Genomic DNA, 57,671 nt, shown 5'->3' on the forward strand with positions numbered 1-57,671 from the left:
TGCTGTCCTGTGGGGGCCCCTCCCGGGGCTCCTCCCCGGCCGGGGCCGGGGTCCCCGCACCGGCGGGCGCCGGGGGGGGGGCGGGGGGGGGGGGGGGGCCCTCGCCGCGCCGCGCCCCCCGGGTCTCTACTGCCAGAGGGCGGCGATGCCGCCCAGGGAGTTGACGGCCATGTACACGGTGAGCAGCCAGGCGACCGCGCCGATCGCGATCAGCCAGCGCGGGTAGCGGTAACCGCCCAGGAGGTCGTGGGAGCGGCGGGCCGCGACCCACAGCATGATGCCGAGGCCGACCGGGAGGATGACGCCGTTGAGCGCGCCGGCGAGGATCAGCAGCGTGTTCGGGGCCTGGCCCGACAGCAGGAAGATCGCCAGCGAGATGCCGATGAACACCGTGACCAGGACACCGCGGCGCTTCTCCAGCCAGGGGTGGAAGGTCGTCACGAAGGAGATCGAGGTGTAGGAGGCGCCGATGACGGAGCTGACCGCGGCGGCCCACATGATCATGCCGAACAGGCGCATGCCGACCTCGCCCGCGGCCTGGTAGAAGGCCTCGGCCGAGGGGTTGGGGGCGTCCATGATGGCGGCGCCGCCGCTGACGACGCCGAGGATGGCGAGGAAGAGCAGGACCCGCATGACGCCGGTGACGATGATGCCGGTGACGGAGGTCTTGGTGATGGCGCCGGCGTTCTCCTGGCCGCCCTGGCCCGCCTCGACGAGGCGGTGGACGCCCGCGTAGGTGATGTAGCCGCCGACGGTGCCGCCGATGATGGTGACGGCGGCGAGGAAGACGTCCGTGCCGAGCTGGTCCGGCATGACGGACTGGCGCAGGGCCTCGCCGACCGGGGGCCGGGAGACGATCGCGACGTACAGGGTCAGGGCGATCATCCCGACGCCGAGGACGATCAGGATGCGGTCGAGGGCGACGCCCAGCTTCTTCACGCCGAGGATGACGACGGCCAGGAGCGCGGAGAGGACGGCGCCGATCCTCGGGTCGAACCCGAGCATGGCGTCCAGGCCGAGGCCCGTGCCCGCGAGGTTGCCGACGTTGAAGATCAGGCCGCCGAAGACGATCAGGGCGGCCAGGAGGTAGCCGGCGCCGGGCAGCACCTTGTTGGCCAGGTCCTGGGCGCGCATGTCGGCGACGCCGATGACCCTCCAGATGTTCAGCTGGACGGCGATGTCGACGAGGATCGACAGGAGGATCGCGAACGCGAAGGTCGCGCCGAGCTGCGCGGTGAAGGTCGTGGTCTGGGTGATGAAGCCGGGGCCGATGGCGCTGGTGGCCATGAGGAACATCGCGCCGAGCAGGGTGCTGCTCACCGTGATCCGCCCGAGCCGGGGGCGCACCTTGGGGGGCGCGGGGGGCGTGTCGCCCATGGGACTCTCCAGGGAGTGCGAGAAGCGTGCCGTGGCGCGATGATCGACCACGCCGTCGTTGGATTGTTGAACAATACTTCAATCCTACGAGACGAGTAAAGGTGGCGTAAGCAAAAATCCCAGGTCACTGCTGTTACAGGGGACCACACTCAGCCCTCTGCGCCCCAGGGGTGTTCCACAAGCCCGCCAGTAATAGGCCCATTCATCCGACGAACGGATGCCTTGGAAGACCCGCCTCCCCAGAGGACCGGCGGGTCGGTCACAATGGAGTAACCGAACGCACCCCGAGGAGCACATGTGACGGCCACGGACGCCCACACCGACCGGACCCCCGGCCGCAGGCGCCCCCTGCCACCGCTGCCCACCCAGGCCGAGCGTGTCGCCGAACTGCTCCGCGAGTCCCTCATCGACGGCGCCTACCCCCCGCGGCAGCGCCTCTCCGAGGAGAGGCTGTGCGAGGAGCTGGGCGTCTCCCGCAACACCCTCCGCGAGGCCTTCCGGCTGCTGGTCCGCGAGCGCCTGCTCGTGCACCAGATGCACCGGGGAGTGTTCGTCGCCCACCCCACCAGCGAAGACGTCCGCGACCTGTTCAGGACGCGCCGCGTCCTCGAACTCCCCGCGCTACGGGGCGCGGTACGCCCCGGGGAGGAGGCCGTGCGCGCGGTCGGCTCCGCCGTGGACGAGGGCGAGGCCGCCCGCGACCGGGAGCGGTGGAAGGAGATGGGCACCGCCAACATGCGCTTCCACCAGGCCCTGGCCGGGCTCGCCGGGAGCGCCCGGGTCAACGAGTTCATGAGCCAGGTGCTCGCCGAGACCCGCCTCGTCTTCCACGTCATGGACGCCCCCCGCGAGTTCCACGCCCCCTACCTGGACTGGAACCGGCGCATCCACACCCTGCTGGCCGCGGGGGACGTGACGGGGGCCGCCGACGAGCTGGCCGCCTACCTCGACACCTCCGAGCACCAGCTCGTCACGGCCTTCACCGCCCGGGAGCGGGACGCCTGAACCACGCCCCGGCACCGCCCGCCCCCGGCACCTCCGGGGGCGGGGGATCCGGGTCCCCCCGGACAGCCTCGGACCGCCGCCGAATTGGGATGAATTGTCCACAGGTCTCGGGAAAACCGCGTGACGGAGGTCCCGAAGTGCCAGAATGAGGACCCGATGGAACTGAACGGACGCCCCGTCGGCACCGGGGAAATCGCGGGCCTCGCCCTGTACGGGTACGGCCACTTCACGACCATGCTCGTCACCGACCTGCGGGTGCGCGGCCTCGACCTGCACATGGAGCGGCTGGCCCGGGACTGCCGGACCCTGTTCGGCACCGAGCTGGACGTCCTCCGGGTCCGCGAACTGGCCCGGAGGTCGGCACGCGCGCACCCGTCGCCCTCCGTGGTACGGGTGACGGTGTTCGACCCCGGCATGGACCTCGCCCGCCCGGCCTCGCGGCGGCCTCCGCAGATCCTGGTCACCACCCGGCCGGCCCCGGCCCCGGACGGGCCCCCGGCGCCGCTCCGCCTGGGCACCCGGCTGTTCGCCCGGGACACCCCCCGGGTCAAGGGCACCGGGATGTTCGGGGCGATCCGCCAGCGGCGCTCGGCCCAGCTGGACGGGTTCGACGACGCCCTCTTCACCGGGGTCGACGGGCGCGTGTCGGAGGGCCCCACCTGGAACATCGCGTTCCTGGACGGCGGCGGCGTGGTGTGGCCCCAGGCCCCCTGCCTGCCCGGGGTGACGGCCCGCCTGGTGGACCGCGCCGCCGACTCCCTGCGGATCCCCGTGTCCACCCGGCCCGTCGCCGGGGCCGCGAGCACCCGCGTGTCGGGGGCCTTCGTCACCAACGCCGCCACGGGCGTGCGGCCGGTCACCTCCATCGACGGGGTCCACCTGCCGCAGTCGGCCCTGATCCGCAGACTGGCCGACGCCTACCGCGCCATCCCCGGCGACGCCCTCTAGCCGTCGGGGACCGAGGGGCGCGCGGCCCCTCCCCCGCGGTCCTGCGCCGCAGGCGAGGCCGGGCTCCGACACCGGCCAGGGGTACAGGACCGTCCGGGCCGGGGTCCCCCACGCCCGGCCGGCACCGGTCCCGGCCGGCCACGAGCCGGTGGGGACCTCCGGCGGCCGACCGCCCCCACCGGGCCCCGGGGCCCGGGGAGCACCGGGGCCCGGGGACCCTATCCCCGCCGGTCCGCCGGGGCGGTCCCGGCGGCCACGGCCGGCCTGCCGGCCCGCCCCGGCCACCACACACGCGGTCCCACGTCCAGGGACAGCGCGGGCACCAGCAGGGTGCGGACGATCAGGGCGTCCACGAGCACGCCGAACGCCACCAGGAACGCGAGCTGGAGCAGGAACAGCAGCGGGATCACCGCCAGCGCCGCGAAGGTCACGGCCAGGACCACCCCGGCCGACGTGATCACGCCCCCCGTGACGGTGAGCGCCCTCAGCACGCCCTCCCGGTGCCCGTGGACCAGGGTCTCCTCCCTGGCCCGGGACATCAGGAAGATGCTGTAGTCGATGCCCAGCGCGACGAGGAACACGAACGCGAACAGCGGGACCACCGGGTCCGCTCCGGGCAGGCCGAGCAGGTGTTCGAAGACCAGCGTGCCCACGCCGAGCGCGGCGGCGAAGGACAGCACGTTGGCCGCCATCAGCAGCAGCGGAGCCACCAGGGAGCGCAGCAGCGGGATCAGGACGAGGAAGACCACGACCAGGACGAGGGGGACGACCACGGAGAAGTCGCGCTGGGCGGTCTCCAGGGTGTCCAGGTCGGTGGCGGTCACACCGCCGACCAGGGTGTCGGCGCCCTCGACCCCCCGCAGGGCGTCACGGAGGCCGCCGACGGCGGAGACCGCCTCGGACGACTCCGGGGGAACGGAGAGGGTCACCTCGACCAGGACGCGCCCGTCCTCCACCAGCGGCGGGGCGTCGGCCCCGGGCGGTCCGGGCTCGGTCACCGCGACCGCCTCCTCCACCTCGGGGAGGTCCTCCGCGGCGGCGACGACCTCGTCGAGCCGGTCGGCGTCGGCGACCACGAGGGCGGGGGCCGCCCCACTGGTGGGACCGAAGCCCCGGGTGAGCTCCTCCTGGGCCTCGACCGCCTCGACCTGCGTGCGGAACACCTCGGACTGGCCGGTCCCCCCGGCGTCGAACTGGGGGGCGAACACGGCCGCCGCCGCCAGCAGGACGGTGGTGCCGATCCAGTAGGCGCGGGGACGGCGCGAGACCGTTCCGGCGATCCGGCCCCAGAAGCGGTGCCTCGCGATGACCGCGTCGAGGCCCTCCTCCCCCGGCCCGTCCCCGGCCGCCGCGCCGTCACCGGGCCGGCGCGGGGCGGACGGCCAGAAGACCGCCCTTCCGCAGAGGGCGAGCACGGCGGGCAGGAAGGTCATGGCGGAGAACAGGGCCGCGGCGACGCCGATGGCCACGACCGGGCCCAGGCTGCGGGTGGACGCCAGGTCGGCCGCGAGCAGGCAGAGCAGGCCGAGGATGACGGTCCCCCCGGAGGCCAGGACCGGCCCGGTCACTCCGCGCACCGCGGCCAGGACGGCCTCGGGGACGCGTTCGCGCGTGGTGAGCTCCTCCCGGTAGCGGGCCACGAGGAGGAGCGCGTAGTCGGTGCACGCACCGACGACCAGGATGAACAGGATGCCCTGGCTCTGCCCGTTGAGGCTGACCAGCCCGGTGTCCGCGGCCAGGTAGACGAGCGCCCCGGACAGGCCGAGGGCCAGCAGGGAGGCGAGGACGACCAGGACCGGCAGCAGGGGCGACCGGTAGACGGCCACGAGGATGACCAGGACGGCGGAGACCGCCACGACGAGCAGGGTCGAGTCGATGCCGCCGAAGGCCGCGGTGAGGTCGGCCGCGTACCCGGCCGGGCCGGTGACCTGTGCCTGGAGCCCGGGGACCGGGTCGTCGGCGAGGAGCGCGCGGAGCTCGGCGACGGCGTCGCCGGTGTCGTGCCCCGGGTCGATCGCCACGGTGAACTGGGCGACGGAGGGGTCCTCCGTTCCGGGGAAGGGTCCGATCACCGGGCCGGCGGCCCAGGGTTCGCCGGCCACCCGCTCACCGACCCCGGCGACGGCGGCCAGGTCGTCCTCGGCGATGTCACCGCCCCCCGAGTAGACGACCACCGCCGGGACGGCCTCCTCGCGGTCGAACCCCTCGGCGATCTCGGAGACCTCGGTGGACTCGGCGCCCACCGGCAGGAACGCCCCGGGGTCGTTGGTCTGCACCTCGCCGAGCCTGCCCAGGAACATGCCGAGGGGGCCTGCGCCGAACAGCCACACGAGGGTGATCAGCAGCGCCGCCCCCGCCCACCAGCGGGGGCGGCGGCGTGGCCGGCCTTTGTCCTTGCGCACGGGACGGGTCCTTCCGTTGCTCCGATGTTCGACTCGAAATTAGAGTATCTTGGTTTTCGAGTCAATTTTGCGCACAAGAGACACGGCACCCGCCGCGAGGCGCCTCCCGCCCAGCACCGCCGGACCGGCCGACCGAGCAGCGGGTCAGCCGGTCCCGGCCTTCTCCGTCCGGGCCACCGCCTCCGCACGGGCGGCGATGTTGGCGGCCATCGACCCGAACACGATCCCGTGGAACGGTGTCACGGCCTTCCAGTACAGGTGGCCGAGGAGTCCCCGGGGGTGGAAGAGCGCCCTCTGGTGGTAGACCGTGCGCCCCTCCACCCGCCCGACCCCCATCTCCAGCCAGGCGGGGCCGGGGAGCCGCATCTCCGCCCTCAGGCGCAGCAGGGACCCCGGCACGACCTCCTCGACCCTCCAGAAGTCCAGCGGGTCGCCCACCCGCAGCCGGGAGGGGTCGCGCCTCCCCCGCCGGGGGCCCACCCCGCCCACGGCCAGGTCGATCCACCCCCGCGCCGCCCAGGCCAGGGGCCACGAGTACCAGCCGTTCTCGCCGCCGATCCCCTCGATCACCCGCCACACGTCCCCGGTCCCGGCGTCGACGTACCGTGCCCGGACGTCGGTGTAGAGGCTGCCCCCGGCCCAGTCCGGGTCCGTCGGCAGCGGGTCGGACGGGGCGCTCGGCCAGGCCGCCGACGACCACCGCGTGTCCACCCGGGACTCGTCCACCCTCCTCAGCGCGAGCCGCACGGCCTCGTCGAAGCCGATCCGGCGGTGGTCGTCCAGGTACTCCGACAGGTCGTCCTCCCCCGCGACGGCGTCGTGGCGCAGGGAGTCCACCAGCGGACGGGCGATCACGGGCGGCACGGGCGTGATCAGGCCGACCCACAGGCTGGACAGGCCCGGGGAGAGCACGGGCACGGGGATGATCACCCGTGCGGCGATGCCGGCGACCCCCGCGAAGCGCTGGATCATCCCCGCGTAGGTCAGGACCTCCGGGCCCCCGATGTCGAAGGTGCGGTCGACGCCCTCCGGCAGCTCCGCCGACTCCACGAGCAGCCTCAGCACGTCCCTCACGGCGATCGGCTGCACCCGGCTGCGCACCCACCGGGGCGTCGTCATGACCGGAAGGCGCTCGGTGAGGTGGCGCAGCATCTCGAAGGAGGCCGAACCCGAGCCGATGATCACCGCCGCGCGGAGCACCGCGGCGGGCACCGGCGACTCCAGGAAGACGTCGCCCACCTCCGTGCGCGAGGCCATGTGCGCGGACAGGTCCCCCTCCTCGGGAACGAGCCCGCCCAGGTAGACCAGCCGCCGCACGCCGGCCCGCTCGGCCGCCCGGGCGAAGTTGCGGGCGCCCTCCGCGTCGGCGCTCCCGAAGTCGCGCCCTCCCCCCATCGAGTGGACCAGGTAGTAGGCCGTGTCGATGCCCTCCAGCGCCCCCTCCAGGCCGTCGCCGGAGACGACGTCCCCCCGCAGGACCTCGACCCCGCTCCGCCAGTCGACGTCGCGGAGCTTGCCCGGGGTGCGCACGAGGCAGCGGACGGCGTGCCCCGCCTCGAGCAGTTCGGGCACGAGCCGCCCGCCGATGTACCCGGTCGCGCCCGTGACCAGGGTCCGGTGGGAGGGCGTCATCCGGTCGCCCCGAGCGTCCCGCGGTCGCGGCGGCGGCGCTCGCGCCGTTCCTCGCGGAGCCTGCGGTACGGGTTGTCGCCGGGCAGGTGGCCGCCGACGCGGCCGTACATGCCGAAGGTCATCACCATGAGGCCGACCACGAGGCTGAAGATGACGTTGGGCATCGAGAACGCCAGGATGTTGGGCCCCGCGCTCATGAGGTACAGGTTGACCAGTCCGCTGGCCACGAACCCGACCCCCACCACCGTGCAGACGGTCGAGGCGAAGGAGCCGCCCAGGACGGCGGCGCCCAGCAGCAGAGAGCCGATCGCGATCGAGAGGAAGCTGAGCGCGCCGTTGGTCGACAGGCCCGCGATCACCTCGCCCCGGGTGTCGAACAGCGGGAGCCTGACCATCAGGCCCGCGATCCCGAAGCCGACGAGCACGAGGCCCGTGAGCCCGGCCCCGACCCTGTAGACCGCGCTGAGACGGCGGTCCGCGGGACGTGTCGTGTCCAGATCCATGGTGCTGCCCCTTTCGGTGTCCTCCCAGCTAGAGTCATGTGTGAGTGGCGCACACCACAAGTCGCGTCGCTTTCGCAACGCTTGGGGCGCCATGTCCGACGCACTCACTCCCGGGGCGACCGCCCGCCTTCTCGGGGTCGCCCCCTCCACCCTGCGCAGCTGGGACCGCAGGTACGGGATCGGCCCCCGTGAGCGCAGTCCGGGCGGCCACCGGCGCTACGCCCCCGCCGACGTCGCCCGGCTCCGGGAGCTGTGCCGCCTGGTCGGCGAGGGACTCCCCCCGGCCTCGGCCGCACGCCTGGCGCTCGCCCCGGCCCCTCCCGTGCCCGCACCGCGGAGCGCCGCGCACCCGCGCGCCGGCCGGGAGGGGGACGCAGGAGCGGGATCCGCCGGCCCGGGGGACCGCCCGGCCTGGCGCCCGGGAGGGGACACCCTTCCGCTCGGCCGCGCCGGTCCCACCCTCCAGGGGATCGCCCGCGCCGCGATGCGTCTCGACGCCGACCTGGTCGAGGCCCTCCTGGAGGAGGCACTGGAGCGGCACGGCGTGGTGGCGGTCTGGGAGGAGCTCGCCATGCCCCTGCTGTACGGGATGGGCCGCAAGTGGGAGGACACCCTCCGCTACGTGGAGGTCGAGCACCTGCTCTCGTGGTGCGTGTCCTCCGCCCTGCGCCGCGTCCCGCCTCCCCGGGGGCGGGACCGCGGGGACGGGGAGGCGGGGGCCGCGGCGCGCGTCCGGCCGACCGTGCTCGCCTGCGGGCCGCACGAGATGCACTGCCTCCCGGTGGAGGCGCTGGCCGCCGCGCTCCGGGAGCGGGGCACGCCCCACCGGATGCTCGGCCCGTGCACCCCGGTGGAGGCGACCGTGCGGGCGGTGTGCCGCACCGGGCCCCGGGCCGTCGTGCTGTGGTGCCGCGGGGGCGGGACGGCCGACGCCGTCGCGCTCCGGAGCACGCTGCGGGCGGCGTCGGCGACCACGCAGTCCACGGCCGTGTACACGGCGGGGCCGGGGTGGCGCTCCGTGGACGCGGGCCCGGCGCCGGCCGACGGCCACCTCGACTCCCTGGCCGACGCCGTGCGGGTGCTCGCCCCGGGCGGGCCCCCGCCCGCGCCCGGCCCGCGGGGACCGTGACGCCGCCGGGTCAGGGGCGGCGGGCCGGACCCGCGCGCAGGGAGTGCCAGACGTGTTCGGCCGTCGTCAGGGACATCGCCGCGACGGGCGTGCTCAGGCCCATGGCCAGCTCCCGGTGCAGGCGCGAGCCGCCGTCGAGGAAGGCCAGCACGTCCCCGAGGCGGTTGGCCGCGAACAGCCCGGAGAAGAACTCCGCGCCCCGGACCCGGCCGGTGTCCAGGGCCCTCAGCATGACCGCGTCCATCACCAGGTGGCGGCGCCGGTGCGGCACCGGCGGCACGGGCACCCGCCCCTCCGCGAGCGCGCGGGCCACCGCCTCCGCCTGCCGCCGCACCCCGCTGAACGTGTAGCCGGTCGACGGCCGGGTGGCGCCCCCGGCCGTGCCCACCCGGAACACGCGGTTCCCGGCCCGGGTCCGGACCGGCGCGTCGGTCATCGGGATGACCCCCTGCTCCGCCGCCGTCACCTCCAGGCCGGACAGCCCGAGCAGGTCGCAGTACCGGCCGAGCGCGCGCTCGTACTCCTCGGTCGTGAGCGCCTCCCGGCCGAACTCCGTGTACTCCACCAGGGCCTCGCGCGAGGACAGGGGCAGCACGTAGCCGAAGGCGACCCCGTTCGCCGGCTGGGCCGGGCGCAGGTCCATCAGCACGGCCGCCCCGGGGTCGAAGGCGTCCCCGGGGGCGCGCACGAACCAGCCCCGGAAGTGCTGGAGCAGGTGGGTGCGCCCGCGCGGGGCGTCCCGGGGCGGCCGGGAGTCGAACACCCACTCCGCCGTGAGGGCCGCCGCCCCGCCGTCCGGCCGGTCCCCCTCGACCACGGCCTCCCCCCTCCCGTCCCGGACACCGGTCACCAGGAGCGGGAGCTGGTCCACGTGCTCGCCGGCCGTGGCGCGCACGTGCGCGTCCACGTCGGCCGACCGGAGCATCTTGTAGACGTAGGGCGCGGCCGGGGAGGAGTGGACCTCCCCGTCCGCCCCGACCACGGACAACCGGTCCCAGCGGGCGGCCAGCAGGCCGTCCCACGGCCCCCCGTCCGGTTCCCAGAAGCACCAGGTGCGCGGCGGCGGGGTGCGCGGCCCCGGCGGCGGCTCCACGAGCGCGACACGCAGCGGACGGCCGCGCCGGTCGTTGATACCGCGGAGCCGGTGGGTCAGGGTGAGCCCAGCGGCTCCCCCGCCGATGATCGCCACGTCGTAGTCGGCCATGCCCCCAGCATGCCCCTCGGGGCCGCCGCGATCACGCGGACACCCAGCCACTCCGGGAGGGACCCTCTGGACACCACCACGCGGGCGATGAAGGACGGCCCGGTCACCGACGAGTTCGACCACGCCGCCGGGGCCTACGACCGGCTGGTCGCCGCCAACCCCGGCTACCACGCCCACCTGCGCGTCTCGGCGCGGAGGCTGGGGCTGCCCGACCGGGGGCACGGGCTGCGCCTCCTCGACCTGGGGTGCGGCACCGGGGCGTCGACCGCGGCCCTGCTGCGCGAGGCCCCGTCGGCCCGGATCGCGGGCGTGGACGCCTCCCGGGGGATGCTGGACGCCGCCCGGGGCAAGCCCTGGCCGGACTCGGTGTCCTTCCACCGGGGGCGGGCCGAGGAGCTGACGCCCGCGTGGGCCGAGGAGCACCTGGGCGGCCCCGCCGACGCGGTCTTCGGCGCGTACCTGGTCCGCAACTGCCCCGACCCCGACGCCCTGCTGGCCACGGCGCGCTCCCTGCTGAGGCCGGGCGGCAGGCTCGTCCTGCACGAGTACTCCGTGGCCGACTCGGCGTCCGCGCGGGCCGTGTGGACCGCGGTGTGCTGGGGGGCCGTCATCCCGGCGGGGCGGGTCCTGACCGGCCGCGCCGACCTGTTCCGCTACCTGTGGCGGAGCGTGCTGGAGTTCGACGGCCGCGGCGCCCTCCTGGAGCGCATGCGCCGCGCGGGCCTGGAGTCGGTGGCCAGCGCGCCGCTGCCGGGGTGGCAGTACGGGATCACGCACACGTTCGCGGGCAGGCGCCCCCTCGGGGAGGGGGCCGCCGATGGGCGCTGACCGCCCCGCGGACGTCCGGGACCCGCGGGCCGAGTCCGTGGCCCCCGCCCCGCCGTCCGGCCCCCGGCCGGAAGCCGCGCCCGCCGTTGCGGTGGTCGGGGGCGGCATCGCCGGGCTGGCCGCGGCGTGCGCCCTGGCCGAGCGCGACACGGACGTGGTGGTGTACGAGCGGGAGGACTCCCTGGGCGGGCGGCTGAGGGGGTGGGGGACCACGCTCGGCGACGGGACCCCCGCCACCATGACCCGGGGCTTCCACGCGTTCTTCCGCCAGTACTACAACCTGCGCGGCCTGCTGCGGCGCGCAGACCCGGGCCTGGACGGGCTGGTCCCGCTCGCCGACTACCCGCTGGTGCACCGGGACGGGCCGCGCGACCGCTTCTCGGGCCTGCCGTCCTCCCCTCCGTGGAACGCCGCGGTCCTCGCCGCGACCAGCCCGAGCTTTCCGCCGCGCGACCTGGCCCGGGTCAACGTGCCCGCCGCCCTGCAGCTGCTGGACGTGGACGTGCCGGGCGTGTACGAGCGCCTCGACCACCTGAGCGCACGGGACCTGCTGACGGCGGTCCGCTTCCCGCCGAGGGCGCGGCACCTGGCGTTCGAGGTGTTCACCCGGAGCTTCTTCGCCGACCCGGGCCGGTTGTCGGCCGCCGAGCTGGCGGTGATGTTCCACCTGTACTTCCTCGGCTCGTCCGAGGGCCTGGTGTTCGACGTGCCGGCGTCGCCGTTCCCGCAGGCCCTGTGGGATCCGCTGGAGCACCGCCTGGCGGAGCTGGGCGTGCGCTTCCGGACCGGCGCCCCCGTCGAGGGGGTGCGGCCCGGCCGGGGGCGCAGGTTCGCGGTGCGGTGCGGGCCGGACGGCGGTCCGGACGCGGAGTTCGACGGGGTGGTTCTGGCGGCCGACCCTCCCGGGGTCCGCCGCCTGGTCGCGGGGTCCCCGGACCTGGGGGACGCGGGGTGGCGGGACCGGCTGGCACGCCTGGAGTCCGCTCCCCCGTTCCTGGTGTCGCGCTACTGGCTCGACCGCCCCGTGCGACCGCACCGGCCCGCGTTCCTGGGGACCGCGGGGTACTCCGCGCTGGACAACGTGAGCGTGCTCGACCGGTACGAGGACGAGGCGCGCGGGTGGGCGCGGCGCACCGGCGGCTCCGTGGTGGAGCTGCACGCCTACGCCCTGCCCGAAAACGCCGACCCGGAGCGCGAGCGGGCGCGGCTGTGGGAGCAGGCGACAACCGTCTACCCGGAGCTGGGGGCCGCCGGGGTCGTGGACTCGCGGCACGAACTGCGCGCGGACTGCCCGCTGTTCGCCCCGGGGAGCCACCGCGACCGCTGCGGTGTGGCCACCCCCGATCCGTTCCTGGTCCTGGCGGGGGACCACGTGCGCACGGACCTGCCCGTGGCCCTGATGGAGCGCGCGGCGACCAGCGGCATGCTGGCGGCCAACGCCCTGCTGGCCCGCTGGGGGCGGGAGGGGCACACCGTGTGGACGGTGCCCCGGCGGGGCCGTTCGGCTCCGCTGCGCTCGCTCGCGCGGTGGGCCCGGCACGCCCCGCGCTGACCCGGGCCGACCGGGGCTCCGGGGCCGGGAACCGCAGGTCGGGGGCGGACGCCCGGGCGGGGGCCTCGCCGCCTCCGGGCCCGGAGGCGGCGCCCGCACGCCGGACACCCCGCCTCTCGGGGGACCGGACGGCCTCGGCACCGGTCGGCCCGCAGCGGTCCGGACGCCCCGCCGCGCGGGGGAGCGGGGCCGGGGGGTTCAGCCGGGCCAGCGGCCGGAGGAGCGCAGGAGGTACCGGCGCTCCGCGTAGGCGAGGTCGTCGCGCCACAGGCGGCGCGCGGCCATGCGCATGGCGGGGCGCACGACCGCCCCCGCCACCCTGCGGGCCAGCGCGAACCCCACCCGGTCGGACGTTGCCACGGTGGCCTCGACGACCGCCGTGCGCGGCACGCCGCGGTCGTCGACGCCGAGCGGGGTGGCGTGGGTCTCCACCACGCTCCCCAGCCCCTCCCCCTCGATGACGCGCATGACCACGGTGCGCGGCTCGGGGCACGTGAACTCGGCGCGCACCGGCACCCCGAGGCGGCCCGCCACGCGGAACCCCACGTCGACCACCATGCGGTCCGGATCCGGGTCGGGTCCCTCCGGCACCTCGGTCACCGTCAGTCCCACGAACGAGTACGGGTGGAACCACGAGCCGTGCCAGGGGTCCAGCCGGTTGGCCACCACGTCCTCCGGCTCGCACCGCCCCGCCAGGCTCTCCACCGCCGCGATCGAGGCGGCCGCCGCCGGGCGCTCGGGGACGACCGGCGCGTCGAGGGGCTCCTCCCCGCCCTCCCGGTCCAGGCGCACCCACACGAGGACCCCGTCGTCGTGCACCGGGTAGGGGCTCCACCCCGGAAAGCCCTCGGCCCCCAGGGAGAGACCGTGCCAGCGGCACACCAGGCTCCCCCCGGTCACGGCGCCCCGGCAGAGCGGGGCCCCCAGGTGCGGGCACGCCCCCGGCCCGGCGTGGGCGGCGCCGTCCGGGGTGCGCCAGGCCACGAGTTCGGCGCCGGCGACGACGCGGCCGAAGGGCCGGTCGGCCCGCACCTCGCTGCTGGCGGCCAGCACGAACCAGTTGCCGGACGGCCTGGCCAGGGCACGCTTGAGAGCCGCCCCGATGACGGCGGGCGACCCCTCCCGCCAGGTGGGCCTCTGCCCGCTCCAGGCGACGGCGGGCATCCGGCGCAGCGGGATGCGCCGCGGTTCGGGGTCGGGAAGCGTCACGGGGTCCTCCTCCTGGTGGTGTCCGCCGCGCTCAGCCGGACCGGGGGCGCGGCACGGAGCGGGCGAGCAGGGAGCGTGCGAGGGCGGGTACGGCCGCGGCGACCTTGCGGGCGTCGGAGACCCGGTGGCGGGTGCTCCACACGTCGAAGTCGGCCGCGCTGATCTCGTCCAGGATCGCCCGGTAGAGCCGGAAGGCGGTGGCGACACACGGGCGGGACACCGGTGAGAGCATCGCGATGCCGGGTTCGGCCTCCCGGTAGACCCCCCGGTTGACCTCGACGAGGTCGGCCACGGCGGCACGGGCGCGCCGGTCGGGCGCCCGTACCCGCGCGCAGTGCTCCAGGAGTTCCCGGTCCACGCCGTGCGCCCCCAGGACGTCCGCGGGCAGGTAGACCCTGCCCCGCCCCAGGTCGTCCGCCACGTCGCGGAGGAAGTTGGTGAGCTGGAAGGCCTCGCCCAGCGCCGCCGCGTGCGGGGCGGCCTCCGCCCGGGGCGCCACCGTCCCCAGGACCGGCAGGACCTGGAGCCCGATGACCGCGGCCGAGCCGTACATGTACTCGCGCAGGTGCTCCAGGTCGCGGTAGCCGGTGACGTCCAGGTCCATGCGCATGGAGTCCATGAACGCGGTGAAGTAGCCGGCGGGCAGTCCGTAGCCCTCGACGGTGTGCGCCAGGGCGCGCAGCACGGGCTCCCGGGGCTCCCGGCCCGACAGCGCGCGCCCCAGGTCCGCGCCGACGGCGTCGAGCCGGCCCCGCAGGTCCGCGGCGGTGGCGCCCGGGGGCGGTTCGTCCACGATGTCGTCCACCCAGCGCGCGAACCCGTACAGCGCGTGCACCGCGGGCCGGCGCTCCGGCGGCAGGACCCTCGTCGCCGTGAAATAGGTGCGCCCGTGGCGCGCGTGCAGGTCGCGGCAGAGCAGGTAGTCCCCGCGCAGCCGGTCCGGGCCGATGCCGGCGGCGTCGAGTTCGGCGGTCGCGGCCCCCCTCATCGCCGCCCTCCCCCCGCCAGCACCCGCGCGGCGGCGAGCTTCCCGGAGATCAGCACGGTCGGCAGGCCCACGCCCGGTCTGGTCCCGCAGCCCGCCAGCACCGCGTTGGAGGTGCCGGGGACGGTGTTGCCCGGGCGGAAGGGCCCCGTCTGCGCGAAGGTGTGCGAGAGGGAGAACGGGGTGCCGTGGGCCAGCCCCTGGCGCGCCCAGTCCGCCGGGGTGACGAGGTGCTCGGTCCGGACCGAGGCGTCCAGGCCGTCGAGGCCCCGCTCCTCCAGCGTCCGCACCAGGCTGTCCCGGTAGCGCGGCCCCTCCCGGTCCCAGTCGACGTCCCCCGCGGCGAGGTTCGGGGCCGGGGCGAGCACGTAGAGCAGGTGCCGCCCCTCCGGCGCCAGCGCGGGGTCGGTGCGGGTGGGCTGGGTGACGAGCAGGGAGGGGTCGCTCATGGTGCGCCCCTCCCGGATGATCTCCGAGAAGGTGCTCTCCCAGGCCGCGCCGAAGGAGATGGTGTGGTGCCCCAGGGCGTCCCAGGTGCGGTCGGTGCCCAGGTGGAGCACGACGGCGGAGGGCGAGTGGCGGATCCGGACCGGGCGGCGGGGCTCGTGGCCGAGAAGGCGGTGGGCGGCCGGCAGGTCGGCGGTGAGCACGACGTGGTCGCAGGCCAGGCGATCGCCCCCCTCGGTGACCACGGCGGTGACACGGTCGCCGCTCCGCTCCAGCCGGGTGACGGCCTCCCCGTAGCGGACGGCGCCCCCGGCCTTCGTGAACGCCCCGGCCAGGGCGTCCCCGAGCGCGCGCATCCCTCCCCGGGGGAAGTACACCCCGGCGACGGTGTCCATGTAGGCGATGACGGCGTAGGCCGCCAGGGCGCGCTCCGGCGCCACCCCCGCGTACAGGGACTGGAAGGAGAAGATCCGCCGCAGGCGCTCGTCCCGGACGCGGCGCCCGACCGCCGGGGCCAGCCGGCCGAAGCCGCCCAGCGCCGCGAGCCGGACCAGGTCGGGCCGGACCAGGTCGAGCGGCGAGTCGCACCGCGCGTCGATGAACGAGCGCATCTCCACCCGGTACAGCCTCGTGAGCCAGTCCCGCAGCCGGAGGTAGCCCTCGGCCTCGCGCTCCCCGGCCACGCGCGCCACCTCGGCGGCCATGGCCTCGCGGTCGGTGTGCACGTCGATCACGGAGCCGTCGGCGAAGGCCGCCCGGTAGGCGGGGCTGAGCGGCACGAGGTCGAGCCTGTCCGCGGTGCTCTCGCCGACGGCGGCGAGCGCCTCGTCGAGGAGTTCGGGCATGGTGAGCACGGTGGGGCCGGTGTCGAGGCGGAAGCCGTCCAGGTCGAGCCGTCCGGCGCGCCCGCCCGGGTGCGGTTCGCGCTCCACGACGACGACCTCGCGCCCCGCCCCCCGCAGGTGCAGGGCGCAGGCCAGGCCGGAGAGCCCCGCGCCGACGACGACCACGCGTCCGGTCCCCGGGGCCGGTCCGCGTCCCGCCGCCCGGGTACGGCCGCTCATACCGGGTCCGTCCCGGTCCGGGCGGCGAGTCCGCGCAGGCCCTCCAGGACGGCGGGGTCCAGGTCGAGCCCGTCCAGCCTGCCGGCCCCCCGTGCCGCCAGCTCCCGGCACCGGCCCCGCACCAGGTCGCGGGCGCCGAGCCGCTCCAGGGCGTCGGCGACCTCGGCGGGGTCGGCGCCGGCTCCGACACGGGAGAGCAGGTCGCTCGCGGCTGCGTCCCCCCGCTCCCCGGCCAGCCGCACGCCGGCCGCGAGGAGGAGCGTGCACTTGCCCTCGCTGATGTCCTCGCCCACGGGTTTGCCCGTCCGGGCGGTGTCGCCGTAGACGCCCAGGAGGTCGTCCCTGAGCTGGAAGGCGGTTCCGACGTCCCGTCCGTAGCCGCGCAGGGCGTCCACCGTGGCCCCGTCCGCCCCGGCCATGGCCGCGCCGAGGTGGAGGGGGCGCTCGACGCTGTAGGACGCCGTCTTGAGCAGGTTCATGCGCAGCGCGGTCCCCTCGGAGCGGTCGCGTCCGGCCTGGGCGCGGACGTCGAGGAACTGGCCCGCCATGATCTCGGTGCGCAGGCCCCGCCAGACCGCCCGCGCCCCGCGCGGCCGGGACAGGCCGTCCAGCGCCTCCTCGAACATGTCGTCGGCCCAGACCAGCGCCAGGTCCCCCACCAGGACGGCGAGCGCCTCGCCGTACCGCCGGGGCTCTCCGCCGTACCCGTTCTCCTCGTGCTCCGCCATGTGGCGGGCGTGGACCGAGGGCCGGCCCCGGCGGGTCGGCGACCCGTCCATCACGTCGTCGTGGACGAGGGCGCAGGTCTGGATGAGCTCCAGGGCCCCGCAGGCCTGGAGGGCGGAGCGGGCCCGCTCCCCGCCGGGGTCCCCGCCGCCGGCCGTCCACCCCCACCAGGCCAGCAGGGACCGCATCCGCTTGCCCCCTGCGAGGGTGAAGCGGACGGTCTCGCCCGCCAGGTCGCGGCCGAACGCCGCGTCGATGCCCTCCGACTCGCGGAGCCGCCGGTGGAGGTAGCGGCGCAGGGCGTCCTCCAGCGCCGCGCGGTGTCCCCCGACCGCGGCGTCGTGGCCTTCTCTGTGGGTGTTCAGGAGCGGATTGACGGCTTCCTCCCGGGGTCGTGCCTCCGGACTTCCCGAAATGACTCGTATTCTGTGAATCTTGTTAAACGAAACACTTCCCGGGATGCGGCGTCCCAACCATGTCCGCCCCCGGGAACACGGCCGCCGACCGGGAGGGCCCCGGCACCGCGCCCCGTAGACTCACAGGGGAGATCGGACGAACCGATCACGCCAGCGCGAGAGAGAGACCATGGACGCCGTTCCGGCCGCACACTCCGACGGGCTCCTGGACGCCCGCGACGGGGATGCCGAGAGCCGGTCGCGAGGTGAACTCTACGAGTCCCTCCAGAGCGACGGGCAGCGACTCGCCGTGCGGCTGATCCGCCTGCTGCACCGCATGGCGGACAGCTCGGGCATGAACCCCACGGACTTCCAGTGCTACACGCTGCTGCGGGTCAGCGGTTCCATGACCCCCGGCGAGATCGCCGAGAGCCTCTGCCTGTCCACCGGCTCGGTGACCGGGGTCGTCGACCGGCTGGAGGCGCACGGGCTCGTGGAGCGCACCCGCCATCCGCGGGACCGGCGCAAGGTCGCCGTCCGGCTGACCGCGGGAGCCGAGCGCCTGGCCGCCTCCACCGCCCCCGGCATGCGCGCCGCGATGACCGCCCTGCACGCCGACTACACGCTGGAGGAGCTGACCGTGATCACGGACTGGCTGGACCGCGTGGGCACCACCCTGGACGGCCTCACCGAGAGCCGCGGGTAGCCGCCTCCCCCGGGCACCGCACACGACATGCCGGGGATGTCGTGGACCCCGGCGCCCCGGAAGCCTCCCCGAGCACCGCAGGATGACATGGGGTGACATATCACCTCACCATGCGCGATGACGCTCAAAACACCAACACTCCGCGATCACACGGTTCCTTTGCGCCGGTGCGCTCCGCCCCTACCATCCCACGGAAACACGTCCGTGGCCGGAGGAGCTGCAGAGACCGGCCAGTCAACGGCGCACCCGTCCCACCGGGGCCGGGAAGGAGCCACCCATCTCATCCCTACGCCAGTACATCCGACAACACACCAACCCCGCCGTCTTCGGTGTGTCCGGCCTCGTCATCATCGCCTTCGTCGTCGCGGGCATCGTGGCCACCGACCCCCTCCTGTCAGCGGCGACGGCCACGCGCGACTGGATCGGCGAGAAGCTCGGCTGGGTCTACGTCCTCGCGACGTCGCTCTTCCTCGGCATCGCGATCGTCCTCATGCTGAGCCGGTTCGGCTCCGTCCGGCTCGGCCCCGACGACTCCCGGCCCGAGTTCAACACCCTGGCGTGGTTCGCCATGCTCTTCACCACCGGCATGGGCATCGGCCTGGTGTTCTGGGGGGTCTCCGAGCCCATCCACCACCTGCACTCGCCCCGTGACGCGGAGTTCGTCACCCCGGAGGGGAGCCCCCCGCCCCCGGAGGCCGCGGGCGAGGCACTCGCCCTCAGCTACTTCCACTGGAGCTTCCACCCGTGGGCGATCTACATCGCCCTCGGCCTCTCCCTCGGCTACTTCGCCTTCCGCAAGGGCCTGCCGCTGCGCCCCGCGTCCGCCCTGTACCCCCTCCTGGGGGACAGGGCCTTCGGCTGGCCCGGCAACCTCGTGGACATCCTGGCCGTGTTCGGCACGATCTTCGGGCTGGCCACCTCCCTGGGCCTGGGCACCCTCCAGATCAACGGCGGCCTCAACCACGTCTTCGGCATCCCCTCGAACTCCCTGGTCCAGTCGGTGATCATCGTCGTGATCACGGCGATCGCCCTGCTGAGCGTGCTCTCCGGCATCGACAAGGGCATCCGCAGGCTCTCCGTCATCAACCTGTGGCTCGCGTTCGCGCTGCTGGTGATCGTCTTCCTGTTCGGGCCGAAGCTGTGGATCATCAGCATCACGACCACCGGGGCCGGGGAGTACCTCGGCAACCTCGTCCCCTGGAGCCTGTCCTTCCCCAGCCCCCTCGTGGACGAGCAGGCGGCGTCCTGGACGACGACCTGGCCCATCTTCTACTGGGGGTGGTGGATCTCCTGGGCCCCCTTCGTCGGCATCTTCCTCGCGCGCATCTCCTACGGGCGCACCATCCGCGAGTTCGTCCTGGGCGCGCTGTTCGCCCCCGTCCTCGTGTCCATCCTGTGGTTCGGCGTGTTCGGCGGGTCCGGGCTCTACTACGAGCTGTTCGGCGACGGCGGGCTCAACGAACTCGCGGAGGAGGACCGGGCCTTCCGCCTGATGGACCTGCTGCCCATGGGTGAGATCGTCGGGCTGGTCGTCTCCGTCCTCCTGATCCTCGTGGTGGCGGTCTTCTTCATCACCTCGTCCGACTCGGGATCGCTGGTCGTGGACACCCTCACCAGCGGCGGCGACCTGCACCCGGTCAAGGCTCAGCGCGCCTTCTGGGCCATCAGCGAGGGCGCGGTCACGCTGATCCTGCTGGTCCTGGGCGGCACCAACGCCCTGTCCGCCCTCCAGGCGGCCTCGGTCGTGACGGGGCTGCCCTTCGCGGTCATCCTGCTGTTCATGGTCTGGGGCCTGGTCAAGGGGCTGGCCTCCGAACCGAAACCGGGGGCGCCGAAACGGTCCCGGGCGGAGGACCGGGGCTCCCAGAGCCCCTCCCGCCCCGACTGACCCCCTCACCGCAAGCGAAGAGAGGAGGCCCCTGTGGCTCCCCGAAAGTTCAACAACCCGTTCCACGGCGTGGTGGACATGATCAGTGAGATGAACCGGATCTCCGACAGCATGTCCTCGCTGGAGAGCGGGCAGGCGGGCGACAAGGAGCGCGGCTACTCGGACGCGTGGAGTCCCCCGACCGACATCCTGGCCCGGGGGAACGACCTCGTGCTCCGGTGCGAGATCGCCGGGGTGCACGAGGAGGGCGTGTCGGTGAGCTTCAACGACGGCATCCTCAGCATCAGCGGAGAGCGCCACCGCGACGAGGACGACGTCGTCTACTACACGTCCGAGCGCTTCATGGGCACGTTCCGCCGGAGGGTCAGCCTGCCGGAGGGCGTCAAGGAGGAGGACATCGAGGCCTCCTACGCCGAGGGCCTGCTGGAGATCACGGTGCGCGGCGGGGCCAACGCCCGGGGCCCCAAGCGCATCACGGTGCGCAAGAGGGCGCCGAAGCGGCCCTGAGGCGGTGTCCGCGGCTCGTTCCGGGTTCGCGCCCGGCGGGCTCCCGCGGCTCCGCCCGCCGGTCCCGCCCCGCCGTGGCGGGGCGGGACCGCCCCGGCCCCCCTACGGGAGGCGGCACGGCGGGGAACCAGCGGCGGCGCACGCGGCCGGCCGCCCTTCCCTGCGGTCCCGGGCGCCGTACGGGCGGCGGGGAACGCGCAGACTCCGGGAACCGAACGGCCCGCGGATCCGACACCAGGGGTGGACGGCCGCGGGAGCGCGGCCCGGAACCTGGAGCGAACACCCGTGAACCCGACCCGTACGTGGGCCGCCACCGCCCTCCTCGCCCTCTCCCTGACCGCCTGCGGAGGTCCCGCGGCCTCTCCCGACGCCACCGGCGCCGCCGACGAGGACGCCCCCTCCACGGCCGCCGCCACCGCCGCCGACTCCTTCGGGGTCACCGACCCCTGGGTCAAGGCCGCCACCGCCGACGACGGCATGACCGCCGTCTTCGGTGAGATCACCAACGGCTCGGACGCGGAGGTCACCATCGTCTCCGCCTCCCACGACGCCGCCGACACCGTCGAACTGCACGAGGTCGTCACCGAGGGCGCGGACTCCACCATGCGCGAGAAGGACGGCGGGTTCGTCGTCCCCGCCGGGGGCGGTCTCCCCCTGGAGCCCGGCGCCGACCACATCATGCTCATGGACCTCACCCGTGACCTGGAGCCGGGTGACGAGACCACCGTGACCGTGGAGTTCTCCGACGGCTCCACCGCCGAGTTCACCGCGCCCGTGAAGGAGTACGCCGGGGCGAACGAGGAGTACGAGGGCGGCGGTCACGGGGACGGGGGCCACTGATGCCGGAACGCGGTGCGGGCGCGGGGCCGCTGAGCCGCCGCCGCCTGATCCTGGGCGGGGCGGCGGGCCTCGGCGCGGCGGGGATCGCCGGAGCCGCGGCCGCCACGTGGGCCGGCCGGTCGGAGGGCGGCCCCGACCCGGCCGCGGCCCCCCCGCTCCACGGCTCCAGGACCGTGCCCTTCCACGGCCCCCACCAGGCGGGGGTGGAGACCCCGCCCCAGGCGCACGGCACGTTCGTGGCGCTGGACCTGGGTCCGGAGGTCGACGCGGAGGGGGTCCGGCGGCTCATGCGGCTGCTCAGCGACGACGCCGCCCGCCTGGCCCGGGGCGAGCCCGCCCTGGCCGACACCGAGCCCGAGCTGGCGGAGGTCCCGGCCCGGCTCACCACCACGTTCGGGTTCGGACGGGGCCTGGTCGAACGCGTGGACCCCGGCGCCGTGCCGGACTGGCTGGAACCGCTGCCGGAGTTCGGCCACGACCGGCTCGACGCGGCGTGGGGCGAGGCGGACCTGCTGGTACAGGTGTGCGCGGACGATCCCCTCACGGTCTCGCACGCGGTGCGGATGCTCCTCAAGGACGCGCGGGCCTTCACCCGGCCCCGGTGGACCCAGAGCGGGTTCCGCCGGGCCCACGGGTCCCAGCCCGACGGCACGACCATGCGCAACCTGATGGGCCAGGTCGACGGCACCGTCAACCCCGAGCCGGGGACGGCGGACTTCGAGCACCTGGTGTGGGGCGGCGGCGGACCGGCGTGGCTGGAGGGCGGCACGGGGCTGGTGATCCGGCGTATCGCCACCCACCTGGACACGTGGGACGAACTGGACCGACCGGCCCGCGAGGCCGTCATCGGCCGCCGGCTGGACAGCGGCGCGCCCCTGACGGGCGCGTCCGAGCACGACGAGGTGGATCTGGCGGCCGTCGACGCCACCGGGCTGACGGTCGTCCCGGCGTTCGCCCACGTGCGCAGGGCGGTCACCGGCGACCCGGAGGAGCGGATCTTCCGCCGCGCCTACAACTACGACATGCGCGGGACGGGCGGGGAGGAGGCCGGTCTGCTGTTCGCGGCGTTCCAGGCCGATCCCGTGCGCCAGTTCGTGCCCATCCAGCGGAGCCTGGACGAACTCGACCTGCTCAACGAGTGGGTGACCGCCGTGGGCTCGGCCGTGTTCGCCGTCCCGCCCGGCTGCGAGGAGGGGGGATACGTGGGGCAGACCCTGCTGGAGGGCTGACCGGCGCCCCCGCCCCCCGTCCGCGGACGGGGGGCGGGGCGGGGGACGGGGCGCTCCCTAGAAGACCCGGTCCGCCTCGTACGGGCCGATCACGGCGAGGGCCCGCGGCCGCGACAGCAGCTCGGCCGCCACCTCGGCCACGTCCGTGCCGGACACCGCGTCGAACAGCGCCAGGTCCTCGTCGATCGAGTAGTGGCGCGGCTTGTTGAGCTCGTGCGAGAGCAGCCGCCCCATCCGCGCGTTGGTGCCCTCGCTGCCGAGGACCAGGGAGCCCTGGATCTGGCCCTTGGCCCGGGTCAGCTCCTCGGCGGTGATCCCCGAGGCCGCCACCTTCTCCAGCTCGTCGCGGCACACGCCGATGACCTCGTCGGCCTTCTCCGGCAGGCAGCCCGCGTAGATCTGGAACATGCCGGTGTCGGCGTAGCCGGTCTGGTACGCGTGCACCGAGTACGCCAGGCCGCGCTTCTCCCGCACCTCCTGGAACAGGCGGGACGACATGCCGCCGCCCAGGGCGGCGCTGAGCAGCCGCAGCGCGTGCCAGCGCGGGTCGGTCCTGGTGATGCCCTCCGAACCCAGGATGATGTGCGCCTGCTCGGTGTCGCGCGGCTGCACCACGGTGCCGCCGTTCGTGGCGACCGGACCGGCCCCCGCACGCGGGCGGGCGGGGCGGGCGTCGCCCGCCGCGGCCAGCTGGTCGGCGAACATCGCCCGGACCTGCTCCACCACCTGGTCGTGGTCCAGGCTCCCGGCCGCCGTCACGATCAGCTCCCCGGGCACGTACACGTCCCGGTACTGCTCGGCGATCCGGTCCCGGGGCAGGGCGCGGATGGTGTCGGTGGTGCCCAGGATCGGGCGGCCCAGCGGGGTGTCCCCGTAGAAGTGCGCCGCGAAGACGTCGTCCACCAGGTCGGCGGGCTCGTCCTCGTACATGGCGATCTCCTCCAGGATCACGCCCCGCTCCGTCTCCACCTCCCCCTCGTCCAGCACCGAGTTCGCGACCATGTCACCGACCACGTCGATGGCCAGCGGAAGGTCGCGGTCCAGCACCTTGGCGTAGTAGCAGGTGTGCTCCTTCGTGGTGTAGGCGTTGTGGTCGGCGCCCACACCGTCCAGCAGCGCGGAGATCTCCAGCGCCGACCGGGTCCGCGTCCCCTTGAACAGCAGGTGCTCCAGGAAGTGCGCCGACCCCGCGTGCGCGGAGTCCTCGTCGCGGGAGCCGGTGGTGGCCGAGATCCCGAACGCCGCGGACCGGCCACCCGGGATGTTCTCGGTGACCACGCGCAGGCCGCCGGGCAGGACCGTGCGGCGCACCAGGCCGGAACCGCCGTCGGGCTCCAGCAGCGTCACGGTCGTGCCCGGATCCTGCTCGGCGGCGATGGGGACAGAGCTCATGAATCCTTCTTCTTCGCGTCGGAACATCGGCGGCCGGGCCGCCGGGGGCCCAGCCGAGGATACGCGCCGGGGGCGGCCGCACCCGTGGTGCGACCGCCCCCGACACGCGTCAGTCAGGATCAGGTGTTCTCGGAACGCCCGCCCGAGCTGCGGCGGCGACGGCGACGGGGGGCGTCCCCGTCCTTGTCACCACCGTTGTCCTCGCCCTCGGGGGCCGTGTCGGCCTCGACCTCGGCCTCGACCGCCGGGGCGGCGGAGGCGGCCTCGGCCTCGACGACCTCGACCGGGACGAGCGAGAGCTTGCCGCGGTCGTCGATCTCGCGGATCTCGACCTGGATCTTCTCGCCGATGCCCATGACGTCGTCGAGGTTCTCGATCCGCTTGCCGCCGTGCAGCTTGCGGATCTGCGAGATGTGCAGCAGGCCGTCCTTGCCGGGCAGCAGCGACACGAACGCGCCGAACGTCGTGGTCTTGACGACGGTACCCAGGTACCGGTCGCCCACCTCGGGCATCGTCGGGTTCGCGATCTGGTTGATCGTGTCCCGGGCGGCCTCGGCGGACGGGCCGTCGGTGGCACCGATGTAGATGGTGCCGTCGTCCTCGATCGTGATCTCGGCGCCGGTGTCGTCCTGGATCGAGTTGATCATCTTGCCCTTCGGGCCGATGACCTCTCCGATCTTGTCCACCGGGACCTTGACGGTGAGGATGCGCGGAGCGTTCGGGCTCATCTCGGCCGGACGCTCGATCGCCTCCTGCATCACGTCGAGGATGGCCAGGCGGGCGCCGCGGGCCTGCTGGAGCGCGAGCGCCAGCTGCTCGGCGGGGATGCCGTCGAGCTTGGTGTCCAGCTGCAGGGCCGTGATGAGGTCACGGGTGCCGGCGACCTTGAAGTCCATGTCGCCCATGGCGTCCTCGGCGCCCAGGATGTCGGTGAGGGTGACGTACTCGTCGCCCTCGCTGATCAGTCCCATGGCGATGCCCGACACCATCTCCTTGAGGGGCACGCCGGCCGCCATCAGGGACATGGTGGACGCGCAGACCGAACCCATCGAGGTGGAGCCGTTGGACCCGAGGGCCTCGGACACCTGGCGGATGGCGTAGGGGAACTCCTCGCGCGCCGGCAGCACCGGGAGCAGGGCGCGCTCGGCAAGGGCGCCGTGCCCGATCTCGCGCCGCTTGGGCGAGCCCACCCGGCCGGTCTCACCGGTGGAGTAGGGCGGGAAGTTGTAGTTGTGCATGTAGCGCTTGGTCTTGTCCGGGTTGAGCGTGTCAACCATCTGCTCCATGCGCAGCATGTTGAGCGTGGTGACACCCAGGATCTGGGTCTCGCCGCGCTCGAAGAGGGCGGAGCCGTGCACCCGCGGGAGGACGCCGACCTCGGCGCTCAGCCCGCGGATGTCCTTGGGGCCGCGGCCGTCGATGCGGACCTTCTCGCGCAGGACGCGCTCGCGCATGACCTGCTTGCTGAGCGAGCGGAAGGCGGCGCCGACCTCCTTCTCGCGACCCTCGAAGTCCTCCGCCAGCTTCTCGCCGGCGATGGCCTTGACGCGGTCCAGCTCGGCCTCGCGGTCCTGCTTGTCCGCGATGGTGAGCGCCTTGGAGAGCTCGTCGCGGACGGCGGCCTCGACGGCCGCGTACGCGTCGTCCTCGTAGTCGAGGAAGATCGGGAACTCGGTGACCTCGCGGCTCGCCTGGTCGGCGACGGCCTGCTGGGCCTTGCACAGCACCTTGATGAAGGGCTTGGCGGCCTCGAGGCCCTCGGAGACGGACTGCTCGTTGGGGCCGACGGCGCCCTCGGCGACCAGCTTCAGCGTCCGGGTGGTGGACTCGGCCTCCACCATCATGATCGCCACGTCGCCGTCCTCCAGGACGCGACCGGCGACCACCATGTCGAAGGTGGCGCCCTCCAGCTCGGCGTGGGTCGGGAAGCCCACCCACTGGCCGTCGATCAGGGCGACGCGCACGCCGCCGATCGGGCCCGAGAAGGGGATGCCGGAGATCTGCGTGGACATCGAGGCCGCGTTGATGGCGACGACGTCGTACAGGTGCTCGGGGTGCAGGGCCAGGATCGTCTCGACGATCTGGATCTCGTTGCGCAGGCCCTTGCGGAACGACGGGCGCAGCGGCCGGTCGATCAGGCGGCAGGTGAGGATGGCGTCCTCGGAGGGACGTCCCTCGCGCCGGAAGAACGAGCCGGGGATGCGGCCCGCGGCGTACATGCGCTCCTCGACGTCCACCGTCAGGGGGAAGAAGTCGAGGTTCTCCTTGGGACGCTTCGAGGCGGTGGTGGCCGACAGGACGACGGTCTCGTCGTCCAGGTAGACCGTCGCCGATCCGGCGGCCTGGCGGGCCAGGCGACCGGTCTCGAAGCGGATGGTACGGGAGCCGAACTTGCCGTTGTCGATGACGGCTTCGGCCGAGTAAACGCCCTCCATGGGCGACCTCCTACTACTACACGTGTTCGCGTTCGTCGCGCCGGGCACGGGCGTGCCCCGGGCGCTTCGTTGTTCGTTTCCCGCGTCCGTGCCCCGGAGTTGATGACGGCCGGTCATCGATCGAAGCCCACGGCACGCCTGGGAGGCGCTGTCCGGGGACCACTACCGAGGACCGGCCTCGACTCTGGTGCCGAGGGAGGGGCGCGGGTGATCTCTGTGAAATTAGGCGGGCGGCGGTCTGTGACCGCCGTCGCGTCACACCTTACTAACAAAGCGGGAGCGGCCGAAGCCACTCCCGCCGTTCACACCTAGCGGCGCAGGCCCAGACGCTCGATCAGCGAGCGGTAGCGGGTGATGTCCTGCTTGGCGATGTACTTGAGGAGGCGGCGGCGACGACCGACCATCAGGAGCAGGCCACGACGGCTGTGGTGGTCGTGCTTGTGGTCCTTGAGGTGCTCGGTCAGCTCGGTGATGCGGTGCGTGAGCAGCGCGACCTGGACCTCGGGGGAACCGGTGTCACCCTCGGTGGTGGCGTACTCGGCGATGATCTTCTCTTTGGTGGCGGTGTCGATCGACACGTCGCTCCTTCGCTGGAAAGTCGGCACGCAGGGCGGATCCCGATACGTGACGGGGATCAGACGCGGTGACCGCGCGTGCGAACAGTCACCGTCGCGTGTGGTGCGCGCGGCCCTCCGCCGACGGCGTGGGCGCACCGCGCTCCCCACGGGTCGGTTCACCGGATCGTGACCGTCCGCGAGGCACACGTGGACGAACCCACCCTACCGCAGAGCACGAGGTGACGGGGCTGACCCGCGGGTGCGCCCCGTCTCCCCGCGCCCCGGTCAGGCCGCGCCGAGGACCTCGCGGCACCGGTCCACGTCCCGGCGCATGGCCACGATGAGCTCCTCGATGCTGTCGAAGCGCTCCTGGCCGCGGATGCGCGCGGTGAAGTCCACGGTCATCCGGACCCCGTACAGCTCCAGGTCGTCGCGGTCCAGGGCGTAGGACTCCACGGTCCGCTCCGCGCCGTCGAACGTGGGGTTGGTGCCCACGGAGATCGCGGCCGGCCAGCGCGTCTCGTGGCCGGCCACCGGCGTGACACGGCTCAGCCAGCCCGCGTAGACACCGTCTCCGGGGACCGCCGTGCCGGGCAGCAGGTCCATGTTGGCGGTGGGGAACCCCAGCAGCTCGCGTCCGCGCGCCGCCCCGTGGACGATCTCCCCCTCGACCCGGTGCGGGCGGCCGAGCAGCCCGGCCGCCTCGGCCACGGCCCCCTCGGCGAGCAGTGCGCGCACCCGCGTCGAGGTGATCGCCTCGCCGTCCGCGACGAGGGCGACCCCGTACGCGGTGAAGCCGAACCCGGCCCCGAGCGCGGCCAGCGCGGCGACGTCGCCCGCGGCGCGGTGCCCGAACCGGAAGTCCTCCCCCACGACCACGGCCGCGGCGTGCAGCCGGTCGACCAGCACCCGGCGCACGAACTCCTCGGGGGCGAGCGAGGACAGGTCCTTGGTGAACCCCAGGACGCACACGGCGTCGGCGCCGTACTCCCCGAGCAGCTCCACCCTCCGCTCCAGCGGGGTCAGCACCGGCGGGGCGGTCCCCGTCAGCACGGCCCGGGGGTGCGGGTCGAAGGTGACCACGACGACCGGGAGCCCGAGTTCGCGGCCGCGACCGACGGCGGCCTCCAGGATGGCCCGGTGGCCCCGGTGCACCCCGTCGAACACGCCGACCGCCACCACGGAGCGCCCCTGCCCGGAGGGGATGCCCTCCAGCCCGTCCCATCGCCGCACGTCCGGCTCCCCTGCTCGTCGTTCCTCATGGCTCCGCGCCGGGCCCCGCCGCCGGGGGCCGCGGGGCTTTCCGGAACCAAGGGTGCCACGCCGGGCGCACCGGCACCGACAGACCGGGGGTGTGGCCCGGCACACTCCCCCGCCGCGGAGGCGCCGCCCTTCTCAGCGACCACCCGAGCAGTGGTACGCGTCGGCCCTGCCCCGGATGTCGAGCACGGTGACCCGGCGCGCGGCCTCCTCGATCCGGTACCGCACGCGGTAGGAGGAGCGCCTGGCCACCCGTTGCCCGGTGAAGGGGGCGTTCAGGGGTTTTCCCACGGCGCGGGGTTTCGTTCCGAGGTCACCGTCGACCAGCGCCCGGACCGCCGAGGCGATCTTGAGGGGGAGTCCGTCGGTGAGCGCCCGTCGCGCCGGTCGCGCGAGCACGAGGGCGTAGCGATCGCTCACCCGTTGTCCTCCCGACGGACCCTCTCGCGCATCAGGTCAGCCATCTCCGCCGCCGTCGTCACGTCACCGGCCTCCAGGGACTCCTCGGCCTCCTGCAGCCTCCGCTGCTCCTCGGGGCTGTCCAGGAGGGCGAAGGTCTCCGTCATCGACTCGTAGTCGTCCACGGAGATCACCACGACGCTGGGCCTGCCGTTGCGGGTGATGGTGACGGCGTCGTGGGTTCTCTCGACCTCGTCGACGATCGTGGACAGGTGGTTCCTGGCTTCCGCCAGCGGCATCGTCGTCATGGCGTCAGTGCTGGCCAACAGGCCATGAGCTGTACATGATTCACGCCAGAATTCCCTGTTTCGTGCCTTCCTGCTGTCCCAGCCGATGCACCGGGTGGTGCGCGGGGAACTGGAGGAAGCGGGGCTGCGGCGGACGTGAGGGCCCGTGCGCGGCGCGTCCGCGCGGTGCGCCGCCCCGCCGCCGGCAGAGCGGGGTTGGCACACGCCTCCGCCACCGCTAACGTGCCCGGATGGCGATGATCGACACGGGAGACACCCGGCTCGCGTACGACGAGGCCGGCTCCGGGCCGGCGATCGTGTTCGTGCACGCCGGGGTCGGTGACCGGCGCATGTGGGACCACCAGTTCGCCGCCTTCTCGCGAACCCACCGGGTGGTCCGGTACGACTGGCGGGGCCACGGCGGTTCGGCCGACCACGAGGGGCCCGTCACCCACCACGAGGACCTGCTCGCCCTCATGGACGGGCTCGGCATCGGGCGCGCGACCCTCGTGGGCGCCTCCTACGGCGGCGCCTGCTGCGCGGACGCCGCGCTGGCCGCGCCCGACCGGGTCGAGTCCCTGGCCCTGGTGTGTCCGGGCCTCTCGGGGCACGAGTGGCCCGAGGTGTTCGTCCGCGAGTCGCGGAAGATGGTCCTGGCCGCCGTCCCCCACGAGCGCCTGGAGGTGTACGCCGCCGGACGCGCGGAGCCCGACCCCGCGGACGTCGCCGCGATGGCGCAGGCCCAGGCCCGCTTCATGGTGCTGGGCCCCGGACGGGACCCCGAGGACATGCCGCCCGAGGCGTGGGACACGGTCCTCCTGATGCTGCGGGAGCTGTTCGCCCGCCGGTGGTCCGGGCCCGCCCTCACCACCCGTTGGCCCGGCAGGCCGTCCAAGGAGCGGCTCGGCGAGATCGCCGCGCCCGCGCTCGTGGTGAAGGGCCTGTCGGAGCCCGGCCCCGTCCGGGAGGTGGCCGACCTGTACGCCGAGGGGATCCCCGGGGCACGCCTGCTGGAGATGCCGGAGACCGGACACCTTCCGTCCGTCGAGCGCCCGGCGGAGCTGACCGCCGCCCTCGCGGACTTCCTCGGCGTGTCCTGAGGCGCCCGGAGGGTCAGGCCGGCTCGAACACCACCAGGGGCTTCATGTGGTCCCTGCGGTTCTCCCCCAGCGCGATCACCCGGCCGTCGGGGGCGAACATGCCGACCGGCCCGGGGCCGAGCGAGCTCGGCCCGATCCGGTTCCCGTTCCGGACCAGGCGGGTCTCGTCGTCGGTGAGCATGCGCACCGGGAAGGCCACCGCGACCGCGCGGGCCAGCGGCACCTGCGTGAACTCCGCGGCCAGCTGGTCGAGCGTGCGGGCCTGCGACAGGTCGTAGGGCCCCACCCGCGTACGGCGCAGCGCGGTCAGGTGGCCTCCCACGCCCAGGTCCTCGCCCATGTCCCGGGCGAGTGCGCGGATGTAGGTGCCGCTGGAGCACGTGACGGAGGCGTCCACGTCCACGAAGACGCCGTCGGCGTCCTCCACCCTGCGGACGGCGGTGACCTCGAACCGCGCCACGGTGACCGCGCGGGGCCGGAGCACGACCTCCTTGCCCTCACGCGCCGACTTGTAGGCGCGCTTGCCGCCCACCTTGATCGCGCTGACCTGCGGCGGGACCTGCTGGATCTCACCGGTCAGCCGGGCGACCGCCGCGTGCACGGCCTCGTCCCCGACCTCCGAGGCGTCGACCCGCACACCGGGCTCCCCCTCCGCGTCGTCGGTGTTGGTCACCAGGCCCAGCCGGATGGTCGCCGCGTACTCCTTCTCGGTCAGCGTCAGGTGGCCGAGGAGCTTGGTGCCCTTCTCGATCCCCAGCACGAGGACCCCCGTGGCCATCGGGTCGAGGGTGCCCGCGTGGCCGACCCGGCGCGTGCGTGCCAGCCCGCGCGTCTTGGCGACCACGTCGTGCGAGGTCCAGTCGGCGGGCTTGTCGACGACGACGACGCCGCTCTCGGCCATGGCTCTCCTCGGAGCTTCTGGAGGGAAGGGGACGGCGGCGGCGCGACCGCGCCGCCGCCGGTGGTGCTGGAACGGGGAGGGAGGCTACTCGTCCTCGTCCTCGTCGTCCTCGCGGGGCGCCTTGTACGGGTCGGCCTCTCCCGCGTGCTTGGCGCCGGTCGCCTTCTCGGCCACCTCGGCGTCGGACTGGCGCGCCTTGACCAGCAGTTCCTCGATGTGCTGGGCGTTCTCCTGGACCTCGTCGATGACGAAGGCCAGGCTCGGCGTGTGCCGGATACCGGTCTGGCGCCCCACCTCGCTGCGGATGACGCCCTTGGCGCTCTCCAGAGCGGCGGCGGAGGCGGCCTTCTCCTCCGGGCTGCCGAACACCGTGTAGTACACCGTGGCGTCCCGCAGGTCGGCGGTGATGCGCGCGTCGGTCACGGTGACGAATCCCAGGCGCGGGTCCTTGATCCTCCGGTCCAGCATCTCGGCGACGATGCGCTGGATGCGGTCGGCGATCTTCCGCGCGCGTGCGGCGTCAACCATCGTCAGTCTTCCTCTTCGTTGAAGAGCCGCTGCCTGGCGGAGAGCAGCTCCAGTTCGGGACGTCCCGCGACGAAACGTTCGCAGGTGTCCATCAGGTCACGGGCGTGCGCCGCCGTCGGCGCGACCACCGCCACGCCGACCTTGGCCCGTCGGTACAGGTCGTGGTCCCCGACCTCGGCCACCGAGACGGAGAACTTGCGGCGCAGTTCGGCGATCACCGGCCGGACCAGCGAGCGCTTCTGTTTGAGCGAGTGGACGTCACCGAGAAGGACGTCCAGGGTCAGCGACCCGACGTACAAATGATCACCTGTGGTGTTGTGGGGAAAGAGTGTGGGACCCCGGCCACACGGCCGGGGCCCCTTCGGATCAGACTCCGCGAGGGTCAGTCGCGGGACTTCTCCTGCATCTCGTAGGTCTCGATGACGTCAGCGATACGGATGTCGTTGTAGCCGACACCGATACCGCACTCGAAGCCCTCGCGGACCTCGGTCGCGTCGTCCTTGAACCGTCGCAGGGACTCCACGGTGAGGTTCTCGGAGATGACAACCCCTTCGCGGATGATCCGTGCCTTGGTGTTGCGGCGGATGAGGCCGCTACGGACGATCGAGCCCGCGATGTTGCCGATCTTCGGAACCTTGAAGACCTCGCGGACCTCGGCGCTGCCGAGCTGGACTTCCTCGTAGACCGGCTTGAGGAGGCCCTTGACCGCGGCCTCGACCTCGTCGATGGCCTGGTAGATCACCGAGTAGTACCGGATGTCGACGCCCATGCGATCGGCCAGCTCGCTGTTCTTGCCCTCGGGCCGAACGTTGAAGCCGATGATGATCGCGTCGGCGGACGACGCCAGGTTGATGTCGTTCTGCGTGATCGCACCGACACCGCGGCCGATGACGCGGATGTTGACCTCGTCGCCACCCGAGTCGATCTTGAGGAGCGACTCCTCCAGCGCCTCGACCGAACCGGACATGTCGCCCTTGATGAGGAGGAGCAGCTCGGAGCGCTCACCCTCCTTGAGGGCGTCCTGCCAGGTCTCGAACGTGACGCGGCGGGCCGAACGCGCCTGCTGGGCGAAGCGCTCGCGCGCCTCGCGCTGCTGGGCGATCTGACGTGCCACCCGGTCGTCCTTGACGACCAGGAAGCTGTCGCCGGCGCTGGGAACGTTGGTCAGACCCACCACCTGCACCGGACGGGACGGCTCGGCGCTCTGCACGTTGTTGCCGTGCTCGTCGAGCATGGCGCGCACGCGGCCGTAGGCGTCGCCGCAGACGATCGAGTCGCCGACGTTGAGCGTGCCCCTCTGGACCAGCACCGTGGCCATGGAACCGCGACCGCGGTCCAGGTAGGCCTCGATGGCCAGACCCTGGGCGTCCATGTCCGGGTTGGCGGTCAGGTCGAGCGAGGCGTCGGAGGTCAGCACGATCGACTCGAGCAGGCCGTCGATGTTGTCGCCCTTGAGCGCGGAGATGTCCACGAACTGGACGTCGCCGCCGTACTCCTCGGCGACCAGGCCGTACTCGGTGAGCTGCGCACGGACCCGCTGCGGGTCGGCGCCCTCGACGTCGATCTTGTTGACCGCGACCACGATCGGCACCTCGGCCGCCTTGGCGTGGTCGATGGCCTCGGCCGTCTGCGGCTTGACGCCGTCGTCGGCCGCGACCACCAGGACCGCGATGTCGGTGACCTTCGCACCGCGGGCACGCATGGCGGTGAACGCCTCGTGGCCCGGGGTGTCGATGAAGGTGAGCCTGCGCTCCTCGCCGTCCACCTCGGTGGCGACCTGGTAGGCGCCGATGTGCTGGGTGATACCGCCGGCCTCGCCGCTGACGACGTTGGTCTTGCGGATGGTGTCCAGCAGTCGGGTCTTACCGTGGTCGACGTGGCCCATGACGGTGACCACGGGCGGACGGGGACGCAGGTCCTCGGCCGTGCCGTCGTCCTCGCCGAACTCGATGGAGAAGGACTCCAGCAGCTCGCGGTCCTCGTCCTCGGGACTGACGACCTCGATGCGGTAGCTGAGCTCCTCGCCCAGCAGCTGGAGCGACTCGTCGGGCAGCGACTGGGTCGCGGTGACCATCTCACCCAGGTGCATCATGACCTGGACGAGCGACGCCGGGTTGACGTCGATCTTGTCGCCGAAGTCCGACAGCGAGGCGCCGCGGGACAGGCGGATGACCTGGTTGTTGCCGCTCGGGATCTTGACGCCGCCGAAGGACGGTGCCTGGAGGTCGTTGAACTCCTGGCGCCGCTGCTTCTTGGACTTGCGGGCACGCCCGGGACGACCGCCCGGACGGCCGAACGCACCGGCGGTTCCGCCGCCGCGACCGCGACCGCCGCCGCCGGGGCGACCGCCGAAGCCGCCGGGACGACCGCCGCCGGCACCGCCGCCGCCACCGGGACGCGGACCCGCACCCGCGGGGGCTCCCCCGCGACCGCGGCCACCGCCGCCACCGCCGGGACGACCGCCGCCGGCACCGCCGCGACCGCCGCCCGCGGGCGAGGCCGGACGGGACGAGGGCATGTTCATGGGACTGGGACGCGGACCGCCGGGACGGGGTCCGCCGGCGCCGCCGCCGGGACGCGGAGGTCCGCCTGCGGCACCGCCCGGACGCGGAGCGCCCGCGGCGCCGCCGGGACGCGGGGCGCGCTGGTCGCCGCCGCCCTGCGGGCCGGGACGCGGACCCGGACGGGGACCGCCCGGACGCGGAGCGCCGGCGCCGGGAGCGGCACCGGGACGCGGCGCGGGCTTGGAGCCCATGCCGGAGGCGTTGGACGCGAACGGGTTGTTGCCCGGACGCGGACCGGACGTGCGCGGGCCCGGACGGGCGCCGCCGCGCTCGGGACGCTCGCCCCGCTGGGGACGCTCGCCGCGCTCGGGACGCTCACCGCGCTCGGGACGGTCGCCCCGCGGGGGGCGCTCGCCGCGCTCGGGACGTGCGCCCTCGGGACGTGCGCCTTCAGGACGTCCACCCTCGGGACGCCCGCCCTCGGGGCGGGGCTCCTCGGAGCGCACGCCCTCGGGCCGGCCTGCCGGACCACCGGGCTTGGGCGCACCGCCGGGGCGGGCACCCGCTTCGCCGCGGGGGGCCTTGGGGCCGGGCTTGGGCGCACCGGGACGCGGGGCGGACTCGCCCTGCGCTGCCGACGGCTTGGGCGCGGCCGGACCCGGCTTCGGGCCGGGCTTGGGAGCGGGCCCCGGCTTGGGGGCCGCACCCGGCTCGGACGCGGCGCGGGGGCCGGGCTTGGGAGCCGAGCCCTTCCTGCCGCCGTCGGAACCGTTGTTGAAGGCTTCTTGGAGGCGTCGCACGACGGGGGCCTCTATCGTCGAGGACGCCGAACGGACGAATTCGCCCATCTCGTTGAGCTTGGCCAGCACGGCCTTGCTCTCTACACCGAACTCCTTGGCGAGTTCGTACACCCGGACCTTCGCCACTACTCTCCTTCAGCTTCGGTCCGGGACATGGGCTTGTGCCGGACCGTCGTTAGCTCGAGTTACTCATCGCTGCGTACTCATCAGGCGCTCATCGCAATCTCGACCTGCTTCCTCATCGCTACACAACAATGGGTCGGTACTCGCGTGCCGACACAGCACTGGTACGCCGACCTCGGTTATGACAACCCGGAGACCGGCCCAGACATTCCAACCCTATCGGGAGCGGTAACCCTATCCGCCACGAGGGGCGGCATCGAGCAGGGCCTCTACGGGTGAGAGGTCCCACCCGGCGTCACCCGCTCCCCTCCGGTAGGCGCGGGACCATACCCTGCGACGCTCGGCGAGCTCGAGGCACCGCCGGTCGTCGTGCAGGTAGGCGCCACGCCCCGGACGTCGACCCCGGGTGTCGGGCATGATGGCCGTGCCCACAGCCACCAGCCGCACGAGGTCGGACTGGACTGCCCGAGACCGGCACCCCACGCATGTGCGCACAGGGCCGTCGGGACCGTCTCCGGCCACCATATCGCGTCGGGGCATCGCCGCGACCCGATTAACCGGCCGCGGCGGCGTCGTCGCCGTCGGTTCCGTCACCGTCGGCGGGACCGCCGGCGGGTTCGGCGTCGGAGCGGATGTCGATGCGCCAACCGGTCAGACGGGCGGCGAGGCGGGCGTTCTGGCCCTCCTTGCCGATCGCCAGGGACTGCTGGTAGTCGGGCACGACGACCCGCGCGACACGCGCGGCCATGTCGAGGATTTCCACGGAGTTGACCCGCGCCGGGGACAGGGCGTTGGCCACGAACGCGGCCGGGTCGTCGGAGAAGTCGACGATGTCGATCTTCTCTCCGTGCAGTTCCGCCATCACGTTGCGGACACGGCTGCCGAGCGGACCGATGCAGGCGCCCTTGGCGTTGACCCCGCCCCGGTGCGACCGGACGGCCATCTTGGTGCGGTGGCCCGCCTCCCGGGCGATCGCCGAGATCTCGACGGTGCCGTCGGCGATCTCGGGCACCTCCAGCTCGAAGAGCTTGCGCACCAGGTTGGGGTGGGTGCGCGAGAGGGTGACCGACGGACCCCGGTGGCCCTTGCGGACCTGGACCACGTAGGCGCGCAGCCGCTCCCCGTGGGTGTAGGTCTCGGTGGGGACCTGCTCCTGCGGGGGCAGGACCGCTTCGAGCTTGCCGAGGTCGACCAGCACGTTCCGGGGGTCCTTGCCCTGCTGGATGATGCCGGAGACGATGTCGTGCTCCCGCCCGGCGAACTCGCCCAGGGTGAGCTCGTCCTCGGCGTCCCGCAGGCGCTGGAGGATGACCTGCTTGGCGGTGGAGGTCGCGATGCGGCCGAAGCCGGACGGGGTGCCGTCGAACTCGCCGACGACCTCGCCCTCCTCGTCCGTCTCGGACACCCACACGGTCACGTGGCCGGTCGAGCGGTTGAGCTCGACCCTGGCCTTCTTGTCGGGTCCCTCTTCGCGGTGGTAGGCGATCAGAAGCGCGTCCTCGATGGCCTTGGCCACCAGCTCGACCGCGATGTCCTTCTCGCGCTCCAGGCTGCGCAGGACACTCATGTCAATATCCACGGGGCTCCCCCTCTAGTCCGCCGCGTCGGTGTCGGCTTCGCGACGGAATTCCACCTGGACCCTGCCCGGGCCGAGCTCGGCGTGGGCGAGGGTGCGGGGCCGGCCCTCGACGTCGAGGGTGACCCCCTCGTCGTCGGCGTCGGTGACCCGGCCGGTGACGTCGCCGCCCCCGGCGAGGGCGGCCTTCACCAGCCGTCCACGGGAGCGCCGCCAGTGGCGCGGCTGCGTCAGCGGACGGTCCACCCCGGGCGAGGTGACCTCCAGGACGTAGGGCAGCTCGCCCATGACGTCGGAGGCGTCCAGCGCGGCGTTGACCTCCTGGCTGACCTCGCCGACCCGGTCCAGGTCCACCCCGTCGTCGGAGTCGACGACGACGCGCAGGACCCGGCGCTTGCCCGCCGGTGTCAGCTCGACGGCCTCCAGGTCCAGTCCGGCCTCGGCCAGTACCGGCTCCAGCAGCTCGGCGATGCGCTCTTCGCGTGCCTGCGCTCCCATGTGGTGCCTGCCCCTCCAGCGGAGAAATCCCGCCCGCTCGGCCTCGGGCCGGTGTACGGGGCGGTCCAGCTCTGTACGTAGTCTGCGACTGAACGGTCCGCCCCCTGAGGGACGCGGACCGACCGCGCGTCGCGTGCGACGGCGGTTGTGCTGCAAGGGTATCCACACCCGGGCGTCCTCCAGGTCGCCGTCGGTGCCGGGGAGGCGCCGCGGAGTGGCCCCGGGAGGCGGGAAAGCCCGCGTGGAGGGGTGTGTCGGCCCGGGCCGGGCCCCGCGCGGACCGTGGAAAGATGGGGCCGTGGCCGTCCCGGACGGCCGTCGTGCCGGCGAGGGACGGCACGGGGCACGGAAGGAGAGCACGTGGGCCAGGTGAACGGCTGCGTCAGCCGCCGCACGGTGCTGGGCGCTGCGGTGGCCGGAGCGGCGGTCGCGGGTCTGGCCGGGTGCGGCGAGGCGGAGTGGTACCCCGCGGACGTGACCCCGGACGAGTACGTGCTCCGGTCGGTGATCCGGGAGAAGGAGCGGACGGTGTCCCTCTACGAGGCCGCGATCGCTGGCGGGACGGGGCCGGCGGACCTGCTGGAGCGGCTGCTGGAGCACCACCTGACCCATGTGGACGCGCTCGTGGAGTCGCTCCCCGAGGGCGCCTCCCCCACACCTCCCGCCGACCCGGCCGGGGGCGGGGAAACCCCTCCGGAGGGCGGGCCCGTGCCCGGCGGGGTGCTGGACACCGCGGGGCTGCGCCTGCTGGAGTCGGCCGCGACGAGTGCGCGCCTCGACCAGGCCGCGGCCGTGTCCGACCCCGGCCTGGCCCAGCTGATCAGCGGCATCGGCGCCTGCGAGGCAGGACACGCGTACCTTCTGGCCCGGGCCTAGGCCCGGCCTTCCCGCACGGCATCCACGAACCTGAAGGCGGTACTGGTGAGCGAGAGTCCCGTGTCCACCCCGGGCGGGGCGGACCCCGGCGCGGACCCCGGCCCCGACGCGCTGGCCGAGGCGCTGAGCGCGGAGCACGCGGCGGTGTACGGGTACGAGTTCGTCGGCGGTGCCGCCGGGGACCGGGACCGGCGCGAGCGCGCCCTGGAGGCCGCCCAGCAGCACAAGGCCCTGCGTGACGCGCTGCGTGCGGCGGCGGTGGAACGCGGCTTCGGGGCGCCCTCGGCGCTGGCGACGTATCCCCTGCCGGAGGGGCGCGACGACGACGGCTTCGACGCCTTCGCGGTCGGGCTGGAGGAGACGGCGGCGCGTGCGTACCTGTGGCTGACGGCGTCGGGCGACGCCGGTCTGCGGTCGAGGGCCGCGCGCGCCCTCCAGGAGACGACGCTGCGGGGCCTGGAGTGGGGCGGGGAGCTGGACGCCCTCCCCGGCTTCGAGACCGCCTGACGGGAGCACGCGCGAGGGGCCGGGGATCTGCTCCCCGGCCCCTCGACCCCGGTCGTCCCGGCCGCCGCCCGCGGGGCGGGAGCCCCTGGGCGTGTCCGGGCGGCGCCCGCCGGGCGCGCCCTAGCCGCGGCAGGCGGCGACGGTGCGGTCCACGATCTCGGCCAGGGCGACCTCCTCGCGGTCGCCGGTGGCGCGGTCCCGCAGCTCCACCAGGCCGTCCTTGAGCCCGCGGCCGATGATGACACCGGTCGGGATGCCGAGCAGTTCGGAGTCGGTGAACTTGACGCCCGGCGAGACGCCCTTGCGGTCGTCCACGAGGACGCGCAGTCCGCGTGCCTCCAGCTCCGCGCCGATCCGCAGGGCCTCCTCGATCTGCTCGCCCTTGCCGGTCCCGACCACGTGCACGTCGGCGGGCGCGATGGCGCGCGGCCAGACGATGCCCTTGTCGTCGTGGGACTGCTCGACGACGCAGGCGACGGCGCGCGAGACGCCGATCCCGTAGGAGCCCATGGTGATGCGCCTGGGCTTGCCGTCGGCTCCGAGGGCGTCCACCTGGAAGGAGTCGGTGTACTTGCGGCCGAGCTGGAAGATGTGGCCGATCTCGATGCCGCGCGAGGTGTACAGCGTGCCCCGCCCGTCGGGCGAGGGGTCGCCGTCGCGGACCTCGGCGACGTCGATGACGCCGTCCGGGGTGAAGTCGCGCCCGGCCACCAGGCCGATGACGTGGTGGTCGGCCCTGTCCGCGCCGGTCACCCACGCGGTGCCGGTGACCACGCGCGGGTCGACCAGGTAGCGGACCTTGTTGTCCAGCAGGGCGAGGGGGCCGATGTAGCCCTTGGCCAGGAAGGGGTTGGCCGCGAAGTCGGCCTCGTCCAGGAGCGCGACCTCGGTGGGCTCCAGTGCGGCCTCCAGGCGCTTGAGGTCGACCTCGCGGTCGCCGGGCAGGCCGATGGCCAGCAGCTTCCACTCCTCGGCGCCGGGCTCGCGGGTCTTGACGAGGAGGTTCTTGAGGGTGTCGGCCTCGCTGAAGTCGCGGCCCAGCCCGGCCCCGTTGAGGAAGTCCACCAGCGTCTGGATGGTCGCGGTGCCCGGGGTGTGGTGCACCACCGCCTCGGGCAGCCCCTCGACGGGCAGCGCCGGGGGCGCCGGGGTGGCGACGGCCTCGACGTTCGCGGCGTAGTCGGACTCCGTGCTGCGCACGAAGGTGTCCTCGCCGCTCGGGGCCACGGCCAGGAACTCCTCCGAGGCGGACCCGCCCATGGCCCCGGACGTGGCGGAGACGATCACGTACTCCAGCCCGAGCCGGTCGAAGATCCGGATGTAGGCGGCGCGGTGCGCCTCGTAGGAGGCCCGGAGGCCCTCGTCGTCGATGTCGAAGGAGTAGGAGTCCTTCATGTGGAACTCGCGGCCGCGGAGCACGCCCGCCCGGGGGCGCGCCTCGTCGCGGAACTTCTCCTGGATCTGGTACAGGACGACGGGGAAGTCCTTGTAGGAGGAGTACTCGCCCTTGACCAGGAGCGTGAACAGCTCCTCGTGCGTGGGGCCGAGCAGGTAGTCGGCGCCCTTGCGGTCCTTGAGGCGGAACAGGGTGTCGCCGTACTCCTCCCAGCGGCCGGTCGCCTCGTAGTACTCCTTGGGCAGGAGGGCGGGCAGGAGGACCTCCTGGCCGCCGATGGCGTCCATCTCCTCGCGCACGACGCGGGCGACGTTGTCCAGGACCATCTTGCCCAGGGGCAGCCAGGAGTAGATGCCGGGGGCGGCCCGGCGCACGAACCCGCCGCGGACGAGGAGCTTGTGGCTCGGCACCTCGGCGTCCGCCGGGTCCTCACGCAGGGTGCGAAGGAACAGGTTCGACATCCGCAGCAGCACGGCCACTCCTCGGTGAACACGCCCGTGGGGCGTGGGGATCAGGACTAGGGGAGTCCCAGGCTAGCGGTAGTGCGGACGCGTTCGCGCGTGGGTTGCGCGAGCGCTCCCGCCCGTACCTAGGCTTGGTGGCCGGCGATCCGGGCGGCGGGCGCGGCCGGCGCAGGGGCCGGCGGACGCCGCCGACGAACGGGGAAGAGCATGGGCAGACGCGGTACTCGGGACACGGGACCCGACGGGGCCGGGGAGCCGGAGGGCGTTCCCGGGACGGAGCTGCTCGCGGACGCGGACCGGTCCGACTCGTGGTTCCTCGTGGTGGAGGGGACGCCGCAGTCCCACGTGGACCTGTCGGACCCGTCCTACCTGGACTTCTCGTACATGCGGCGGATCGCGCACGCCGCCGACCTCGTCGCGCCCGCGGGCGAGCCGATCGACGCCCTGCACCTGGGAGCGGGGGCGCTGACCCTGGCCCGGTACGTGGCGCACACCCGCCCGGGCTCGCGGCAGCGCGCGGTGGACGTGGACGCCCCTCTGGTGGAGATGGTGCGGCGGCGGCTGCCGTGGGACCGCCGGGCGCAGCTGCGGGTGGGGATCGGCGACGCCCGCGAGTGGATCGGCGCCCGGCACGCCGACAGCGCGGACCTGGTCGTCAGCGACGTGTTCGCGGGGGCGCGCACGCCCGCGCGGCTGACCTCGGTGGAGTTCTACGGGGAGATGGCGCGCGTGCTGAGGCCCGGAGGCCTGCTGGCGGTGAACATCGGCGACGGCCACTCCCTGGAGCACACCCGCGCGCAGGCGGCGACCGCCCGCGCGGTGCTGCCGCACGTGGCCCTGACCGCCGCGCCCGCCATCCTGCGCGGGCGCCGGTTCGGCAACCTCGTCCTGGTGGCCGGGCACCGGCCGCTCCCCTCGGAGGACCTGGGCCGCCGCGCGCACCGCGACCCGGAGATGGCCCGGCTGCTGGAGGGCGGGGATCTGGACCGCTTCGTCTCGGGCCGCGCGCCCGTCCACGACGCGGACGCGGTCGACTCCCCCGCGCCGCCGGACGACGTGTTCTGAGCCCGCCGCCGGGCCCCGGCGCGGACGGCCGGAACCGGCCGCCGCTCCCGGCGGACGGGTTCCCGGGGACGCGGGACGCGTACTCCGGGGGGAGTACGCCGACGCGCGAAGTGCACCCCTGAGGAGGACGCGCGACCCCGGGGGGTGACCGTACCGTCGTGGGTGTGGCAGCACTACTCCCGCGCCCGACGCGCACCGACGCCTGGCTCGCCCTGGTCCTGCTGGTCCTGTCCGCGGGCAGCACGCTCGTGGTCGAGTGGGTCGACCCCGTCCCCACCGACCGCGAGCTCTGGCCGTGGGGGTGGGCCCTCGTCCTGGGGGCGTGCCTGCCGCTCCTGTGGCGGACCGCCTTCCCGTGCGTCGTGGGCCTGGTCTCGATCGCCTCCGCGACCGTCTACTACCCCCTGGGCTTCCCGGACGGCATGGTCATGCTGTGCACCGCCGTCATGCTCTACACCCTGGTCCGCTGGGGCTACCGCGTGTTCGGGTGGACGCTGGGCGTCGGCCAGTTCGCCGCGGTCAACGCCTACGAGCTGCTGGTGAGCGGCGGGTTCCGCTTCGAGGCGGTGGGCATGGTCGCCTGGGTCCTGCTGCTGCTGTGCACGGGCGAGGTCGTGCGCTGGCGCCAGGAGTACCTGCGGGCCGACCGCGAGCGCGCGGTCGAGGCGGGCCGCACGAAGGAGGAGGAGGTGCTCCGCCGGGCGTCGGAGGAGCGGCTCCGGCTGGCCCGGGACGTGCACGACACCGTCGCGCACAACATCTCGCTGATCAACGTGCAGGCCGGCACCGCCCTCTACCTCATCGAGACGGAGCCCGGGCGCGCCGCGGAGGCCCTGGCCACCATCAAGCAGACCAGCAAGGACACCCTGACCGAGCTGCGCGGGATGCTGGGGGTGCTGCGCGCCGTGGACGAGGCCGCGCCGAGGTCGCCGGTCCCCGGGCTCGACCGGGTGGGCGAACTCGCCGAGGGCACGCGGACCGCGGGGCTCGACGTGGAGGTCGAGGTCGTCGGAACCCCCGCCCGCCTGCCCGTCAGCACCGACTCGGCCGCCTACCGCACCGTGCAGGAGGCGCTCACCAACACCGTGCGCCACTCCGGCGCGACGGCCGTCCGGGTGCGGATCGAGCACGGGGCGTCCTCCCTGGTGGTCGAGGTGACGGACGACGGCCGCGGCACGGTCGGCCCCCCGGTGCCGGGCAACGGCATCACCGGGATGCGCGAACGCGCCGCCCTGGTCGGCGGCACGGTGGACGCGGGCCCCCTGGAGGGGGGAGGATTCCGGGTGCGGGCACGGCTGCCGTCGGGGCCGGCCGGGCCGGGACAGCCGGACTCCACCCCGCCGGACGTGCGCGGCGCGTCCGGCGCCGACGAAACGAGGACGCCGTGATCAGGGTGCTGCTCGCCGACGACCAGGCCCTGGTGCGTGCGGGTTTCCGCGCACTCCTGGACAGCGCCCCCGACATCGGGGTGGTCGCCGAGGCGGGTGACGGCGAGGAGGCGGTCCGGCTGGCCCGCGCGGAGCGGCCCGACGTGGTCCTGATGGACATCCGCATGCCCGGTGTGGACGGCCTGGCCGCCGCCGGGCGCATCCTCGCGGACCCCGGCCTCTCGGAGACGCGGATCGTCATCCTCACCACGTTCGGCCTGGACGAGTACATCTTCGAGGCGTTGCGCGCCGGGGCCAGCGGGTTCCTGGTCAAGGACACCGAGCCCCGCGACCTCCTGCAGGCGGTCCGGGTCGTGCACGCGGGCGAGGCGCTGCTCTCGCCGGCGGTCACACGGCGGCTGATCGCCGACTACGCCCGCCGCCCGCCCGGCGCCCCGGCCCCCTCGGTCCGCCTCAACGGGCTCACCGACCGCGAGCGCGAGGTGGTCGCGCTGGTCGGGGGCGGGCTGTCCAACGAGGAGATCGCCGCCCGGCTGGTGGTCAGCCCTGCCACGGCCAAGACCCACGTCAGCCGCTCCATGGTGAAGCTGGGCGTGCGCGACCGCGCCCAGCTGGTCGTGATCGCCTACGAGACGGCCCTGGTCACGCCGCGGTGGAGCCGGAACACCTGACCGGCCCGCCCCCGGCCCTCCCCCGAGGGGCGCCGGGGGCGCCTCGGGGTCTCCCCCTACACCCGCGGGAGTACGGGCGGGGCGGCGCGTACCCCGGGGGACGGCCGCCCGGTGCCCCCTCCGGGACGATGCGCCCGCCGCTGCCGTCGTCGGATCCTTGGCGTGTCCCCACCGCCGAACGCGAGGCCCGACGATGTTCGAAGACCCACTCCTCCTGGCGCGGCTCCAGTTCGCGCTGACCGCCGCCACGCACTACATGTTCGTGGCGCTGACGCTCGGGCTCGCCCCGTACATCCTCACCACCCAGTTCCTGGGCGCCCTGCGCGGCGACCGCTCGCGGATGACCGCCGTGCGCTTCTGGGGAGGCCTCTACCTCGTCAACTACGGCATGGGCGTCCTGTCGGGCCTGGTGATGGAGTTCCAGCTGGCCCTCAACTGGAGCGGGCTGCACGAGGTGTTCGGCTACACCTTCGCGGCGCCGCTGGCCCTGGAGACGATGACGGCGTTCTTCGTCGAGTCCACCTTCCTGGGGCTGTGGATCTTCGGCTGGGACCGCATGGGCCGGTGGGCCCACCTGTCCTGCTTCGCGGTGGTCACCGTGACGGCCTACGCCTCGGCGTGGTGGGTCCTGGTCTCCAACGGGTTCCTGCGCAACCCCGTCGGGTTCGAGGTCGTGGACGGCGTCGCCCAGCTGACCGACCCGGTCGCCCTGATGACGAACCCCGCCGCCACGGCGGCCTTCGGACACGTCGCCGGCGGCGCCATGACCGTCGGCGCCCTGGTGGTGGCCGCCACCAGCGCCTACCACCTGGTACGGCGCGACGACCCGTACGGGATCTTCCGGCGGGGCATCCGCTACGCCGCGGTCGTCATGTGCGTGGCACCGGTGTTCGTGGTGGTCTTCGGCGGCGTCCAGTTCGAGCTCTTCGGCGAGGCCCCGCCCACGAGCGGCCTGACCCACACCGCCGAGGAGATCGCGGCGATCGAGGCCGCCTCCCCCGGCGGACCGCTCCTGAACGGCGTCAACGCGACCGCCGACGGCCTCATGATGAGCATGTGGGCGGTGATGTTCCTGCTCGGCCCGCTCATGCTGCTGGCCTGGCCCCTCGGCGGCCTGGACCGGTGGCGGTGGTTCCTCGCCCCGCTGGTCGCCACCCCCTTCGCCCCCTACCTGGCGAGCATCGGCGGCTGGGTGTTCCGGGAGACCAACCGGCAGCCGTGGACGGTGGTGCACCACCTGACCACCGCGGACGCGGTGACCCCCATGCCCCCGGGCGCGGCCGTCCTCTCCTTCACCTTCTTCACCGTCGCGTTCGCGGTCCTGGCGGCCGTCACCTACTGGCTCCTGGTGCGGTACGCCCGGCGCGGCCCCGACGGCGGCCCCCTCGCGGAGCGCCGCGAGGAGGAGCAGGGCGAGTCCGCCGATCCCGTCACCACGTTCTGAACCAGGGAGAACCACCATGGACGTCCTGTCCCTCGCATCCTCCGCCCTGCTCGCCCTGCTCGTCGTGGGCCACCTCGTCCTCGCGGGCTCCGACATCGGCCTGGGCATGCTGATGCCCCACGTGGCGCGCGGTCCCGGGCAGCGCCGCCGCGTGGTCGCGGCGATCGCCCCCTACTTCCTCGCCTCGGAGGTGTGGCTGGTCGCCGCCGTCGGGGTCATGGCGGGGCTGTTCCCCGTGCTGGAGCACCACGTCGTCGCCGAGCTGCGGCCGGTGCTCGCGGTCCTGCTCGCGGCGTGGCTGGTCCGGGACGCCGGTCTGTGGCTGCGCGCCCGCGTGGACCGGCCCGGCTGGCGCCTGGCCTGCGACGCCGCGGTCGTCGCGGGCAGCTGGACCGTCGCGGCGATGTGGGGCCTGGCGGTCGCGGGGCTGCTCACCGGCGGCCTCACGGCGAGCGCGTTCACCGTGCTGTGCACACTCGTGGTGACGGCCCTGTTCGCGCTGCGCGGGGCGGCCTTCGGCGCGGAGCGCCTGGTCGGTCCGACCGACGCGGAGAGCGCGGACGTGGCGGCACGGGTCACCCGCCCGCTGTCCCGGCTGGCCCTGGGCGCGACGGCGGCGGCCGCCGCGGCCGCACTCCTCCCGGGCGGTCCGGTGCCCGCGCCGGCCCTGCTCGCGGCGGCCCCGGTCGCGGTGCTCGCGGCGGCCCTGGCGGCGACCAGCGGCCTCGCGGGGCCGATGCTCTCCCGGCACACGTCGGCGCTCGCGATCGCCGTTCCGGGCCTCATGGTGGCCTGGGCCGCGCACCTCCCGTCGTCGCCGGTCCCGTCCGTGACCGGGATGTTCGTCTGGGCGATCCTCCTTCCCACAATTCCGGTCATGCTCATCGGCCAGGTTTGGCTCTACCGAATGACGCGCCGACCAGCGGCCGGGGCGACCTTCTTCGCCTGACCCCGGGCGCCGCTGCCTCCCAGCTCGCCGCGGTCGCGGACAGCCGGTGACGGACGTGTGCACGCCGGGTCACGGCCCGGCAGGGTCCCCGTGGCGGGTTGGGGAGGCCCGGGAGGGGGCACGCCAGCTTGCGGGAGACACGCCCGCGACGCCCCTCCCGTCCCGGGGGGATACCCGGCGTGATCGCGCGCGGGCGCTGCCGAGCCCCGAGGAGTGACTGTGACCTACCCCCTGACCACCCCCCCGGACCTGGCCGGATGCAGCTGCGGTACGGGCTGCGGATGCGGATGCCAGAGCGGCGGTTCCTGCAGCTGCGGCGGCGGCTGCGGCTGAGGACCGCCACGAGACAGCGGGCCGCCCCCTCGGGGGCGGCCCGCCCGCGTTTCCACCGGGCCACACACCCCCGACAGGTCGCGACAACGGGCGACGCCGGAGATACGCTGTGTCACTACGTGAAGCTGCGTATCCACCCACCGGGGGAGATCAGCGATGTCACCGTTCACCACGCCGGCGCCGCGGAGGGGCGGCCTCTCCGAGCACGCGAGGCTGCTCCGGTGCGTACAGGGCATCCAGGAGCGCTCCGTGCGGGCGGTCCCCTGGGAGCCGGACACCGTCGGCCTCCCGGACGGCGGCTCCGACAGCGCCCTCGCCAGGATCAACGACGTCGCCTTCTACGCGAACGCCCGCGACGAGGTGGCCGCTCTGGCAGGCGTCTGCGCGGACCTGCTGCGGCTGCACCGGCCGGAGGAGCGGGAGGGCGCCGACGGGCACCGCTGCGGGGGGTGCCGCCAGACCTGGCCCTGCCCCACCTTCGCCGAACTCGCCCGCCTCCTGGGCTGAGCGGCGCCGCGACGGACGTCGCCCGCCGGCGTCGGGGCGCGATCCGACGTCGACGGGCGACGGTCCTCTCTCACCTGCCCGTCCGCTGACGACCGGCGACCGAACCGCCGGGCGCCCTCACCGGGCCAGGTATACGCAGAGGTTAATACTGGAACGCGTTCTACCGCAAGACCCGCATGAAGAACTCGTGCAAGAAGGACATGGATCCGACTCGACGCCCTGCCGGGTGCAACAGGATCTACCGACGACCGCGGGCGCGGCGGGGCCGGGGGCCGCACGGCGGGCGCCCCGGCCGCACCGCCGGACACGGGCACGACGCCGCGGAGAACGGGGCGGGAAGGGCGCGGGGCGGAGGGTCCGCCACGGCGGGAGCCCGGCCGGCGCGGGGCGGGCGGGGCGGAAGGCGCGGCACCGGCCGGAGGGCGGGAAGGCCTGGCCGGAGGGCGGGAGGCGCCGGACCGGAGACGACCGGTCGGCGCGGGGTCGGCGCCGGCTCCCCGGGGGGGCGGGGCGGCCGGGCCCAGGGGCGGGGGACAGCCCCTGGGACCGGCTTCGGGGGGCGGCAGGGCGCAGCGGCCCGGAAACCGCCGAGAGTGGTGCCCTCCCCGTGCGCCGAGGCGCGCCCTGCTCCACAGACGTTAACGATTCAGCGGTAACACGAACACCCTCCTTCAGATAACCGGAACGTCTCGATTCCTCCCGGCCATATCAGGAGACACGCGCTGAACTGCGGTGACACAGAGCCATGGCGCCGTTTCACTCCCGAAACCCCAGAAATCACAGAACTCACGGGAGCCCCGGCGGGGCACGCTGCGGCCCCTTGGGGCGGACTCCACCGACAAAAGGCCGACATCCATAAAACCGGAAAGGGAAACAATCCGTGACTTCCCATGGAAAGGTTGCACGGGGTTGCGATTCCGGATCCGAGCAAGTCGTTTGCACCCCGGGCGTCCGCCCGGGCCGTGCTCAGCTTATTCGCGTGGCCAGCAGATAGGCGGAGGGGTTGTCAGCGTCAACGATATCGGTGACCCTCCACACCTGCCCTCCCACACTGAACACATCTCCTACGTGGACGTCGATCATGGGCGTGGGTCGCCACTCCTTCGGTCCGCCGATCTTGGCCACCGGTCGGCCTTCATCGTCGATCCAGAAGCTTCCCCCACCGACCGGGCCGCCCGCGAAGCGGTCGTTCCGGCCGTAACTGATCTTCTCCTGCGCGCCGACTTCGTGAACCACAGTGGATTCAGTCCCAACCGTCTCGGTTTCCGTTGAAAACGCAGCCATGTTAACGCGGTCCAGGCAATTGCGCATGGCGATTTCGCGTCTGGCCGACGTTTCAGAAGAATAGCTGACAAAGGTAATGCGCGGGCCGGGACCAAAGTCCCGACCCGCGCAGGAAACCGTCCTTGCCGAAAAACCTCAGTCCCGGTCGGCCGTGCCCCGTCCGCCCTTGAGCCGTCCCACCAGGGTCTCGAACGCCGAACTGAAGGGGTGGTCGTGCACCATGTAGGTCCACGTCATCGACGGGCGCTTGACCCCCACCCCGCTGACGTCGAGCTCGCCGTCCTCGGCCTCCAGCTCCTCGAAGCTCTCCGCGGCACGGGCGCGCGCGTCGTCCAGGAAGCCCTTGAACACCGGCACGGCGTCGCGGTTGAACTCGTCCAGGGGGTCACGGCGCCCGAGGAACCGGAGGTGGATGCCCTCCCGCAGCTCCGACAGGAACGCGTTGTGGTCGGTCCAGCCCCGGTCCAGGTGGTACAGGGTGATGAGCCGGGCCGCCTGGGCGACCTTCTCCTCCCCCACCTCCTCCACGAGCGCCCCGTGGTGCTTCTTGCGGTCCAGCCCGATGTGCCGGTCGCCCTGGTCCCCGGTCAGGACCATCTCGCGGTGCTCCAGGACCACGTCGCGCTGGACGTCGATCAGCTGGTTGTACCGCCAGGTGTTGCGGTGGATCTCCAGCAGCTGCCCCTCCGCGACCCGCTGCGCGTGGTCGACCATGTGCAGCCACCCGCTGTCGGTGATCTCGCCCTCGGCGGTGGTCTCGTACCCCGTGGTCTCGGGGGCGTTGTTCACCACCAGGTCGTCGTCCATGCTGACGAAGAAGATGGAGTCTCCCGGGTCGCCCTGGCGTCCCGCGCGTCCGCGCAGCTGCCCGTCCAGGCGGCTGCTGGGGTAGCGGCCGAAGCCCATCACGTACAGTCCGCCGGTCTCGACGACCCGTTCGCGGTCGGCCATGTCGCTGCCGCCCAGACGGATGTCGGTGCCGCGGCCGGCCATCTGGGTGGAGACGGTGACGGCGCCGTGGGTGCCCGCCTCCGCGATGATCGACGCCTCGTCGGCGTCGTTCTTGGCGTTGAGGACCACGCAGTCCAGGCCGGCGTCGCGCAGGCGTTTGGCGAGCAGCTCGGACTCCGCGACGTCCTGGGTCCCGATGAGGATCGGTCTCCCGGACTTGTGCACCTCCTCCGCCTTCGCGACGAGGGCGTCCTCCTTCTCCTCGCGCGTGGCGTACAGGCGCGTGCCGTGGTCCTCGCGCACGTTGGGCTTGTTGGAGGGGATGACCGCCACCTCCAGCTCGTAGAACTCGCGGAGCTGCTCGGCCACGGCCATCGCGGTGCCGGTCATACCGCCGCGCGTGGGGTAGCGGAGCACCAGCGACTGGACCGTGATGGAGTCCAGGACCTCGCCGGTCTCGCTGACCGCGACCTTCTCCTTGGCCTCGACGGCGGCCTGGAGGCCGTCCGGCCACCGCTGGAGGAGGGCGATGCGGCCCCGGGACTCGTTGATGAGCCGGACCTCCCCGTCGCGCACCACGTAGTGGACGTCGCGCTGGAGCAGCACGTGCGCGTGCAGGGCCAGGTTGACCTGCGGGAGGACCGACGTGTCGTCCTCCGAGTACAGGTCGACCCCGCCCAGGGCCTTCTCGACGGCGTCGATGCCGGCGTCGGTGAGCTGGACGTTGCGTCCCTCGCCGTCGATCTCGAAGTGCAGGCGGGGCTTGAGCCCGCGGACGATGTCCGCCATCTCCACGTCGGCGGCGACGCTCTCCGCGGCCCCCGCGAGGACGAGCGGGACCCGGGCCTCGTCGACGAGGACCGAGTCGGCCTCGTCGATGATCGCGATGTTGGGCGGGGGTACGACGCGGTCGCCGATGTCGGTGACCATGCGGTCGCGCAGGACGTCGAAGCCGAGCTCGCTGACGGCGGCGTAGGTGACGTCGCAGGAGTAGGCGGCGCGGCGCTCCTCCTTGGTGGAGTCCTCGGTGATCCACCCGACGGTGACGCCGAGCATGTCGTAGACGGGGCGCATCCACTCGGCGTCGCGCCGGGCCAGGTAGTCGTTGACGCTCAGGAGGTGCACGCGCTGGCCTCGCAGCGCGAAACCGGCCGCGGCGAGGGCGCCGGCGAGGGTCTTGCCCTCACCCGTAGCCATCTCCGCGACGTGGCCGTCGAGCAGCGCCATGACACCGAGGAGCTGCACGTCGAAGGGACGCTCGTCCAGTGAGCGCCGGGCGGCCTCGCGGCCGACGGCGCACAGCGACACGAGGTCGTTGCGATCGTAGGGGAGTTCGGCGTTGCCGAGTTCGATGGCCTTCTCCGTCAGCTCGGTGTCGTCGAGCTCACGCAGACCATCCTCCTCGGCTTCGATCGCCGACAGGAGCTTGGTATAGGGCCGCAGGTCCACCGCACCGGGCTTGCCCAGTAGGCGGCGGACGCTTTCCGCCATTCGTCCGAACACCACCACAGGGTAACGCCGGACACAACCCCTCGGAGAACCCCGGGGCGCCCTCGTGCCGGGCGGGACCGGGGGCCCGGCCCCCGTGCACGGGGCGCCCGCGCGTCACACGAGCTGGCGGCGGGTGCGCTGGCGTGCCTCGACGGCCATGGCGTGCTTGACGAGGGTCATCAGGACCCGGACGACGGACTGCTTGTCGCGGGCGTCGCAGTAGACGACGGGCACCTCCGGGGTCAGGTCGAGGGCGTCGCGCAGCTCCTCCGCGCTGTACGGGGCCTCGGGGTCGAACTCGTTGACGGCGACGACGAAGGGCAGCCGGTACTGGCGCTCGAAGTAGTCGAGCGCCTGGAAGGTGTCCTCCAGGCGGCGCGTGTCGGCCAGGATCACCGCGCCCAGTGCGCCGCGGACCAGGTCGTCCCACATGAACCAGAACCGCTGCTGGCCCGGGGTGCCGAACAGGAACAGGGTCAGGTCGGTGTCCAGCGAGATCCGCCCGAAGTCCATCGCGACGGTGGTGCTCGTCTTGTCCGGGGTGTGGGAGAGGTCGTCGACACCGGCGCTGGCGGCGGTGACCGCGGCCTCGGTACGGACGGGCGGGATCTCCGAGACAGCGCCGACGAACGTGGTCTTCCCGACCCCGAAGCCCCCGGCGATGATGATCTTGGTGGACAACGCGGTGGGGGCGTGGACGTTGTTCGTGCTGTTGGCTGGATCGATCACAGTTAGTCCTAGCGAGAGTGCCGGGCCAGTACGGACGATACGGCTCACACGGCCCGGTCCTGAGGGGTGCGGTGTGCTCCCGGGGTCCGAACCCTCTCGGGAGGCGCCGCCCCTGGAACCTAACACCGGAAAGAGGCCGCCAACGGCGTTTTGGGAACAGTGGTGCAAGAGACCACATTCCCGGCTGCGCAAGGCCCTGCGGCCTCCGGGACAGCGGGAACGGCCACGGGGGCCCGAGCCGTCCCGTGGCGGCGGGTCCGCACCCCAGGACCGGCCGTAACCAGGTAAGCACAGACTTCTACCCCGGAAGGTCGACTTTACGACATTGTGAGCGGTCATTTTCGGCCGCTTTCGGCCGCGCCGATCCCTGTCCGGAGCCGTCCACGGAGTCTACGGTGGAGGACAGGGCCCCCGCGCCACGACGCTGTCGCGGTGCGGTCGCGGTACGGACTCCTGGCACGAGGACGCGACCGCCGCGGGAGCCCCCGCGGCGCCCCGGGGCGGCCGCGCACCGACGTCTCGCTCTTCGGCGTCGGTCCGGTCGACGCCTCAGGTCGGCGTTCCGGCGCCCCACCGGCCCACAACCGTCCACGTGGGCCGGTGGCGGCTGGACCGACCCGCGCACTCCCCCGCCCCGCCCACCGCGAGGGCCCCGCCGCACGGGCCCCGGGGACCCGGCGCGCCAACGCGCCCCGGCCGCTCCCGGGACCGCTTCCCCTGGTTGGCCGTAGGATGGGCTCGCCCTCCCCCCGCCGGACCCGCACGCGCGACCCCGCGCCGCCGTCCGGCCGGGGCGAGCCGAACCGACCCGACCCTCCCAAGGGAGCCGAGAAACCCACATGTCCGATCAGCGCGTCGTCCGCCCCACTCCCATCAGCGGTTTCCCCGAGTGGACCCCACAGGTCCGGGCCGTGGAGCAGCGCTGGCTGGACCATATCCGGGCCGGGTTCGAGTCCTTCGGCTTCGCGTCGGTGGAGACCCCCTCGGTGGAGAACCTCGACGTGCTGACCGCCAAGGGCGAGACCTCCCAGGAGGTCTACACCCTGCACCGGCTCCAGGCCGACGCCGCGGACGACTCCGACGCGCGGCTCGGACTGCACTTCGACCTCACCGTGCCCTTCGCCAGGTACGTCGCCCAGCACTTCAACGAGCTGACGTTCCCGTTCAAGCGCTACCAGATGCAGCGCGTCTGGCGGGGCGAGCGGCCCCAGGAGGGGCGCTTCCGCGAGTTCACCCAGTGCGACATCGACGTCATCAACGTCGACTCCGTCCCCCTGCACTTCGACGCCGAGCTCCCCCGCATCGTCCACCGCGTGCTCAGCGGGCTGGACATCCCCGCCTGGACGCTCAACGTCAACAACCGCAAGGTCCTCCAGGGCTTCTACGAGGGCCTCGGGGTCAAGGACCCGGTCGCCGTCATCCGCGCCGTCGACAAGCTCCACAAGATCGGCGACGACGGCGTGCGGGACATCCTCCTGGCCGAGGGCCTCGGCGGCGAGCAGGCCGACGCCTGCCTCGCCCTGGCCCGCGTCAAGGGGTCCGGCGAGGAGGTCGCCGCCCGGGTGCGGGAGCTCGGGATCTCCTCCGACCTGCTCGACGAGGGGCTCGACGAGCTCGCCTTCGTCATGGGAGACCTCGCCGACCTGCCCGAGGGCGCCGTGGTCGCCGACCTGTCCATCGCCCGCGGCCTGGACTACTACACGGGCACCGTCTACGAGGCCTCCTTCGACGACGACCCCGGGTACGGGAGCATCTGCGCGGGGGGCCGGTACGAGGACCTCGCCGGGCAGTTCATCCGCCGCAGGCTGCCGGGGGTCGGCATCTCCATCGGCCTCACCCGCATCTTCGCCAAGCTCGTCGCCGAGGGGCGGATCACGGAGGGGCGGACCTGTCCCACCGACGTCATGGTCGTGGTCCCCGGCGCCGAGCGCCGACGGGACGCCCTGCTCACCGGCGAACTGCTGCGCTCCCGCGGGTTCAACACCGAGGTCTTCCACTCCACCGCCAAGGTCGGCAAGCAGATCCAGTACGCCGCCAAGAAGGGCATCCCCTTCGTGTGGTTCCCCCCGTTCGACGCCGACGGCGCCCACGAGGTGAAGGACATGGGGTCGGGCGTCCAGGGTCCGGCGGACCCCGGCACCTGGTCCCCCGACTCCGGCGCGGACAGCGCAGGGTAGTCGACCCGTAGCACCCCATCGACCGGCATGGGCGGTTTCCGGCCGCCCATGCCGGAACCGGCCATCAGCGAGACAGCCCGGGGCGGGGGATGCCAGACTTGGAACGGCTTTCTCCGCGTCGACGCGTCCCCGGGCGTGCCCCGCGGGCCGATTCGGAGTCCTACTGATCGAGGCCATGTCTCATCCTCGCCACAACCTGCCCCTGTCCGCCGGCGAGTTCATCAGGTTCGTCGGGCGCGAGCGCGACATCGTCGACCTGAGCCGCCTCCTCAACACCGCCAGGATGGTCACCCTGACCGGCACCGGCGGCATCGGCAAGACGCGCCTCGCCCTCCACCTGGCCGAACGCGTGATGCGCCGGTTCCCCGACGGCGTCCGCTTCATCGACCTCAGCGAGTCCTCCACCCACGACCAGGCACTGCGCACGGTGGCCAAGAGCCTCCAGGCGGTGGAGGACGACGAGCGCACGATGACCGACGCGATCATCACGTCGCTGCGCACCCGCGACCTCCTGCTCCTCCTGGACACCTGCGAGCACGCCGTGGGGCCGATGGCCCGGCTGTGCCAGGCGGTCCTGCGCGACTGCCCCCGGGTACGGATCCTGGTCACCAGCCGCCAGCCCCTGCACGTCCCCCAGGAGAGCATCTGGCGGGTGCCGCCGCTCTCGCTGCCCGCACGGGCCACGCCCACCGACCCCTACGCGGCCGACCCGGCGCCCATCCCCCGTCGCGACACCCAGCGCTACGAGTCGGTGCGCCTGTTCGTCACCCGCGCGCACGCCGCCCGCGCGGGGTTCGAGATGACCAGGGAGAACTCCGGCTACATCGCGGAGATCTGCCGGATGCTCGACGGGATGCCCCTGGCCATCGAACTGGCGGCCGCACGGGTGCGGGTGCTGTCGGTGCAGCAGATCCTGCGCCGCCTGGACGACCGGTTCCAGCTCCTGACCAGTGACGGCTCGGGCGACCTGCCCCCGCGCCAGCGCACCCTGCGCGCGGTCCTGGAGTGGAGCCACGACCTGCTCACCGAACCGGAGCGGCTCCTCCTGCACCGGCTGTCGGTCTTCTCCACCTGGTACCTGGAGGCCGCGGAGGACGTGTGCTCCGGCGAGGGCGTCGACGCCTCCGACATCCTGCCGCTGCACTTCTCCCTCCTGGACAAGTCCCTGGTGGTGGTGGACACCGAGATCGACGGCACCGCGCACTACCGGCTGACCGAGACGGTGCGCGCCTACGCCGCGGAGCGCCTGGCCGAGGACGGGGACCTGGACGCGCGCTGGGAACGCTACCTCCGCTTCTCCGTCACGCGCCTGGAGGAGGGGGCCAAGAGCTTCCGGGCGCCGCTGGCGTGGAACGAGCGCCTGTCGTACCTGAGGCTGCTCGACCACCACCGGGAGAACCACTCGCGCATGGTGGAGTGGGCGCTCTCCCAGGGGCGCGTGGACGACGCCCTGAGGGTGTGCGTGGCGCTGCGGCCGTACTGGATGGTGCGCGACCTGGCCTCCGAGGGCAGCCGCGTCCTGGAGCGGGTCCTCGCGGCCGACCCGGACGACCAGTCCCCGTCCCTGCGGGCGCGGGCCCTGGCCCTCCAGGCCGAGCTGCGGCTGGAGCTGGACCCCGCTCCGCGCGTGTCCACGCTCGCCCGGTGCGCGCTGGAGGCCGCGCGTGCCTGCCGCGACGCGGGGGCCGCCGCCTCCGCCCTCACGACCACGGCCTCCCTGGCCCTGCGGTCGGGCCGGCCGGACGAGGCGCTGGAGCACGCCGAACGCGCCGGGCGCTGGGCCGAGCGGGTCGACGACCCGATCACCGAGGGGACGACCCTCGGGGTGCTGGCCCAGGCGGCCAGGCGGGGCGGGGAACCCGACCGGGCCGTGGCCCACCTGGAGCACGGCATCACGCTGGCGGAGGGCCTCGGCGACCGGTGGAGCGTGGCCCGCGGCCTGCACGGGCTGGGCTCGATCGCCGCGGAGCGCCGGGACCTCGCCCGGGCGCGGGACCTGTTCACCGAGGCGCTGGCGGTCTTCGGCGAGCTGGAGGCGGCCCCGGCGACCGCCCGCTGCGCGCGGGACCTGGGCCGCCTGTTCCTGGCGGGGGGCGAGCCCCTCAAGGCGCGGGAGCCGCTGTCCACGTGCCTGCGGGTGAGTTTCACGTCCGGCCGGCGGATCGCGGTCGCCCGCGCGCTGGAGGCCCTGGCCGAGCTCGCGCTCGCCGAGGACGAGGCCGAGAGGGCCGCCGCCCTGGCGGGCGTGGCCGCCGGCCTGCGCACCTCCCTGGACCGTCCCTCGGCCGAGACGCTGCGGCTGCGCTCCTGTGTGGAGCGTCTCGTGGGCGGTGCCCGGACGTCCGAGGCCTGGAACGCGTGGCGGTCGCTGCCCCTGGAGCAGGTGCGCGACCGGGCCCTCGCCTTCCCCCGGCCTCCCGCCCCGAGGGCCTCGGGGCCGGAGTCGCTGACGCCCCGGGAACGGGAGATCGCCGAACTCGCCGAGCGGGGCCTGTCCAACCGCGAGATCGCCGAGCGGTTGACCATCAGTCAGGCCACTGCGGCCAGACATATAGCGAACATCTTCAGAAAACTCTCGATTTCCTCCAGGACGCAGTTGACCGGTTGGGCTGCTTCCCGCGACGGTGGCTGAGAGGGGCCCGATCGACCGGTAGCACTTGCACAGTGCGCGTGCACCCGCTAAGACAGAAACCCCGACCTCCACCGCACCCCTCGATGACGTCCCCCTTGCCCACCGACCCCTCAGCCCTGGTGAGGAACCCCCCGACCGCCCCTACCTGTGAAGGCCATGGCACCTTTGACCGCGCCAGCGCGGCACAACCTCCCCCGACCGGGCACCGGCTTCGTCGGCCGTGAGCGGGACCTGAGCGACCTGCTCCGCCTGCTCGGCTCCAGCCGGTCCGTCACCCTGTGCGGAACCGACGGCATGGGCAAGACACGGCTGGCCCTGCGCCTGGCCGAGCAGTCGACCGTGTCCTTCCCCGACGGGGTGTGGCTGGCCGACCTCACCGACGCCCACACGACGCTGGAGGTCTACGCGCGGGTGTGCGCCGCGGTCGGCGTGATCGAGGAACCCGGGCAGCCCCTGGCGGCCACGGTGGCCGAGGCGCTGCGCTCCCGGCGCCTCCTGCTGGTGCTGGACTCCTGCGAGCACGTCCCCGACGAGGTGACGGAGGTCGGCGAGGCCCTGCTGGCGGCCTGCCCGGCGCTCTCCATCCTCCTCACCAGCGAGGAGCCCGTCCGGCTGGCGGGCGGGACCGTGTGGCGGATGACCCCGATGGCGCTTCCGGTGGCCGCGCGCAACGCCCCGCCGCCGGACCCCGCCGCGTCCGACGCGGTCCGGCTGTTCCTCGACCGCGCCCGGGCGCGCGACCCCCGCTTCTCCGCCACTCCGCAGGAGACGGAGACCGCGGCCGTGGTCTGCGACCTCACGGGCGGGGTGCCCCTGGGGATCGAGGTGCTCGGGGCGCTCGCGCCCGTCGTCGGGCCCGGCGCGCTCGCCGAGGGCCTGCGCGCCCACCTGGCCTCGCCCGAGTTCCAGCCGGGGCCGGGCCAGGCGATCTCGCGCAGCCAGGTGCTGCCCCTGGTGCTGGACTTCGTGTACGTCCACCTCCCGGAGCCGGAACGGGTGCTCCTGCGGCGCCTGTCGGTGTTCCGGGGCTGGGACCTCGAACTCGCCGAGCAGGTGTGCGCGGACGAGTCCCTGCCCGAGTCGGCCGTCCTGGATCTCCTGACGTCGCTGCTGGACCGCTCGCTGATCACCGTGACCGGTGAGTTCGAGGGCAGGGTCCGCTACAAGCTGCCGGAGGCGGTGCGCCGCTTCGCCGCCGGACGCCTGGCCGCGGCGGGGGAGGCCGACCTCTACCACGAGCGGCTGCTGGACCGGATGCTCCGCCTGGTCGAGGACCTGGGCCTCAAGCTGGAGTCGAGCCGGCCGATGCCCTGGAGCGAGCGCGACGCCGGCCGCCAGCGGGTGATCGCCGAGTACGACACCCTGCGCTCCCTGCTGGGCTGGACCCTGTCCCGCGGCGCCGCGGAGTCCGGGCTCCGGCTGTGCGTGAGCCTGGTCGCGCACTGGGTGAGCCACCAGTGCCACGCCGAGGGCGCCCACTGGATGGACCGGCTGCTGGAGCTGGAGGAGTCGGACAAGGCGCCCTCGCGGGCGCGGGCCCTGGTCGCCCGGGCCCAGCTCGCGCGCGTGCGCCGCGACCACGGCCTGGCCGTGGCGCTGGGCGAGGAGGGGCTGCGGCTGTGCCGCGAGGCCGGGGACGACGCGTTCGTGCGCACCGCGCTCAACGTGCTGGCCCTGGTGGAGGTGCGCGACCGCGTGTCGGACCAGGCCGCGGTGCGGGTGGAGGAGGCGCTGAGGCTGTGCAGGGAGGCCGGTGACCAGTGGGGCGAGGCGGTCGCGCTGGGGACCCGCGCGGCCCTGGTCGCCCAGCAGGGCGACTACCCGACGGCGGACCACCACTACAACGCGGCCCTGACCCTGTTGCGGGGCAT

Annotated in this window: 48 protein-coding genes (1 of these 48 running past the window's edge); 22 read left to right on the forward strand and 26 right to left on the reverse strand. The window is 73.7% G+C overall.

Annotated elements, in window-relative coordinates; translation table 11 throughout:
• Positions 1-126: 126 nt before the first annotated feature.
• Positions 127-1,377 (reverse strand): NRAMP family divalent metal transporter, encoded by a 1,251-nt coding sequence (locus ABZ234_RS23880; RefSeq protein WP_355013509.1) that lies wholly within the window; start codon positions 1,375-1,377, stop codon positions 127-129.
• Between the two features lie 297 nt (positions 1,378-1,674).
• On the opposite strand from ABZ234_RS23880, the gene ABZ234_RS23885 reads away from it, so the two are divergent.
• Positions 1,675-2,382 (forward strand): GntR family transcriptional regulator, encoded by a 708-nt coding sequence (locus ABZ234_RS23885; protein ID WP_267948471.1) that lies wholly within the window; start codon positions 1,675-1,677, stop codon positions 2,380-2,382.
• A 156-nt stretch (positions 2,383-2,538) separates the two neighbouring features.
• Positions 2,539-3,330, forward strand: a complete 792-nt coding sequence (locus tag ABZ234_RS23890) for an aminotransferase class IV family protein (RefSeq protein WP_355013510.1) — start codon at positions 2,539-2,541, stop codon at positions 3,328-3,330.
• 218 nt (positions 3,331-3,548) lie between these two features.
• Here the strand turns inward: ABZ234_RS23890 and ABZ234_RS23895 are convergent, their stop codons facing one another.
• From ABZ234_RS23895 to ABZ234_RS23905, 3 genes are all read right to left on the reverse strand, one after another.
• On the reverse strand, positions 3,549-5,732 hold the full coding sequence (locus ABZ234_RS23895) for an MMPL family transporter (RefSeq protein ID WP_355013511.1): 2,184 nt from the start codon (positions 5,730-5,732) through the stop codon (positions 3,549-3,551).
• Positions 5,733-5,876: 144 nt separating this feature from the next.
• Positions 5,877-7,364 (reverse strand): SDR family oxidoreductase, encoded by a 1,488-nt coding sequence (locus tag ABZ234_RS23900; protein WP_355013512.1) that lies wholly within the window; start codon positions 7,362-7,364, stop codon positions 5,877-5,879.
• Positions 7,361-7,867, reverse strand: coding sequence for a DUF4383 domain-containing protein (locus ABZ234_RS23905; RefSeq protein ID WP_344183971.1), 507 nt, complete (start codon positions 7,865-7,867; stop codon positions 7,361-7,363). Before ABZ234_RS23905 ends, ABZ234_RS23900 begins: the two co-directional genes overlap by 4 nt.
• A 91-nt stretch (positions 7,868-7,958) precedes the next feature.
• Here ABZ234_RS23905 and ABZ234_RS23910 point away from each other — a divergent pair, with 91 nt between their 5' ends.
• Positions 7,959-8,996 carry a MerR family transcriptional regulator gene (locus ABZ234_RS23910; protein WP_355013513.1) on the forward strand — a complete coding sequence of 346 codons (1,038 nt, stop codon included), beginning with the start codon at positions 7,959-7,961 and terminating at the stop codon, positions 8,994-8,996.
• Positions 8,997-9,006: 10 nt separating this feature from the next.
• Here ABZ234_RS23910 and ABZ234_RS23915 read toward each other — a convergent pair whose 3' ends face one another.
• Positions 9,007-10,200: a lycopene cyclase family protein gene (locus ABZ234_RS23915; protein ID WP_355013514.1), complete on the reverse strand. Its 1,194-nt coding sequence runs from the start codon at positions 10,198-10,200 to the stop codon at positions 9,007-9,009.
• A 66-nt stretch (positions 10,201-10,266) separates the two neighbouring features.
• Between ABZ234_RS23915 and ABZ234_RS23920 the strand changes: the two genes are divergently transcribed.
• The gene (locus tag ABZ234_RS23920; protein ID WP_355013534.1) at positions 10,267-11,028 is read left to right on the forward strand and encodes a class I SAM-dependent methyltransferase; all 762 of its coding nucleotides are present in this window, start codon (positions 10,267-10,269) and stop codon (positions 11,026-11,028) included.
• Positions 11,018-12,580: an FAD-dependent oxidoreductase gene (locus ABZ234_RS23925; RefSeq protein ID WP_355013515.1), complete on the forward strand. Its 1,563-nt coding sequence runs from the start codon at positions 11,018-11,020 to the stop codon at positions 12,578-12,580. The genes ABZ234_RS23920 and ABZ234_RS23925 overlap by 11 nt, the downstream gene beginning before the upstream one ends.
• 198 nt (positions 12,581-12,778) lie before the next feature.
• Here ABZ234_RS23925 and ABZ234_RS23930 read toward each other — a convergent pair whose 3' ends face one another.
• Genes ABZ234_RS23930 through ABZ234_RS23945 form a run of 4 tightly spaced genes read right to left on the reverse strand, consistent with a single transcriptional unit; the run spans position 12,779 to position 17,376 of the window.
• Entirely contained in the window at positions 12,779-13,789 is a 1,011-nt protein-coding gene (locus ABZ234_RS23930; protein ID WP_355013516.1) for a DUF5914 domain-containing protein, read from the reverse strand.
• A 31-nt stretch (positions 13,790-13,820) separates the two neighbouring features.
• A complete protein-coding gene (locus ABZ234_RS23935) occupies positions 13,821-14,777 on the reverse strand; it encodes a phytoene/squalene synthase family protein (RefSeq protein ID WP_355013517.1) in 957 nt (318 codons plus the stop codon).
• Positions 14,774-16,285 carry a phytoene desaturase family protein gene (gene crtI / locus ABZ234_RS23940; protein WP_355013518.1) on the reverse strand — a complete coding sequence of 504 codons (1,512 nt, stop codon included), beginning with the start codon at positions 16,283-16,285 and terminating at the stop codon, positions 14,774-14,776. Before crtI ends, ABZ234_RS23935 begins: the two co-directional genes overlap by 4 nt.
• Positions 16,282-17,376, reverse strand: coding sequence for a polyprenyl synthetase family protein (locus ABZ234_RS23945; RefSeq protein WP_355013535.1), 1,095 nt, complete (start codon positions 17,374-17,376; stop codon positions 16,282-16,284). Before ABZ234_RS23945 ends, crtI begins: the two co-directional genes overlap by 4 nt.
• A gap of 220 nt (positions 17,377-17,596) precedes the next feature.
• On the opposite strand from ABZ234_RS23945, the gene ABZ234_RS23950 reads away from it, so the two are divergent.
• The 5 genes from ABZ234_RS23950 (at position 17,597) to ABZ234_RS23970 (ending at position 22,576) form a co-directional block, all read left to right on the forward strand.
• Positions 17,597-18,112 (forward strand): MarR family transcriptional regulator, encoded by a 516-nt coding sequence (locus tag ABZ234_RS23950; RefSeq protein ID WP_355013519.1) that lies wholly within the window; start codon positions 17,597-17,599, stop codon positions 18,110-18,112.
• A gap of 331 nt (positions 18,113-18,443) precedes the next feature.
• The gene (locus ABZ234_RS23955) at positions 18,444-20,000 is read left to right on the forward strand and encodes a BCCT family transporter (RefSeq protein ID WP_355013520.1); all 1,557 of its coding nucleotides are present in this window, start codon (positions 18,444-18,446) and stop codon (positions 19,998-20,000) included.
• Positions 20,001-20,033: 33 nt separating this feature from the next.
• Entirely contained in the window at positions 20,034-20,507 is a 474-nt protein-coding gene (locus ABZ234_RS23960; protein WP_355013521.1) for an Hsp20/alpha crystallin family protein, read from the forward strand.
• Positions 20,508-20,792: 285 nt separating this feature from the next.
• Complete coding sequence (locus ABZ234_RS23965) at positions 20,793-21,347, forward strand: copper chaperone PCu(A)C (RefSeq protein ID WP_267948456.1); 555 nt, start codon at positions 20,793-20,795, stop codon at positions 21,345-21,347.
• Positions 21,347-22,576 carry a Dyp-type peroxidase gene (locus ABZ234_RS23970; RefSeq protein ID WP_355013522.1) on the forward strand — a complete coding sequence of 410 codons (1,230 nt, stop codon included), beginning with the start codon at positions 21,347-21,349 and terminating at the stop codon, positions 22,574-22,576. Before ABZ234_RS23965 ends, ABZ234_RS23970 begins: the two co-directional genes overlap by 1 nt.
• Positions 22,577-22,633: 57 nt before the next feature.
• Here ABZ234_RS23970 and ABZ234_RS23975 read toward each other — a convergent pair whose 3' ends face one another.
• From ABZ234_RS23975 to ABZ234_RS24000, 6 genes are all read right to left on the reverse strand, one after another.
• A complete protein-coding gene (locus tag ABZ234_RS23975) occupies positions 22,634-23,968 on the reverse strand; it encodes a pitrilysin family protein (RefSeq protein WP_267948454.1) in 1,335 nt (444 codons plus the stop codon).
• A 119-nt stretch (positions 23,969-24,087) separates the two neighbouring features.
• Entirely contained in the window at positions 24,088-26,403 is a 2,316-nt protein-coding gene (locus tag ABZ234_RS23980) for a polyribonucleotide nucleotidyltransferase (protein ID WP_267948453.1), read from the reverse strand.
• Between the two features lie 308 nt (positions 26,404-26,711).
• Positions 26,712-26,981, reverse strand: coding sequence for a 30S ribosomal protein S15 (gene rpsO, locus ABZ234_RS23985; protein WP_267948452.1), 270 nt, complete (start codon positions 26,979-26,981; stop codon positions 26,712-26,714).
• 264 nt (positions 26,982-27,245) lie between these two features.
• On the reverse strand, positions 27,246-28,193 hold the full coding sequence (locus ABZ234_RS23990; RefSeq protein WP_267948451.1) for a bifunctional riboflavin kinase/FAD synthetase: 948 nt from the start codon (positions 28,191-28,193) through the stop codon (positions 27,246-27,248).
• Between the two features lie 162 nt (positions 28,194-28,355).
• Complete coding sequence (locus ABZ234_RS23995; RefSeq protein WP_355013523.1) at positions 28,356-28,640, reverse strand: type II toxin-antitoxin system RelE/ParE family toxin; 285 nt, start codon at positions 28,638-28,640, stop codon at positions 28,356-28,358.
• Positions 28,637-28,945 (reverse strand): type II toxin-antitoxin system Phd/YefM family antitoxin, encoded by a 309-nt coding sequence (locus ABZ234_RS24000; RefSeq protein ID WP_355013524.1) that lies wholly within the window; start codon positions 28,943-28,945, stop codon positions 28,637-28,639. The genes ABZ234_RS23995 and ABZ234_RS24000 overlap by 4 nt, the downstream gene beginning before the upstream one ends.
• A 212-nt stretch (positions 28,946-29,157) precedes the next feature.
• Between ABZ234_RS24000 and ABZ234_RS24005 the strand changes: the two genes are divergently transcribed.
• Positions 29,158-30,006, forward strand: coding sequence for an alpha/beta fold hydrolase (locus tag ABZ234_RS24005; protein WP_355013525.1), 849 nt, complete (start codon positions 29,158-29,160; stop codon positions 30,004-30,006).
• 13 nt (positions 30,007-30,019) lie between these two features.
• On the opposite strand, the gene truB is transcribed toward ABZ234_RS24005, so the two are convergent.
• The 7 genes from truB to rimP form a co-directional block, all read right to left on the reverse strand.
• The gene (gene truB, locus ABZ234_RS24010; RefSeq protein WP_355013526.1) at positions 30,020-30,907 is read right to left on the reverse strand and encodes a tRNA pseudouridine(55) synthase TruB; all 888 of its coding nucleotides are present in this window, start codon (positions 30,905-30,907) and stop codon (positions 30,020-30,022) included.
• 84 nt (positions 30,908-30,991) lie between these two features.
• A complete protein-coding gene (gene rbfA / locus ABZ234_RS24015) occupies positions 30,992-31,435 on the reverse strand; it encodes a 30S ribosome-binding factor RbfA (protein WP_267948446.1) in 444 nt (147 codons plus the stop codon).
• A gap of 2 nt (positions 31,436-31,437) precedes the next feature.
• Positions 31,438-31,734, reverse strand: a complete 297-nt coding sequence (locus ABZ234_RS24020; protein ID WP_267948445.1) for a DUF503 domain-containing protein — start codon at positions 31,732-31,734, stop codon at positions 31,438-31,440.
• A gap of 83 nt (positions 31,735-31,817) precedes the next feature.
• Positions 31,818-34,865 (reverse strand): translation initiation factor IF-2, encoded by a 3,048-nt coding sequence (gene infB, locus ABZ234_RS24025; protein ID WP_355013527.1) that lies wholly within the window; start codon positions 34,863-34,865, stop codon positions 31,818-31,820.
• Between the two features lie 231 nt (positions 34,866-35,096).
• The gene (locus ABZ234_RS24030; RefSeq protein ID WP_352986073.1) at positions 35,097-35,402 is read right to left on the reverse strand and encodes a YlxR family protein; all 306 of its coding nucleotides are present in this window, start codon (positions 35,400-35,402) and stop codon (positions 35,097-35,099) included.
• Between the two features lie 13 nt (positions 35,403-35,415).
• Positions 35,416-36,429, reverse strand: coding sequence for a transcription termination factor NusA (gene nusA, locus ABZ234_RS24035; RefSeq protein ID WP_267948443.1), 1,014 nt, complete (start codon positions 36,427-36,429; stop codon positions 35,416-35,418).
• Positions 36,430-36,453: 24 nt separating this feature from the next.
• The gene (rimP, locus tag ABZ234_RS24040; protein ID WP_267948442.1) at positions 36,454-36,936 is read right to left on the reverse strand and encodes a ribosome maturation factor RimP; all 483 of its coding nucleotides are present in this window, start codon (positions 36,934-36,936) and stop codon (positions 36,454-36,456) included.
• A gap of 360 nt (positions 36,937-37,296) precedes the next feature.
• On the opposite strand from rimP, the gene ABZ234_RS24045 reads away from it, so the two are divergent.
• Entirely contained in the window at positions 37,297-37,812 is a 516-nt protein-coding gene (locus ABZ234_RS24045; protein WP_355013528.1) for a hypothetical protein, read from the forward strand.
• A gap of 45 nt (positions 37,813-37,857) precedes the next feature.
• Positions 37,858-38,319, forward strand: a complete 462-nt coding sequence (locus ABZ234_RS24050) for a ferritin-like domain-containing protein (protein WP_267948440.1) — start codon at positions 37,858-37,860, stop codon at positions 38,317-38,319.
• Positions 38,320-38,439: 120 nt separating this feature from the next.
• Here ABZ234_RS24050 and ABZ234_RS24055 read toward each other — a convergent pair whose 3' ends face one another.
• On the reverse strand, positions 38,440-40,176 hold the full coding sequence (locus tag ABZ234_RS24055) for a proline--tRNA ligase (protein ID WP_267950268.1): 1,737 nt from the start codon (positions 40,174-40,176) through the stop codon (positions 38,440-38,442).
• A 210-nt stretch (positions 40,177-40,386) separates the two neighbouring features.
• On the opposite strand from ABZ234_RS24055, the gene ABZ234_RS24060 reads away from it, so the two are divergent.
• The 6 genes from ABZ234_RS24060 (at position 40,387) to ABZ234_RS24085 (ending at position 46,536) form a co-directional block, all read left to right on the forward strand.
• The gene (locus ABZ234_RS24060; protein ID WP_267948439.1) at positions 40,387-41,244 is read left to right on the forward strand and encodes a fused MFS/spermidine synthase; all 858 of its coding nucleotides are present in this window, start codon (positions 40,387-40,389) and stop codon (positions 41,242-41,244) included.
• 164 nt (positions 41,245-41,408) lie between these two features.
• Positions 41,409-42,632: a sensor histidine kinase gene (locus tag ABZ234_RS24065; protein ID WP_355013529.1), complete on the forward strand. Its 1,224-nt coding sequence runs from the start codon at positions 41,409-41,411 to the stop codon at positions 42,630-42,632.
• Positions 42,629-43,303, forward strand: coding sequence for a response regulator transcription factor (locus ABZ234_RS24070; RefSeq protein ID WP_352986078.1), 675 nt, complete (start codon positions 42,629-42,631; stop codon positions 43,301-43,303). Before ABZ234_RS24065 ends, ABZ234_RS24070 begins: the two co-directional genes overlap by 4 nt.
• A 193-nt stretch (positions 43,304-43,496) precedes the next feature.
• Positions 43,497-44,747, forward strand: coding sequence for a cytochrome ubiquinol oxidase subunit I (locus tag ABZ234_RS24075; protein ID WP_355013530.1), 1,251 nt, complete (start codon positions 43,497-43,499; stop codon positions 44,745-44,747).
• 16 nt (positions 44,748-44,763) lie between these two features.
• The gene (locus ABZ234_RS24080) at positions 44,764-45,696 is read left to right on the forward strand and encodes a cytochrome d ubiquinol oxidase subunit II (protein ID WP_355013531.1); all 933 of its coding nucleotides are present in this window, start codon (positions 44,764-44,766) and stop codon (positions 45,694-45,696) included.
• Positions 45,697-46,185: 489 nt separating this feature from the next.
• Positions 46,186-46,536 (forward strand): hypothetical protein, encoded by a 351-nt coding sequence (locus tag ABZ234_RS24085; RefSeq protein ID WP_267948434.1) that lies wholly within the window; start codon positions 46,186-46,188, stop codon positions 46,534-46,536.
• A gap of 966 nt (positions 46,537-47,502) precedes the next feature.
• Here the strand turns inward: ABZ234_RS24085 and ABZ234_RS24090 are convergent.
• From ABZ234_RS24090 to ABZ234_RS24100, 3 genes are all read right to left on the reverse strand, one after another.
• Entirely contained in the window at positions 47,503-47,772 is a 270-nt protein-coding gene (locus ABZ234_RS24090; RefSeq protein WP_267948433.1) for a DUF6406 domain-containing protein, read from the reverse strand.
• 183 nt (positions 47,773-47,955) lie between these two features.
• Positions 47,956-50,262 carry an accessory Sec system translocase SecA2 gene (secA2, locus tag ABZ234_RS24095; RefSeq protein WP_267948432.1) on the reverse strand — a complete coding sequence of 769 codons (2,307 nt, stop codon included), beginning with the start codon at positions 50,260-50,262 and terminating at the stop codon, positions 47,956-47,958.
• A 114-nt stretch (positions 50,263-50,376) separates the two neighbouring features.
• Positions 50,377-50,991 (reverse strand): ATP/GTP-binding protein, encoded by a 615-nt coding sequence (locus ABZ234_RS24100; RefSeq protein WP_267948431.1) that lies wholly within the window; start codon positions 50,989-50,991, stop codon positions 50,377-50,379.
• 839 nt (positions 50,992-51,830) lie between these two features.
• Between ABZ234_RS24100 and hisS the strand changes: the two genes are divergently transcribed.
• From hisS to ABZ234_RS24115, 3 genes are all read left to right on the forward strand, one after another.
• On the forward strand, positions 51,831-53,168 hold the full coding sequence (gene hisS / locus ABZ234_RS24105) for a histidine--tRNA ligase (RefSeq protein ID WP_355013532.1): 1,338 nt from the start codon (positions 51,831-51,833) through the stop codon (positions 53,166-53,168).
• Between the two features lie 175 nt (positions 53,169-53,343).
• Positions 53,344-55,800 (forward strand): LuxR C-terminal-related transcriptional regulator, encoded by a 2,457-nt coding sequence (locus ABZ234_RS24110; RefSeq protein ID WP_355013533.1) that lies wholly within the window; start codon positions 53,344-53,346, stop codon positions 55,798-55,800.
• Positions 55,801-55,965: 165 nt separating this feature from the next.
• Positions 55,966-57,671: part of an AAA family ATPase coding region (locus ABZ234_RS24115; protein WP_355013536.1), annotated on the forward strand (this coding region is incomplete at its 3' end). Its footprint extends 533 nt past the window's final position; the window shows 1,706 of its 2,239 annotated nt.

This window comes from Nocardiopsis sp. NPDC006198 (genome assembly GCF_040613895.1).
GTDB classification, from domain to species: Bacteria; Actinomycetota; Actinomycetes; order Streptosporangiales; family Streptosporangiaceae; genus Nocardiopsis; species Nocardiopsis tropica.

Bases quoted from the DNA above. Each gene is read 5' to 3' on its own strand.
- ABZ234_RS23880 (WP_355013509.1), bottom strand. From the start codon at position 1,377: ATGGGCGACACGCCCCCCGCGCCCCCCAAGGTGCGCCCCCGGCTCGGG.
- ABZ234_RS23890 (WP_355013510.1), top strand. From the start codon at position 2,539: ATGGAACTGAACGGACGCCCCGTCGGCACCGGGGAAATCGCGGGCCTC.
- ABZ234_RS23900 (WP_355013512.1), bottom strand. From the start codon at position 7,364: ATGACGCCCTCCCACCGGACCCTGGTCACGGGCGCGACCGGGTACATC.
- ABZ234_RS23905 (WP_344183971.1), bottom strand. From the start codon at position 7,867: ATGGATCTGGACACGACACGTCCCGCGGACCGCCGTCTCAGCGCGGTC.
- ABZ234_RS23910 (WP_355013513.1), top strand. From the start codon at position 7,959: ATGTCCGACGCACTCACTCCCGGGGCGACCGCCCGCCTTCTCGGGGTC.
- ABZ234_RS23915 (WP_355013514.1), bottom strand. From the start codon at position 10,200: ATGGCCGACTACGACGTGGCGATCATCGGCGGGGGAGCCGCTGGGCTC.
- ABZ234_RS23925 (WP_355013515.1), top strand. From the start codon at position 11,018: ATGGGCGCTGACCGCCCCGCGGACGTCCGGGACCCGCGGGCCGAGTCC.
- ABZ234_RS23935 (WP_355013517.1), bottom strand. From the start codon at position 14,777: ATGAGGGGGGCCGCGACCGCCGAACTCGACGCCGCCGGCATCGGCCCG.
- crtI (WP_355013518.1), bottom strand. From the start codon at position 16,285: ATGAGCGGCCGTACCCGGGCGGCGGGACGCGGACCGGCCCCGGGGACC.
- ABZ234_RS23950 (WP_355013519.1), top strand. From the start codon at position 17,597: ATGGACGCCGTTCCGGCCGCACACTCCGACGGGCTCCTGGACGCCCGC.
- ABZ234_RS23970 (WP_355013522.1), top strand. From the start codon at position 21,347: ATGCCGGAACGCGGTGCGGGCGCGGGGCCGCTGAGCCGCCGCCGCCTG.
- ABZ234_RS23975 (WP_267948454.1), bottom strand. From the start codon at position 23,968: ATGAGCTCTGTCCCCATCGCCGCCGAGCAGGATCCGGGCACGACCGTG.
- ABZ234_RS23980 (WP_267948453.1), bottom strand. From the start codon at position 26,403: ATGGAGGGCGTTTACTCGGCCGAAGCCGTCATCGACAACGGCAAGTTC.
- ABZ234_RS24005 (WP_355013525.1), top strand. From the start codon at position 29,158: ATGGCGATGATCGACACGGGAGACACCCGGCTCGCGTACGACGAGGCC.
- truB (WP_355013526.1), bottom strand. From the start codon at position 30,907: ATGGCCGAGAGCGGCGTCGTCGTCGTCGACAAGCCCGCCGACTGGACC.
- rbfA (WP_267948446.1), bottom strand. From the start codon at position 31,435: ATGGTTGACGCCGCACGCGCGCGGAAGATCGCCGACCGCATCCAGCGC.
- ABZ234_RS24030 (WP_352986073.1), bottom strand. From the start codon at position 35,402: ATGCCCCGACGCGATATGGTGGCCGGAGACGGTCCCGACGGCCCTGTG.
- nusA (WP_267948443.1), bottom strand. From the start codon at position 36,429: ATGAGTGTCCTGCGCAGCCTGGAGCGCGAGAAGGACATCGCGGTCGAG.
- rimP (WP_267948442.1), bottom strand. From the start codon at position 36,936: ATGGGAGCGCAGGCACGCGAAGAGCGCATCGCCGAGCTGCTGGAGCCG.
- ABZ234_RS24055 (WP_267950268.1), bottom strand. From the start codon at position 40,176: ATGTCGAACCTGTTCCTTCGCACCCTGCGTGAGGACCCGGCGGACGCC.
- ABZ234_RS24060 (WP_267948439.1), top strand. From the start codon at position 40,387: ATGGGCAGACGCGGTACTCGGGACACGGGACCCGACGGGGCCGGGGAG.
- ABZ234_RS24075 (WP_355013530.1), top strand. From the start codon at position 43,497: ATGTTCGAAGACCCACTCCTCCTGGCGCGGCTCCAGTTCGCGCTGACC.
- ABZ234_RS24080 (WP_355013531.1), top strand. From the start codon at position 44,764: ATGGACGTCCTGTCCCTCGCATCCTCCGCCCTGCTCGCCCTGCTCGTC.
- ABZ234_RS24085 (WP_267948434.1), top strand. From the start codon at position 46,186: ATGTCACCGTTCACCACGCCGGCGCCGCGGAGGGGCGGCCTCTCCGAG.
- secA2 (WP_267948432.1), bottom strand. From the start codon at position 50,262: ATGGCGGAAAGCGTCCGCCGCCTACTGGGCAAGCCCGGTGCGGTGGAC.
- hisS (WP_355013532.1), top strand. From the start codon at position 51,831: ATGTCCGATCAGCGCGTCGTCCGCCCCACTCCCATCAGCGGTTTCCCC.
- ABZ234_RS24110 (WP_355013533.1), top strand. From the start codon at position 53,344: ATGTCTCATCCTCGCCACAACCTGCCCCTGTCCGCCGGCGAGTTCATC.